General features: G+C 64.3%; 47 protein-coding genes and 1 tRNA gene (2 of these 48 running past the window's edge). 27 read left to right on the plus strand and 21 right to left on the minus strand.

All coding sequences use genetic code 11. From position 1 onward, the window contains the following. The 3 genes from JQ627_RS25200 to JQ627_RS25210 all read right to left on the minus strand — a co-directional run. Positions 1 to 716, minus strand: partial view of a type I secretion system permease/ATPase gene (locus tag JQ627_RS25200; protein WP_212486789.1) — the start only. It extends 1,021 nt beyond the left edge of the window; 716 of the gene's 1,737 nt are visible here — the first part of the coding sequence; its start codon is at positions 714 to 716; its stop codon lies off the left edge, out of view. A gap of 141 nt (positions 717 to 857) precedes the next feature. Further along, positions 858 to 1,316 (minus strand): hypothetical protein, encoded by a 459-nt coding sequence (locus JQ627_RS25205; protein ID WP_212486790.1) that lies wholly within the window; start codon positions 1,314 to 1,316, stop codon positions 858 to 860. Positions 1,317 to 1,575: 259 nt separating this feature from the next. Further along, on the minus strand, positions 1,576 to 3,006 hold the full coding sequence (locus tag JQ627_RS25210; protein WP_249143348.1) for a hypothetical protein: 1,431 nt from the start codon (positions 3,004 to 3,006) through the stop codon (positions 1,576 to 1,578). Between the two features lie 306 nt (positions 3,007 to 3,312). On the opposite strand from JQ627_RS25210, the gene JQ627_RS25215 reads away from it, so the two are divergent. After that, the gene (locus JQ627_RS25215; protein ID WP_212486792.1) at positions 3,313 to 4,125 is read left to right on the plus strand and encodes a hypothetical protein; all 813 of its coding nucleotides are present in this window, start codon (positions 3,313 to 3,315) and stop codon (positions 4,123 to 4,125) included. 1,166 nt (positions 4,126 to 5,291) lie between these two features. Beyond that, positions 5,292 to 6,407, plus strand: coding sequence for a DUF2336 domain-containing protein (locus JQ627_RS25220; RefSeq protein WP_212486841.1), 1,116 nt, complete (start codon positions 5,292 to 5,294; stop codon positions 6,405 to 6,407). A gap of 1,589 nt (positions 6,408 to 7,996) precedes the next feature. On the opposite strand, the gene JQ627_RS25225 is transcribed toward JQ627_RS25220, so the two are convergent. Both JQ627_RS25225 and JQ627_RS25230 read right to left on the minus strand, forming a co-directional pair. Then, a tRNA-Ile gene (locus JQ627_RS25225) sits at positions 7,997 to 8,072 on the minus strand. 347 nt (positions 8,073 to 8,419) lie between these two features. Next, entirely contained in the window at positions 8,420 to 9,397 is a 978-nt protein-coding gene (locus JQ627_RS25230; protein ID WP_041955060.1) for a tripartite tricarboxylate transporter substrate binding protein, read from the minus strand. A gap of 107 nt (positions 9,398 to 9,504) precedes the next feature. Between JQ627_RS25230 and JQ627_RS25235 the strand changes: the two genes are divergently transcribed. Then, entirely contained in the window at positions 9,505 to 10,482 is a 978-nt protein-coding gene (locus JQ627_RS25235) for a TAXI family TRAP transporter solute-binding subunit (RefSeq protein ID WP_212486793.1), read from the plus strand. A 193-nt stretch (positions 10,483 to 10,675) separates the two neighbouring features. Here JQ627_RS25235 and JQ627_RS25240 read toward each other — a convergent pair whose 3' ends face one another. Then, entirely contained in the window at positions 10,676 to 11,905 is a 1,230-nt protein-coding gene (locus tag JQ627_RS25240; RefSeq protein WP_212486794.1) for an ABC transporter substrate-binding protein, read from the minus strand. A gap of 103 nt (positions 11,906 to 12,008) precedes the next feature. After that, the gene (locus JQ627_RS25245) at positions 12,009 to 12,902 is read right to left on the minus strand and encodes a helix-turn-helix transcriptional regulator (protein ID WP_212486795.1); all 894 of its coding nucleotides are present in this window, start codon (positions 12,900 to 12,902) and stop codon (positions 12,009 to 12,011) included. Positions 12,903 to 13,228: 326 nt separating this feature from the next. Here JQ627_RS25245 and JQ627_RS25250 point away from each other — a divergent pair, with 326 nt between their 5' ends. The 4 genes from JQ627_RS25250 to JQ627_RS25265 are packed head-to-tail and all read left to right on the plus strand — an operon-like array spanning position 13,229 to position 18,361. Next, positions 13,229 to 14,062: a substrate-binding domain-containing protein gene (locus tag JQ627_RS25250; RefSeq protein WP_212486796.1), complete on the plus strand. Its 834-nt coding sequence runs from the start codon at positions 13,229 to 13,231 to the stop codon at positions 14,060 to 14,062. 54 nt (positions 14,063 to 14,116) lie between these two features. Further along, on the plus strand, positions 14,117 to 15,223 hold the full coding sequence (locus tag JQ627_RS25255) for a molybdopterin-binding protein (RefSeq protein ID WP_212486797.1): 1,107 nt from the start codon (positions 14,117 to 14,119) through the stop codon (positions 15,221 to 15,223). Positions 15,224 to 15,235: 12 nt separating this feature from the next. Next, the gene (locus JQ627_RS25260) at positions 15,236 to 17,185 is read left to right on the plus strand and encodes a molybdopterin biosynthesis protein (RefSeq protein WP_212486798.1); all 1,950 of its coding nucleotides are present in this window, start codon (positions 15,236 to 15,238) and stop codon (positions 17,183 to 17,185) included. Positions 17,186 to 17,230: 45 nt separating this feature from the next. Beyond that, complete coding sequence (locus tag JQ627_RS25265) at positions 17,231 to 18,361, plus strand: FAD-dependent monooxygenase (protein ID WP_212486799.1); 1,131 nt, start codon at positions 17,231 to 17,233, stop codon at positions 18,359 to 18,361. Between the two features lie 6 nt (positions 18,362 to 18,367). Here JQ627_RS25265 and mobA read toward each other — a convergent pair whose 3' ends face one another. After that, the gene (gene mobA / locus JQ627_RS25270) at positions 18,368 to 19,045 is read right to left on the minus strand and encodes a molybdenum cofactor guanylyltransferase MobA (RefSeq protein ID WP_249143350.1); all 678 of its coding nucleotides are present in this window, start codon (positions 19,043 to 19,045) and stop codon (positions 18,368 to 18,370) included. Further along, positions 18,990 to 19,880, minus strand: a complete 891-nt coding sequence (gene fdhD / locus JQ627_RS25275; RefSeq protein ID WP_212486801.1) for a formate dehydrogenase accessory sulfurtransferase FdhD — start codon at positions 19,878 to 19,880, stop codon at positions 18,990 to 18,992. Before fdhD ends, mobA begins: the two co-directional genes overlap by 56 nt. Before the next feature lie 209 nt (positions 19,881 to 20,089). Between fdhD and mobB the strand changes: the two genes are divergently transcribed. From mobB to ybaK, 8 genes are all read left to right on the plus strand, one after another. Then, the gene (gene mobB, locus JQ627_RS25280) at positions 20,090 to 20,617 is read left to right on the plus strand and encodes a molybdopterin-guanine dinucleotide biosynthesis protein B (RefSeq protein WP_212486802.1); all 528 of its coding nucleotides are present in this window, start codon (positions 20,090 to 20,092) and stop codon (positions 20,615 to 20,617) included. Positions 20,618 to 20,626: 9 nt separating this feature from the next. Next, the gene (gene glp, locus JQ627_RS25285; protein WP_212486803.1) at positions 20,627 to 21,883 is read left to right on the plus strand and encodes a gephyrin-like molybdotransferase Glp; all 1,257 of its coding nucleotides are present in this window, start codon (positions 20,627 to 20,629) and stop codon (positions 21,881 to 21,883) included. A 44-nt stretch (positions 21,884 to 21,927) separates the two neighbouring features. Continuing rightward, positions 21,928 to 22,191, plus strand: coding sequence for a sulfurtransferase TusA family protein (locus tag JQ627_RS25290; protein WP_212486804.1), 264 nt, complete (start codon positions 21,928 to 21,930; stop codon positions 22,189 to 22,191). A 322-nt stretch (positions 22,192 to 22,513) separates the two neighbouring features. Beyond that, on the plus strand, positions 22,514 to 24,169 hold the full coding sequence (locus JQ627_RS25295) for an OFA family MFS transporter (RefSeq protein ID WP_212486805.1): 1,656 nt from the start codon (positions 22,514 to 22,516) through the stop codon (positions 24,167 to 24,169). Between the two features lie 94 nt (positions 24,170 to 24,263). After that, positions 24,264 to 24,545, plus strand: coding sequence for a hypothetical protein (locus JQ627_RS25300; protein WP_212486806.1), 282 nt, complete (start codon positions 24,264 to 24,266; stop codon positions 24,543 to 24,545). A 154-nt stretch (positions 24,546 to 24,699) separates the two neighbouring features. After that, a complete protein-coding gene (locus JQ627_RS25305) occupies positions 24,700 to 26,403 on the plus strand; it encodes an NADH-ubiquinone oxidoreductase-F iron-sulfur binding region domain-containing protein (protein WP_212486807.1) in 1,704 nt (567 codons plus the stop codon). Then, positions 26,400 to 29,168 carry a formate dehydrogenase subunit alpha gene (gene fdhF / locus JQ627_RS25310; RefSeq protein WP_212486808.1) on the plus strand — a complete coding sequence of 923 codons (2,769 nt, stop codon included), beginning with the start codon at positions 26,400 to 26,402 and terminating at the stop codon, positions 29,166 to 29,168. Before JQ627_RS25305 ends, fdhF begins: the two co-directional genes overlap by 4 nt. Before the next feature lie 145 nt (positions 29,169 to 29,313). After that, positions 29,314 to 29,787: a Cys-tRNA(Pro) deacylase gene (gene ybaK, locus JQ627_RS25315; RefSeq protein WP_212486809.1), complete on the plus strand. Its 474-nt coding sequence runs from the start codon at positions 29,314 to 29,316 to the stop codon at positions 29,785 to 29,787. 16 nt (positions 29,788 to 29,803) lie between these two features. Here ybaK and JQ627_RS25320 read toward each other — a convergent pair whose 3' ends face one another. Next, entirely contained in the window at positions 29,804 to 30,487 is a 684-nt protein-coding gene (locus JQ627_RS25320) for a GntR family transcriptional regulator (protein WP_212486810.1), read from the minus strand. A 149-nt stretch (positions 30,488 to 30,636) separates the two neighbouring features. On the opposite strand from JQ627_RS25320, the gene tcuA reads away from it, so the two are divergent. The 4 genes from tcuA (at position 30,637) to JQ627_RS25340 (ending at position 33,930) form a co-directional block, all read left to right on the plus strand. Next, on the plus strand, positions 30,637 to 32,028 hold the full coding sequence (gene tcuA / locus JQ627_RS25325; protein ID WP_212486811.1) for an FAD-dependent tricarballylate dehydrogenase TcuA: 1,392 nt from the start codon (positions 30,637 to 30,639) through the stop codon (positions 32,026 to 32,028). After that, complete coding sequence (gene tcuB, locus JQ627_RS25330) at positions 32,015 to 33,121, plus strand: tricarballylate utilization 4Fe-4S protein TcuB (RefSeq protein WP_212486812.1); 1,107 nt, start codon at positions 32,015 to 32,017, stop codon at positions 33,119 to 33,121. Before tcuA ends, tcuB begins: the two co-directional genes overlap by 14 nt. A 73-nt stretch (positions 33,122 to 33,194) precedes the next feature. Further along, complete coding sequence (locus tag JQ627_RS25335) at positions 33,195 to 33,353, plus strand: DUF5993 family protein (protein WP_212486813.1); 159 nt, start codon at positions 33,195 to 33,197, stop codon at positions 33,351 to 33,353. A gap of 10 nt (positions 33,354 to 33,363) precedes the next feature. Then, a complete protein-coding gene (locus tag JQ627_RS25340) occupies positions 33,364 to 33,930 on the plus strand; it encodes a disulfide bond formation protein B (protein WP_212486814.1) in 567 nt (188 codons plus the stop codon). Here the strand turns inward: JQ627_RS25340 and JQ627_RS25345 are convergent. Further along, complete coding sequence (locus JQ627_RS25345) at positions 33,923 to 34,597, minus strand: alpha/beta fold hydrolase (protein ID WP_212486815.1); 675 nt, start codon at positions 34,595 to 34,597, stop codon at positions 33,923 to 33,925. The two genes, JQ627_RS25340 and JQ627_RS25345, sit on opposite strands and share 8 nt — an antisense overlap. A gap of 10 nt (positions 34,598 to 34,607) precedes the next feature. Next, a complete protein-coding gene (locus JQ627_RS25350; protein WP_212486816.1) occupies positions 34,608 to 38,012 on the minus strand; it encodes an acyl-[ACP]--phospholipid O-acyltransferase in 3,405 nt (1,134 codons plus the stop codon). Positions 38,013 to 38,682: 670 nt separating this feature from the next. Between JQ627_RS25350 and JQ627_RS25355 the strand changes: the two genes are divergently transcribed. After that, complete coding sequence (locus tag JQ627_RS25355) at positions 38,683 to 39,315, plus strand: TetR/AcrR family transcriptional regulator (RefSeq protein WP_212486842.1); 633 nt, start codon at positions 38,683 to 38,685, stop codon at positions 39,313 to 39,315. A gap of 13 nt (positions 39,316 to 39,328) precedes the next feature. Here the strand turns inward: JQ627_RS25355 and JQ627_RS25360 are convergent, their stop codons facing one another. The 4 genes from JQ627_RS25360 to JQ627_RS25375 form a co-directional block, all read right to left on the minus strand. Then, the gene (locus JQ627_RS25360) at positions 39,329 to 41,965 is read right to left on the minus strand and encodes an autotransporter domain-containing protein (protein WP_249143352.1); all 2,637 of its coding nucleotides are present in this window, start codon (positions 41,963 to 41,965) and stop codon (positions 39,329 to 39,331) included. A 315-nt stretch (positions 41,966 to 42,280) separates the two neighbouring features. Next, the gene (locus JQ627_RS25365; protein WP_212486817.1) at positions 42,281 to 43,594 is read right to left on the minus strand and encodes a GGDEF domain-containing protein; all 1,314 of its coding nucleotides are present in this window, start codon (positions 43,592 to 43,594) and stop codon (positions 42,281 to 42,283) included. Positions 43,595 to 43,837: 243 nt separating this feature from the next. Next, positions 43,838 to 45,142, minus strand: coding sequence for a nicotinate phosphoribosyltransferase (pncB, locus tag JQ627_RS25370; protein WP_212486818.1), 1,305 nt, complete (start codon positions 45,140 to 45,142; stop codon positions 43,838 to 43,840). A gap of 80 nt (positions 45,143 to 45,222) precedes the next feature. Beyond that, positions 45,223 to 46,143 carry a LysR family transcriptional regulator gene (locus tag JQ627_RS25375; RefSeq protein WP_212486819.1) on the minus strand — a complete coding sequence of 307 codons (921 nt, stop codon included), beginning with the start codon at positions 46,141 to 46,143 and terminating at the stop codon, positions 45,223 to 45,225. A 104-nt stretch (positions 46,144 to 46,247) separates the two neighbouring features. Here JQ627_RS25375 and pcaH point away from each other — a divergent pair, with 104 nt between their 5' ends. Then, on the plus strand, positions 46,248 to 47,036 hold the full coding sequence (gene pcaH, locus JQ627_RS25380; protein WP_212486820.1) for a protocatechuate 3,4-dioxygenase subunit beta: 789 nt from the start codon (positions 46,248 to 46,250) through the stop codon (positions 47,034 to 47,036). A 3-nt stretch (positions 47,037 to 47,039) separates the two neighbouring features. Beyond that, positions 47,040 to 47,666 (plus strand): protocatechuate 3,4-dioxygenase subunit alpha, encoded by a 627-nt coding sequence (gene pcaG, locus JQ627_RS25385; RefSeq protein ID WP_212486821.1) that lies wholly within the window; start codon positions 47,040 to 47,042, stop codon positions 47,664 to 47,666. A 24-nt stretch (positions 47,667 to 47,690) separates the two neighbouring features. Here pcaG and JQ627_RS25390 read toward each other — a convergent pair whose 3' ends face one another. Together JQ627_RS25390 and JQ627_RS25395 are read right to left on the minus strand one after the other, a co-directional pair. Beyond that, positions 47,691 to 48,305 carry an NYN domain-containing protein gene (locus tag JQ627_RS25390; RefSeq protein WP_212486822.1) on the minus strand — a complete coding sequence of 205 codons (615 nt, stop codon included), beginning with the start codon at positions 48,303 to 48,305 and terminating at the stop codon, positions 47,691 to 47,693. Positions 48,306 to 48,652: 347 nt separating this feature from the next. Next, the gene (locus tag JQ627_RS25395) at positions 48,653 to 49,558 is read right to left on the minus strand and encodes a helix-turn-helix domain-containing protein (protein ID WP_212486823.1); all 906 of its coding nucleotides are present in this window, start codon (positions 49,556 to 49,558) and stop codon (positions 48,653 to 48,655) included. Between the two features lie 51 nt (positions 49,559 to 49,609). Between JQ627_RS25395 and pobA the strand changes: the two genes are divergently transcribed. Together pobA and JQ627_RS25405 are read left to right on the plus strand one after the other, a co-directional pair. Continuing rightward, positions 49,610 to 50,782, plus strand: a complete 1,173-nt coding sequence (pobA, locus tag JQ627_RS25400; RefSeq protein ID WP_212486824.1) for a 4-hydroxybenzoate 3-monooxygenase — start codon at positions 49,610 to 49,612, stop codon at positions 50,780 to 50,782. A 177-nt stretch (positions 50,783 to 50,959) separates the two neighbouring features. After that, positions 50,960 to 52,024: an SDR family oxidoreductase gene (locus JQ627_RS25405; protein ID WP_212486825.1), complete on the plus strand. Its 1,065-nt coding sequence runs from the start codon at positions 50,960 to 50,962 to the stop codon at positions 52,022 to 52,024. Positions 52,025 to 52,050: 26 nt separating this feature from the next. Here JQ627_RS25405 and JQ627_RS25410 read toward each other — a convergent pair whose 3' ends face one another. From JQ627_RS25410 to JQ627_RS25420, 3 genes are all read right to left on the minus strand, one after another. Next, positions 52,051 to 54,201 carry an adenylate/guanylate cyclase domain-containing protein gene (locus tag JQ627_RS25410; RefSeq protein WP_212486826.1) on the minus strand — a complete coding sequence of 717 codons (2,151 nt, stop codon included), beginning with the start codon at positions 54,199 to 54,201 and terminating at the stop codon, positions 52,051 to 52,053. A gap of 18 nt (positions 54,202 to 54,219) precedes the next feature. Beyond that, on the minus strand, positions 54,220 to 54,888 hold the full coding sequence (locus tag JQ627_RS25415; RefSeq protein WP_212486827.1) for a hypothetical protein: 669 nt from the start codon (positions 54,886 to 54,888) through the stop codon (positions 54,220 to 54,222). 186 nt (positions 54,889 to 55,074) lie between these two features. Then, positions 55,075 to 56,214: an HD domain-containing phosphohydrolase gene (locus JQ627_RS25420; RefSeq protein WP_212486828.1), complete on the minus strand. Its 1,140-nt coding sequence runs from the start codon at positions 56,212 to 56,214 to the stop codon at positions 55,075 to 55,077. Positions 56,215 to 56,501: 287 nt separating this feature from the next. On the opposite strand from JQ627_RS25420, the gene JQ627_RS25425 reads away from it, so the two are divergent. The 3 genes in view from JQ627_RS25425 to JQ627_RS25435 are tightly spaced (each overlapping or abutting the next) and all read left to right on the plus strand, a layout consistent with a single transcriptional unit that may run on beyond the window. Further along, a complete protein-coding gene (locus JQ627_RS25425) occupies positions 56,502 to 56,825 on the plus strand; it encodes a lipid asymmetry maintenance protein MlaB (RefSeq protein ID WP_212486829.1) in 324 nt (107 codons plus the stop codon). Beyond that, positions 56,825 to 57,190 carry a response regulator gene (locus JQ627_RS25430; RefSeq protein WP_018317043.1) on the plus strand — a complete coding sequence of 122 codons (366 nt, stop codon included), beginning with the start codon at positions 56,825 to 56,827 and terminating at the stop codon, positions 57,188 to 57,190. Before JQ627_RS25425 ends, JQ627_RS25430 begins: the two co-directional genes overlap by 1 nt. Beyond that, positions 57,187 to 57,671 carry the 5' end (the start) of a chemotaxis protein CheA gene (locus JQ627_RS25435; RefSeq protein WP_212486830.1) on the plus strand. The gene runs 1,603 nt beyond the window's last position, so the window shows 485 of its 2,088 coding nt (coding positions 1-485); the start codon lies at positions 57,187 to 57,189; its stop codon lies beyond the right edge, outside the window. Before JQ627_RS25430 ends, JQ627_RS25435 begins: the two co-directional genes overlap by 4 nt.

Genomic DNA, 57,671 nt, shown 5'->3' on the forward strand with positions numbered 1-57,671 from the left:
TCGTGCTCTCTGCGGGCGTGCTGCGCGTCACGGTGGATCATGCGCGCAGCGCTATCGAACATTCCCATGGCGCGGATCATGTGGATGTTGCTCGCTGCGGTCTGGAGGCGGCCGCAGCTCCTGGACAGTGCGGCGCCGGATCTGAGCAGAACGTCTTCCGTGACCAGCTCTCCGGCAACCGTGAGCGCGAACAGGAAGCCGATGCAGCAGGCGCCCACCACGCCAAGCAGGGGATGGATCAGAAACAGGACAAGGAGGAACAAGGGCGCCCAGAGCGCGTCGAACAGCATCGGACATGCGCCGGACTCGACGAACTGGCGCAGCACGGTGAGATCCCGATATGCGCCCGACGCTTGCGTCCAATCGCTGCGAAGCGCCGATTCGAGGCCGGCCGAAAGCACGCAAGGACGAAGGCGGTCGTCGAGCCAGGCGCCAAGGCGTCCCAGGACGGCGCGCCGCAATGCATCGAACACCCCGCCGACGACCACCGTGATCGCGACAATCAGCGTGAGCAGGAGCAAGGTGTCGCCGCTCCGGCTCGACAACACCCGGTCGTAGATCTGAAGAAGATAGATCGAGGGCGCAAACAGGAGCAGGTTGTAGCTGCAGCTATACGCGAATACGAGACCGAGCGGTCCCGCGCAGGACCGGAGGGCCGCGTGAAGTGGCGTCCCGATCTGCGGCAGGATAGGGAACCGAATGGGCGGCATCAGCATGATCGTCACCGCCTGAAATCGAGGTCCGGCGCACTTGACCGAAGGCCGACGCAATTCGGCAACGGCATCGGTAGATCATTGGCGTGAAATCCAGGACCGGCGGTCGCGGCCGCCGGTCCTGCCAGTCGGACGAGCGGCTGCTCAGAGCGTATCGAGATGGAAGGTCACTCCGCCACCCCATGCGAAGTTGCCGTCTCCGCCATCGCCGCCGATGCCGGCCACAACTTCCTGGTGCTGGTCCACCATGACCTTGTTGATCTGGGTGGCATCCGTATTGGCGTAGACCTTGGAGGTATCGTAGCCACTGTAGGACTTCTGGCTTCCGTTCGACTCGGCGTCTCCGCCATGGGCCTTCGAAAAATACGAGGCCTTCGCGTTGGCGCCGCCGGCATCCCAATCCGCCGTCTGTTTAACGTGATCGCCGGTGCTCACGTGCACGTCGGAACCGACCGCCTTGTTGGTCGGATCGAAGTTGACAGTCGGCTTGCTGATGATGGCTCCCTTGAAGGTACCGTCGCCGCCATTTCCGGCACTTTGGCCACCGGTGTCGATCGATTTGACTTTGATCGTATCCGAGATGTTGATTGCCTTTGGCATCATTTGAGGCCTCCCTCATTCTGTTGGCTTTCGTGCATCATCCATCCCAATCAGGCGGACGCGCGCGGCAAGTCTGGTCCGCCCACGCGCGATGGCGATAGATGTCAAATCGGACACCATCCGGTAGGTCGGCCTACGTACGAAAGGATGACATTCATCGCGCAGCGCCCGGGCTCGCAGCATCCGGGAGGGCGCACAGCGCGAGCTTGCGTCGTGTCGACGCAGCTCGCGATCGGGCTTGTGCGAGCGGCGCGATGTCTCGCTATGCCACCAGGTGAAGGTCCGACAGAAGATGGGCGGAAAGATCGCCACCCAGTGCGAGATTGCCGTGGCCGCCGTCCCCGCCAACACCGGCGATCTGGACCGCACTCTGGTCGATGTGCACGTTGTTGACCTGATCGGCCACGGCCGTCGAATGAGGCCCCGCGATTGCGATATTGATGGGTGCATAGATTGCGACGCTGACATCGATCAGGCTGCCGGAAAAATATCCGTTGCCGCCATTGCCTGCGCCGTTCGAACCGGTCGCGATCGAGTCGGAGCAGCCATGGGAAAGAAGGCTTGCATAGCCGCCCGCCGCGGCGTTGCCGTTGCCGCCGTGCCCGCCAATGCCGGCGATCTGAAGAACGGATTGATCGACGTAGGCGTCATTTGTCTGGACCGAATGAACGTTGGAACCATAGCCCGCGACTGCGATGTTGATCGGGTCGTAAAGGACGAAGGACGTATGGACTAGCTCGCCGTAGAACGCGCCGTCGCCGCCATTGCCGGCCTGGCTTCCGCCCGTTTGAACGTCCGGGACGCCCGCTCCGTTGCTTGATCCCCAGCTTGGGTCGAGCGTCATGACGCTGCCGCCGGCGGCCACGTTGCCATGTCCGCCACTTCCGCCGACGCCCGCGATCTGAGTGGCCGACTGATCGATGTCCACCGTGTTCGATTGACTTGCATGCGCAGTGCCGCCCGCGGCCGCCACCGCAATATTGATCGGATGATAGATCACCACGGGAGCGTCCACGATCGCACCCGAGAAATAGCCACTGCCGCCGTTTCCGGCGCCGTTGTCGCCGCTCGCGATGGCGCCGGCGCCCAAGGACGTACTGACGCTGCCTCCCGATGCAATGTTGTCATTGCCGCCATGGCCGCCGACGCCGGCCATCTGAAAGGCGGACTGATCGACATTCAGATTGTTGGACTGGTTGGCCAGGGCGACCGAGCCGTACCCCAAGCTCACCGAGATGTTGATCGGTTGATAGATCAACAGGGACGCGTGAATCATACTTCCGTAAAAGAAGCCATCTCCGCCGTCCCCGGCCGTGTTCGCTCCGCTCTCGACCGTCGCAATGCCCATCCCGGGATGTGATGCGCCGGAAGTGGGCGTGGTGGACGAAACATCCGAACCCGCCGCGGCGTGGTTGCCGGCGTGGCCGCCCGCGTCGACCCCCGATGTGGGATGTTTGGATTGAACCGGATCGGAGTCACGATGCTGGGTATTCGCGCTCGCGGGGTGCGCTCCAGAATCTGAAAATTGACCTGCAGGCGGGCCGGGACGATGGACCAGGGCACCACCGCCGACCGCGTCAGTCAGGAAGGGTGCGCTCGGTGCCGGACCCGCTTCGTCGTCACCATCGTACCCATCGTGGCGATGGGAGGCGTGATGCAGCCGGATTGCATCCGACATCCGCGAAAAATCCATCGTAGCCTCCCTCATCGCAATCGCTCCGCGCGATCGGACGGGTTCTGCACTCCGGACAGAATGTCATCCCGGGAAGGTCGAAAGCCCAGTCGTCAGTTCGGATGTAGCGCTTCGTCTGGCAGCCGTAACATCGGCTACATCCGTTCGGGTGCGGTTACAGCCTTTGCGTCAGTCGCCCTTCTGCTGCGCACGCATCTCTCCGGCGGTCAGAATGAATCCACCGCGTTGCCCGATTTAAGTCGCATTGCGACCTAGGTCAGAGCCAAAGCTCGTGCCCGGCCAGGGGGCGCAACACCGGGGGTTTTCATGTCCGGTAATTTGCGATTTTGTTTCGCCGCTTTTGTACTTCTTGCAAGTCTGCCGACGTCGTCAGCGTCTTCGAATCCATTATCCGCATTCTTCAATTCCGATCCCGCGCCAGCCGCCGTGCCCGCTCCAGCGGAAGTGGAGTGCTTGTCGCGGCCCGGCAGGTCGACCGCCGACGATCGGCGCTGGGTCTATCGCGTGGAGGGCCGGCGCAGATGCTGGTTCCAGGCCGCCGAAGGGGCAGAGGCGGTGAAGAAGCCGCTTCGGCAACGCGCCGCCAGACATCGTGTCGCCGCGGCCGAAGAGAACCAGACCGCTCCGCGCAAGCGAAAGGCGGTGGTGGATGCGCGCGCGGAGCTGCCGCGCTCCGCACCTCAGGATATTTCTCGGCCGGGCCCGTCCGCGCCCGTGCAGGTGGTCGATGCCAGTCCCGTTCTTGCGACCGGGATCGCGACCCGCGTGTCGCCGGCCTCCCTTTCCAAGCGCGCGAACGACCGGCTCGCGGCTGACGAGATCACGCCGCGCCAGGTCGACGTGGAGGCACTCCTGGCGGCGATGCCGGCCGCCAGTGACGTGGTTGCCGCCTCGGCGGCGCCGCTCGCCCTTTCCGCCGCAGAGGCGGGCGATGACGGGTGGGGCTGGACCTGGCTTGGCATGCTGCTGATGGGTTTGGGGCTTCTCTCCGTCCTGAGCGCGAATCGAAGCATTCGGTGGGATGTGCTGCTGCACCAGCTATCATTTGCTTGCCAGCGGCTGCTGCTGGTCATGACGCGACTACGCGGGGAGGCGAGGCAAAGCGGCCATTCGGCCTGAACCGCACGTCTCGGATCGGCTCCGGCGGCGACCTGAACAGCTGAGACGGTCTTTGGTTCAGGTCGGACTTTCCGAACAGGCGTCGGGGCCCGATCTTGCGCAGGGCAATGTCATGCTCGACGCCTTTTCGCGCGACGTGCGGTCCATCCGTGCTCAAGAGAATGTTGGCATACATTCGGTGGCTCCCTTGCTCGTCGAACAAAGTGATGCCTGGGGAGTAAGGGCTGATACGGGCTGTGGGTCCACGCGCGTTGTCGGCTATGGTCTCGCTGTCACAGCCTCGGAAGGCTCGCCTGGCACGAGGTGAACACGTCTGGTTCTCGGCCAACTAAACTTTTATTCACGATCGATGCAGCCAACCGAATCCGGTGCCCGTCTCTGTCGCGCGTTCGCGAAGATTGCAGGCGCCTCGGGCAAATCGAAAACTACTTTGTGAATTGGGAATACGAGCGCGACAACGCACGTCTAAGGGTCGTGGATCGGATCTCTTGCCTCGCGGGGGATCAACCAATCGAAAGGAACCACCACGATGACATCATTCAAAAACTCTATCGGATCAGTCCTGTCCAGGGCCTTGTTGACCGGACTGGTCGTCACCGCAATCTCTGGCGCGCCGCTCCAGGCGCGTGAGCACCGCACCAGCGATCGACACGCCGAACAGAGCCGGTCGATCGCCGCGCCGGCCCTCCACGCATTTGCGCCAATGCCCTCGCAGCAACCGGATGGCGTTTGCGACCACGGCGATGACCCGATGATATGCTGAAGGACCTCGCCGACGTTACGGTGGCAGTGCACCTGATTGATGACCCTTCGAGCCCGCGAAAGCGGCCGTGGTTATTGAATGCACTGTCACCGTAATCCCTTAAGCGTGGGCCGAACCATTCGGTGGGCCGTGCCCCAGCCGAGGTCATCTTTCGCTTGCCGGAGGCTTCTGCTGGTCAGAACGCGCGACCTCGCGGGTGCAGCTACGTTCGGCGTCGACAGCGTCCGCCTCCTCCAGGCCAGGCAATACCTAAAATTCGATCGATCTGATTAGGCGGACCTTATGCCTGATCCAGGGCGGCGGGAATGATTTTACCGCGTGTTCAGGTCTGGGGTGGTGTCATCGCCCATTCCTTTGAAATCCGCTTTTGTCGTTCGATTATTTTCAAACTGCGAGCGCATCAATGGCTGCTATCACGTCATTCTTGGCCGAGTTGGACGAAGCAGTTGCGAGAGGAAATCCCGAGAGTTGTCTGCGGGCGCTCTGGCATGCGGCAGACATCCTGATCGCCGGCACTTATTCCGAGGAGCAGATCTGGACGTTCGGTGAGGTCATCGGTCGTCTCGCGCAGGAGATTGAAGCGAGCGCGCGGGCGAAGCTCGCGGGAAAGCTCGCATGCAGTTCGAACGCGCCCTATGCGTTGACCCGGCAGATGGCAAGCGACGACTGCATCGATGTCGCATGGCCGGTTCTCAGTCAGTCGGAGCGCCTCGACACCGAGACATTGATTGCGTGTGCCAGGAACAAGAGCCAGCAACATCTGCTTGCAATCTCCAAGCGACAAACGGTCCCGGAAGCGGTCACCGATGTCCTGGTGGTGCGGGGATCTCCCGAGGTCGCAACCTCGGTCGCATCAAATGCCGGGGCTAGTCTCTCCAAGTCCGGATTCCTGCACCTGGTGCGGCGGTCGGAAGGGGATTCGATCCTCGCTGAATCGGTGGGACTTCGAAAGGATATCCCTCGGCATCTCTTCCACCAGTTGATCGCCAAGGCCTCCGAAGAGGTGCGGCAAAAGCTGAAGAGGGAGCGTCCGGATATCGAAAGTCAGGTCCATCGCGTCGTCGTCGATGTCACCGGGGCCATTCACGCCAGGTTTGGCCCGGCGTCGAAGGATTACTTCACGGCGAAGCGCACGGTGGCAAAACTGCACGAGAGAGGCGAATTGACCGAAGACAAGGTCTTCGAGCTTGCGCACTCTCTCAAGTTCAACGAGACCACCGTCGCCCTGTCGTTGCTCTGTCAACTTCCAATCGATGTCGCGGAACGGGCATTGATCGAGAAGGATCGCGAGCCGGTGTTGATCCTGGCCAAGTCTCTCGATTGCTCATGGCCCACCACGATGGCGCTGCTGTTCCTGGGCGCGCCCAACTACCGGATCACCGCCGGCGAGCTGGATCAATTGAAGACCGATTTCCACCGGTTGAATGTCAAAGCGTGCCGGGAGGTCGTCACCATCTACCGAACGCGAAAGGAAGAGGTTTTCGGCGGCTCGTTTCAACAGCCTCGGCGCATGATCTAGGATCGCAATTGCGGTGACAGTGCGCTTAATTCAAGAGCCTTCGAATCCGCGAAACGGCCAGTGTCACTGAGTGCACTGTCACCGTAATCCCGACTTCAAACATGCATGGATGTGGGTGTCACGCAACGGTGAGCGTCGTTCGCGCAGCCGTGATTTTCTACGGCGTGTCTTTTCTCAAGCGCATACCTACGTAATCCCTGTCAAAAAAGTTCTAAGGAAACGCTTTCAACAGAGCAGCCGATTCTAGCCAGCGAACGCTCCGCACGAAAACAACAACCGTTCGGAGTACCACTATGACTGGATTCAGGACTTCCATAATTGCAGCGATGATATCGATTGGCGCGATAAGCTCTGCAAATGCCCAGTGCCCGACATGGGCGAATTCAAATCCAGCTTCGTTTCAGGCGCAGTATCCCAACAGGGATATATTGAACGACTGCGAGTTGACGCCAGCAGGCAGAATGGGCCTCGAGCTCCCCGGCGGCGCGGCTCCCTGGTTGGGGCCCAACAGGGCTTATGGCGCAATGCCTGGCGTTGCTCAACACCACAGCTTTCAGCACCGATCGCGGTGAGGAGCTTAAGATATGCCCGGATGGTCGGATTGCGGTCCGTCGATCGCGACATCGCGATGTTCGCGGCTCCCGGAGCTCTGCAGGCGTGCCGATCTGCTCCGACATGGAGCGCGCTTCATCGAGCACCTTAGTAGCTTCAGCATCGAGCGCGCGCTTTTTTAGAGACGATTGAGACCGGTCTCTCTTGGTGTTGTCTTCCATCATTCCTCTCTAAAACAGAACCGATAACCCTCGTTCTCTGCGCCAAGTGGGGTGCCGCAGTAAGGGCGGTGGTCATGCTCCTGGAACGGACAGGCGAGGCCGGGCAGGGGCGTGGCTCCCTGCCGGTGTTCGGTCAATGCCGCTGCCGAATAATTGCACTAGGCGGCCCGCCTACCGTTTGTATCGGTTCACCGGCCGCACGGTCTAGCGGCGGGTGTGGACGGGCTAGTCCTACTGTGCCGGGAGCTGCGTCGTTGCTGGCCGTACGAGTGTCGACGCGATCCGACATAACTGCCGATCCAATGGCGACGGCCATGGCGATAGCAGATAGGACAAGGGCTGTCCGGTTCTGGTTGTCCATTGCTAGACCTCCGCGAAACGGCTCAATAGCGCGGGGTTAACGCCCAACAGACGACTTGGTTCTTATGGGGCTGGCGATGGGTAGAACCCACGAATCCTTTGGCGTGCTGGCGAGGCCGTGCAGCGGTTTGGGATGTCGGCCGGTGTTCGGTAAAGTGGCCACCAAACGATGCGCCACGAGTGGCGGCAACGGCAAATTTTAGCGGTTTGCATAGGGGCTTGGGACCTTCCGGACGATCTTTCTTTTCGGGCTTGGTTGCTTTGGGGCTCTGTTCTCGGCCAAGCAATACGAAAGAGTTTAAGGGAGACGTGCGGCCATCACCGTCCCGACCACTTGCACGGGGCTGCGAACGCCATTGGTACGCACTCGGCACCGAGCAAGAACGTAGGATTGGTTGTTTCGTTGGTTGATGAGAAAGCGAAGCGTTCCGTCCGACCGCAACACCCTGAAAACGCTGGTGGGCCCGGCAGGACTCGAACCTGCAACCAGACCGTTATGAGCGGCCGGCTCTAACCATTGAGCTACAGGCCCCGCCGCGAGACGGACGCGGGACGACGCGGCCGGCAACGGTGCGCGGTTCGTTTACAGGGATGGAGGCGGGGGTGCAATGCTGGCACCAGTGGATGGAAACCCCCGACGCAGCATTGCCGATGACTTTCGAATAACCGAAACTGGCGATGATGCCCTTATGCTCCTGTTTTGCCCGACGAGTCAAATCGGCTCACGAAGGCCCGTTTTTCCGTTTCGGTAACCCACTGTTATCACACGTCTTTTCTACGGTGCATGGGGTTGTTTTCGCACATTTTGATTCCGGAGGGGCCTGCAGGTCCCTCCGAACGCCTTGCCGGCGTGCTACTGCACACCGCGAAGGGCCGCCCCTAGTCCACCGAAACCCCGGCGAACTCCACCACCTTCTTCCATTTCTCGGTCTCGTCGGCGACCAGCTTGCCGAACTCGGCTGATGTCATCGGCTTGGGGATGCCGCCGTTCTCGGTGAGTCGCGCGATGACCTTCGGGTCCTTCAGGGCTTCGCCGACGGCCTTGTTGAGGATCTCGATCACCTCGGGCGGCGTGCCCTTTGGCGCGGAGATGCCGTAGAAGCCGACCGATTCGAAGCCCGGCACGGTCTCGGCGATCGCCGGCACGTCGGGCACGCTCGGCCAGCGCTGCGGCGAGGTCACGCCAAGTGCGCGGACATTGCCGCCGCGCGACTGCTCGAGCGCGGAGGGGAGGTTGTCGAAGATCAGTTGCACCTTGTTGGAGATGATGTCGGGGAAGGCGATGGCCGAGCCGCGATAGGGCACGTGCACCATGTCGCACTTGGTCATCACCTTGAACAGCTCCGCCGACATGTGCACCGAGGTGCCGTTGCCGGACGAGGCAAACGAGATCTTGCCGGGATTGGCCTTGCAGTAGTCGATGAACTCCTGGACCGTCTTCGCGGGAAACGCGTTGGAGACGACCAGCATGTTGGTGAGCTGCATGATGCTGGCGACCGGCACGGTGTCGCGCAAGAAGTCGAACGGCAGCTTCTTGTAGAGCGAGGTCGAGATCGCGTTGTTGGGCGCGACGAACAGCAGGGTGTAGCCGTCCGCCGGCGAATTGATCGCGGCGCCGGCCGCGATGTTGCCGCCGGAGCCGGCGCGGTTCTCGACGATGAATTGCTGGCCGAGGCGATCCGACAGCGCTTGCGCCATGATCCGCGCCACGATGTCGACCGGGCCGCCGGCGGCGAAGCCGATCATCCAGTGCACGGGGCGGTCGGGGTAGCCGGCGGCGGAGGCGGGAGGGGAGGCGTTGAGGAGAGTTGAAAGAAAAAGCAGCCCAAAAACAGTGTTACGCAAAATTCGCAACATGACGTCTCCCATTGTTCTATTGTCGTTGGGCGGCATGCTTTCACAAAAACCGCCCGCTGCCTACGTCGCCGCAAGTCGATGTTGACGCGGGGCGGCCGGGACTCATCATGAGATTCGCAATCGCAATTCTTCTCGGCGCGGCGCTGCTCGCAAATCCACTCGCAAGCCCCGCCGCTGCTCAAACCGGAGGCGACGCCATTCCGACCACGACACTCAGCCTGGGCACAGCGACGCCCGGCGGCGGCTTTCCGCTCTATGGCAACGCCTTTGCGGAAGCGATGAACGCGGCCGATCCGCAAATCACCATCGCCCCCCGCAACACCAAGGGCAGCAACGAGAACATTCCGCTCTTGGAGAAGGGCGAGATCGATCTCGCGCTGGTCGCGGGCGAGCCGGCCTACGAGGCCTTTGCCGGCATCGGCCGCGCGCCTGTGCGGTTGAAGATCCTCACCGCGATCTATTCCAACCCCGGCATGTTCGTGGTGCGGGCGGACAGTCCGTACAGGACCATCCGCGATCTGGTCGGCCAGCCCGTCGCCTTCGGCGCCAAGGGCTCGGGCCTGCCGATCCTGGCGCGCTACGTGCTCGATGGTCTCGGCCTCAAGCAGGACGAGGATTTCAAGGCGATCTATCTTGACCGCGCCGGCGATGGTCCGGCGATGGTCGAGGACGGCCGCGTCGCCGCGCTGTGGGGCGCCGGCATCGGCTGGCCCGGCTTTGCCGCGGTGGCATCGGGTGCGTCAGGCGCGCGCTTCATTGCGCCCAGCACTGAAGAGATCACGCGCATTCGCGCCAAGCATGCGTTCCTGAAGCCGCTCACCGTGCCGGCCGGCTCCTATCCGAAGCAGGCCGAGTCGATCGCCTCGCTCGGCTCGTGGAGTTTCGTCCTCACGCGCGAGGACCTGCCCGATGACGTCGCCTATCGCCTCGCGAAGACGCTGCACGGCGTCGAGGCGACCTTCTGCAAGCAGCTCGCGCAGGCCTGCGAGACCACGGCGTCGAACACGGTCGCGGCCGCGCCGAAGCTGGAGCTGATCCATCCGGGGGTGATGAAGTATTTTCGCGAGATCGGGGTCGTGAAGTAGGGCGCGAGGCACGCGCTTCCTTCCTTCTCCCCTTGTGGGAGAAGGTGGCGCGAAGCGCCGGATGAGGGGTTCTCCCCGCGAACTCAGTGCGAGCTGTATTCGCGGAGACAACCCCTCACCCGGCTTCGCTTTGCGAATCCACCCTCTCCCGCAAGGGGAGAGGGTGCACCGTCACTGCGGCTCGGCTACGTCGTCACTTCTTCACCAGCGGACACGCCGGGTCCGGGGGCCCGAACGCCTTCTCGCCCGAGATCGTCGTGAGGATCTTGTAATAGTCCCACGGATATTTGCTCTCCTCCGGCGTCTTCACTTGCACCAGCCAGAGGTCGTGCACCATCAGATTGTCCTCGCGGAGTTTGCCGTTGCGGGCGAAAAAATCCTCGATCGGCTTTTCCCGCATCTTCGCCGCGACCTTGAGCGGATCGTCGGTGCCGGTCTCCTTGATGGCGTTGAGATAGTGCATCACGCTCGAATAGACGCCGGCCTGCCACATCGACGGCATCTTGTTCATCTTGGCGAAATAGCGCTTCGACCATTCACGGGTCTTGTCGTCCATGTCCCAATAGAACGACGTCGTCAGCAACAGCCCCTGGGCGGCCTGCAGGCCGAGGCCATGGATGTCGGTGATCAGCGCCAGCAGCGCCGCCATCTGCTGGCCGCCCTTGAACACGCCGAACTCCGAGCCCGTCTTGATCTCGTTCATGTTGTTGGGGGGACCTGCGGCAATGCCGATGATCTTGGCCTTGGAGGCCTGCGCCTGCAGCACGAAGGAGGAGAGGTCGGGGGTTGCTAGCGGCGGCCGCACCGAGCCCAGCACCTTGCCGCCATTGGCGGTGACGACGCTGGAGGCGTCGCGCTCCAGCGAATGGCCGAAGGCGTAGTCGTCGGTGATGAAGAACCAGCTGTCGCCGCCGCGCTTGACCACTGCATCCGCGGTGCCGACCGCGAGCGCACGGGTGTCGAACACCCACTGGATCGCGTAGGGCGAGCAGAACTTGCCGTGGAAATCCGCCGTGCCGGTGGAGTGGGTGATGAACAGCCGCTTCTTCTCGTTGGCGACGTTCTGCACCGCGAGCCCGACCGCGGAGACCGGCACGTCGACGATCAGATCGACCTGGTCGACGTCAAACCAGCGCCGCGCGATCGCGCCGCCGATATCGGCCTTGAGCTGGTGGTCGCCGATCACGATGCTGATCGGCTTGCCGAGCACGGTGCCGCCGAAATCGTCGATCGCCATCTGCGCCGCCGTCACCGAGCCCTGGCCGGTCGGCGCGGAGGCGGGGCCGTTCATGTCGGTGAGCACGCCGATCTTGACGATGTTGTCGGAAACCTGCGCCGACGCCGCCCCCGGCAGCAGCGCCGCCGCCAAGCAAGTGGCTACAAAGCCGGCCGCGACCGGCAGTCCAGATCTCGTTGGATTCACGCTTGTCCTCCCCTGATCCGGCTCGTTGGCCGGTGTTGCTTTTTCCGGGTACGGCCCGGCTGAATTGGTTTCTTTTGCAACTATTAGGGGGCGGGCGTCAATGTCAGGCCGCGAAGCGGATCTGCCCGGCGGGCGAGGGATCGTAGCCGGTCAGCTCCTCGGCGCGCTGTCGCAGCCGTCTTTCGCTGAGGAACCGGATCAGGGCCTGCATTGGCGGGCGAAAATAGCTGCGCTGCCGCATTGCGAGATCAAAATTCTCCCAGACCAGCGGCACGTAATCGAGCCCGGCCGAGCGCGCCGCCGCACGCGTCGCGATCCCGCAATCGGCTTGTCCCGCGCGGACGATCTCGGCGAGATCCGGCCCGGTGAGGGCCGGCGTCTCGATCCGGCGCAGATCGCGCGTCGAGGCGCCGGCGCCCTTCAACAGCACGTCGAGCAGCATCTGCGCGCCCGTGCCTTGTTGTCGCATCGCCATCCTGACACCGAGCGCAAGCACGTCGGAAAGGCCGCGCAGCCGTTTCGGATTGCCCGGCGGCAGCACGAGACCCTGCTCGCGGCGCACGAACGCGACCAGCACCGCATCATGCAGGTCCGGAGCGTCACGCAGCGCCGTCGCACTGGCGTCGGAGGCAAGATTGCCGTCGGCCTCCAGGCTGTGGAAGTGCACCGCCGCCGCCATCACCTCGTCGCGTTGCAGGCGCTCGAGCCCGCGCGCGCTGCCCTCGCTCATCGATCCCAGGCCCGAGCCGGATTCACGCAGGCTCCAGTCCAGAAGCTCGTCCTGGCTGCCACCCACGACCGGCGGCGGCTCCGCAGTCAGCATGCCGGCCGGACGCGCCAGTCCCGACAGGACCCAGAGGTCGAGCTCGTGCCGCGGGAAGAGCCACTTCCCGGTCACCTTGGTGCAGGGAATCGCACCGGTGGTGACGAGTTCGTAGAGCTTGCGTTCGCCGAGCCGAAGGTAGTCGGCGGCTTCGCTGGTCGTCAGGAATTCCATCCTGCATTCCTATGCAAATTCTTGCTTCTTTTTGGCGTTCGACGCAGGTGGAATTCTGCATTTCAATTTACGTCCGCCGGGACCATGCCCGATCATCTCGCTGCTTTGCAACACATCCTCACGCGCGATTTCTGCTTTGGTGAACGATCCTGAAGCGCCCGCGTGGCGCGGGCCTTGCGGCCGTCGCGCTCGCAATTGCAATCGGCGCACCGCGCGGGCCGCATTGCCGAAATGTCCCGAGTTGGGAGCGCAACGAGCAGACGCGTCACGAGTGTGGCGCAATCGATCATCATCATGATCGCGTCATAGCCAATGGGAACCCGATCATGGTCGTCCGCCGCCTGTCCGTTGCACTCGCGCTTCTCTGCGGCCTCGCCGCGGGCGTGGCGGCGTCATTTGCGGAGGACCGCGCGATCGTGCTGGCCTCGACCACGGCGACACAGGAGTCCGGCCTGCTCGATCATCTGCTGCCGATCTTCCGCGAGAAGACCGGCATCGAGGTGACGGTGATCGCGCGGCGTGCCGATGAAGTGCTCGACGGGGCGCGAAGGGGCGAAGTCGACGTCGTGCTGATGCACGCACGGCCGCAGGAGGAGAAGTTCGTCGCCGACGGTTTTGGCGTGAAGCGTTTTGACGTGATGTACAACGACTATGTGCTGATCGGACCGAAGAGCGATCCCGCCGCCGTGAAGGGCAAGGACATCGCCACCGCGCTGAAGGCGATCGAGGCCAAGGGCGCGCCGTTCGTGACACGCGGCGACCGCTCGGGCACCCATGCCGCGGAGCTCGCGCTCTGGATCGTCGCCGGTATCGATATCGCCGCTGCCAAGGGCGCATGGTATCGCGAAGTCAAGCAAGGCATGGACGCAGCCCTCGACACTGCGCGCACGGCGAACGCCTATGTGCTGTCCGACCGCGGCAGCTGGATCGCCTTCAAGAATCGCGGCGATCTCGGCATCGTCGTCGAAGGCGACAAGCGGCTGCTCAATCAGTACGGCGCGATGCTGGTGAACCCGGAAAAATTTCCGAACGTGAAAAAGGAGCTGGGGCAGACCTTCATCGACTGGCTGATCTCGCCGGAGGGGCAGGGGGCGATCGCCGACTACAAGGTCGACGGACAGCAGCTGTTTTTCCCCAATGCGGGCAAGTCCGGCGGCTGATCTTCGCATCGCCGGCGGTTGCCAAACCGGGCGATGCATGGTCCATCATGGCGCATGACCCAGCGCCTGCCGCCATCACTGACGCCGCTCGACACCGCGCTCGCTGCGTTGCTGCGAGGCGTTGATCCGGTCGCGCCGGTGGAGTTGCGGCTGGCCGAGGCTGTCGGCTGCATCGCGGCAGGGATGCCGCTGCTTGCGGCCTGTCCGCCGCGCGACATCGCCGCTGCGGATGGCTGGGCGCTCTGCGCCAGGGATATTGTCGGCGCGTCCGCCTATTCGCCGCTGCCTCTGACAACGGCACCCGTTTGGGTCGATGCCGGCGACGCGATGCCGCCGGGATGTGATTGTGTGCTCGATGCCGACGCAGTCGAGGTGTCGGGTCCACTCGCCCAGGCGCTGGCAGAGGGCGTGCCCGGACAGGGCGTCAGGCGCGCCGGAAGCGACAGCTCCGGGCGCGCGCCTGCCGTGGCAGAAGGGCATTTGATCAATCCCGCCACTCTGCTGCTCGCGCGCGTCGCCGGTGTTGAAACGCTGGGCGTACGGCAGCCGCGGCTGTGCATCGTCAACGTGCCGGGTGCAGCCGTGACGACGCACATGATTGCGGAGATCGCGCGCGCGGCAGGGCTGCACGTGCAAACGCGTGAAGCTGCCGCGCAAGATGCGGCATCGATCGCGGGAGCGCTCGGCGATCTCAATTGCGATCTCGTCGTGACGGTCGGCGGCAGCGGCGTCGGTCGTCGGGATGCCGCCGTCAGCGCGCTGGCCAAGCATGGTGACGTGCTCGCCCATGGCCTCGCGCTCCAGCCCGGACGCACCGCTGCGGTCGGGCGGCTCGGGAAAGTTCCAGCCGTCGCCTTGCCAGGTTCGCCGGATCATGCGCTCGCGGGCTGGTTCGCGCTCGTGCGTCCGCTCGTTGATCGCCTGTCCGCCCGGCAGCCGCGTCGGCCGGTGACCTTGCCGCTCGCGCGAAAAATCGCGTCCAGTGTCGGCATCGCCGAGATCGCGCTGCTGGCCGAGGAACATCATGCGTGGCTCCCGCTTGCGGTGGGGGAATGGCCGCTTCAGGCCATTGCCGGTGCCGATGCATGGCTGCTCGTTCCCGCCGGCAGCGAGGGATTTGCGGCAGGGACGCCGGTCGATGCCTATCTGATGCGGGAATGATAAGGTTTTGGCATGACGATGATCCCGCAATCGCAAGACCGCAGCGCGCTCGAACAGGAGCAGTTCCTCAAGATCCTCTCGCGCGAGGACGCGCTGGCGCGCTTTGAAGCTGCGTTGTTCCCGCGCGCGGTCCCGAGCGAGGTGCGCAAGCTTGCCGATGCGCTCGGCACGGCGCTGGCGGAAGACATCACCGCACCGATCGACGTTCCGCCTTTCGACCGTTCCAATGTTGACGGCTTTGCCGTGCGCTCGGCCGATCTCGCTACGGCCGGCGAAGGCGCGCCCGTTCGCCTTGCGCTGAACGGCGAGACCGTTCACTGCGGCACCGCGCCGAAGCTGCAAGTGACGACAGGAACCGCAACGCCGATCGCAACCGGCGGGCCGCTCCCGCGCGGCGCCGACGCCGTCGTCATGGTCGAGCATACCCAGCCTGCCGGATCCGACGCGATCGACGTCCGGCGGGCCGTCTCGCCGGGACAGTTCGTGTCCTATGCAGGCTCCGACATCGCGCGCGGCGAGGCGCTGCTACGCGCCGGCACGATCATCGGCTCGCGCGAGATCGGCATGCTGGCGGCCTGCGGCATCGCCGAGGTGACTGTCGCGCGCAAGCCGCGCGTTGCCGTAATTTCTACCGGTGACGAATTGGTTCAGCCCGGCGAGGCGCTCGCGCCGGCTGCGATCTACGACACCAACGGCGCGATCGTCGCCGCCGCGATCGACGAGAACGGCGGCGAGGCGGTTTTCCTCGGCGCCATTCCCGACGATGAGGCCAAGCTCGAAGCTGCCATGCGCAGTGTGCTGGCGGACGCCGACATGCTGGTGCTCTCCGGCGGCACGTCGAAGGGCGCGGGCGACCTGTCCCATCGCATCATCGGCCGGCTCGGCCAGCCCGGCATCATCGCGCATGGCGTTGCGCTCAAGCCCGGCAAGCCGCTGTGCCTTGCGGTATGCGACGGCAAGCCGGTGGTCATCCTGCCGGGCTTTCCGACTTCGGCGATGTTCACCTTCCACGACATGATCGTGCCGGTGCTGCGCAGGATGGCCGGGCTGCCGCCGCGCTCGGATGCCAAGGTGAGTGCGACCGTGCCGGTGCGCATCGCCTCCGAGCTCGGCCGCACCGAGTTCGTCATGGTCTCGCTGGTCGGCGGCAAGGAAGGCCTGATCGCCTATCCCTCCGGCAAGGGGTCCGGTGCGATCACGTCGTTCGCGCAGGCCGACGGCTTTCTGCGCATCGACGCGCTCGCCGACCAGATGCCGGCAGGGACGGACGCCGAGGTGACGCTGTTCACGCCGCATGTGCGGGTGCCCGATCTCGTCATCGTCGGCAGCCATTGCACCGGCCTCGATCTCGTCACGGCGCAGCTCGCGCATGCTGGCCTCACCGTGCGCTCGATCGCCGTCGGCAGCCTCGGTGGGCTTGCGGCGGCGAAACGCGGCGAATGCGATCTCGCGCCGATCCATCTGTTCGACGACAAGAGCGAGACCTACAACACGCCATATCTCGTCGACGGTCTCGAACTCGTGCCCGGCTGGCGGCGGATGCAAGGCATTGTCTTCCGCAAGGGTGACAAGCGTTTTGAAGGTCTCGGCGCGAAGCAAGCGGCTGCCGCTGCGCTGGCCGATCCCACTTGCATCATGGTCAATCGCAACCAGGGTGCCGGCACGCGCATCCTGATCGACCGGCTGCTCGGCGGCGCGCGCCCGGAAGGTTACTGGAATCAGCCGCGCTCGCACAACGCGGTTGCTGCGGCCGTCGCGCAGCGCCGCGCCGATTGGGGCATGACGATTGCGCCGGTCGCCCATGCGGTCGGCCTCGGTTTCATTCCGCTCGCGGAAGAGCATTATGATTTCGCGCTGGTGACAGCGCGCAAGCAGCGTCCGGCGGTGCAGGCCTTTCTCGACGCGCTGAGTTCGGACGAGGCGCGTACGGCGCTGGAGCGAGCGGGATTCCGTCCCGCTTAGATCGACGACGCGGCGTTCAAGCCGCGCGACAGGGTGGGGGACGCGATGGCCAGTCCGCTTTCGGTTGCGATCGTTGGTGCCGGCATGGGCGGGCTTGCGACTGCCGCGGCGCTCCGGCGCGTCGGTATCGATGTGATGGTCTACGAACAGGCCTCCCAGTTCGCCCGCATCGGCGCCGGCATCCAGATCGGCTGCAACGCGATGAAGGTGTTGCGCGCGCTGGGGCTGGAGGCGCGGATGCGCGAGCATTCGTTCTATCCACGCTCCTGGAACAACCGCGACTGGAAGAGCGGCGACATCAAGTTCGACATGATCTTTGGCGAAAGCGCGGAAGCGAAGTTCGGCGCGCCCTACCTGCTTGCCCATCGCGGCGATCTGCATGCGGCGCTGGCAAGCGCGGTACCGCCTGAGTTCGTGAGGCTCAGCCACAAGCTCGTCGGCCTCGACGAGACCGGCGAGGGTGTCCGGCTGAGCTTTGCCGATGGCACAAGCGCCGTCGCCGATGCCGTGGTCGGCGCGGACGGCGTCCATTCGACGGTCCGCGACATCCTGTTCGACACCGCGCCGGCCAAATTCACCGGTCGCATCGCCTATCGCACCACCTATCCCGCCGCGCTGCTCGGCGGTGAGAAGATCGACGACTGCACCAAATGGTGGGGTGAGGACCGCCACATCGTAATCTATTACGTCAAGCCTGATCGCAGCGAGGTCTATCTCGTCACCAGCCAACCCGAGCCGGACTTTCGCATCGAGTCCTGGTCGGCGAAGGGCGACGTGCGCGATCTGCGCGCATCATTCGAAGGCTTTCATCCGCAGGTCACTCAGGTGCTCGCTGCGTGTCCCGACGTGCACAAATGGGCGATCATGGACCGCGACGCGCTGGAGCGCTGGGCCGACGGCAAGGTGACGCTGCTCGGCGATGCCTGCCATCCCATGACGCCCTACATGGCACAGGGGGCGGCCATGGCAATCGAGGACGCCGCGGTGCTGTCGCGCTGTCTCGGTGGTGTCGACCGCGACGGCGTCGCGGACGCATTCCGCCGCTTCGAGGCGACGCGCAAGGTGCGTACCACGCGGGTACAGGAGACCTCGCGCGCCAACGTCTGGCTGAAGGAGCGGACCGATACGAGCTGGGTCTACGGTTACGATGCCTGGACGGTGCCGCTGGTGGCCTGAGCTTGATTAAGACGCTTGATCCAGCGCCGCCAGCCGCTCGGCTTCGGCGATATCCTCGATCGTGTTGGCATTGAAGAACGGATCGAGCGGCTCGTCCGGCCATGTCACCGTTGCGAGGGGATAACGCGCGGTCCAGCGGTCGATCTTGCGGAGGTCCTCAACGACCAGGGCGTGACGCAGCTCGTCGCGCAAGGTGACGCGCCACAAGCCGATCACCGGATGTGTTTGATCGCCCGATGCGGCGACCGCGAGCTGTGCGTTCTCGCGCTCCCGCGCCTCATGCAACTGCGCCACGAGATCGCGTGGCAGGAACGGGCAGTCGCCCGCGGCGCTCAGCACCCATTTGATGTCGGGCCGGTTTGCCGCTGTCCAGTCGAGTGCGGCGAGAATGCCGGCGAGCGGGCCGGGAAAGCCGGGTACGTCATCGGCGACGACGGTCAGGCCGAATGCTGCGAAACGTGCGGGATCGCCATTCGCATTGAGGATCAATCCGCTGCATTGCGGGGTCAATCGCGCGATCACGCGCTCGAGGATGGTGCGGCCGCCGATGGTCCGCATCGGCTTGTCGCCGCCGCCCATCCGTCGTGCCAGGCCGCCGGCGAGCAGCACGCATTGCGTCAGCGGAATTTCAGTCGTCACCACCTTCACCCTTGCGCTTGTGCTTCGCCGATTCCTCCTCGACATAAGCGAGGTCCTGATCGTAGACGATGCGTTCTTCGCCCGCGAGCGCGATGAAGCGCTTTCCGCGCGTGCGGCCGACCAGCGTCAGTCCGACCTGGCGAGCGAGATCGACGCCCCAGGCGGTGAAGCCGGAGCGCGACACCAGGATCGGAATGCCCATGCGCACGGTCTTGATCACCATTTCCGAGGTCAGCCGCCCCGTGGTGTAGAGGATCTTGTCGGAGGCATCGACGCCGTGGCGGTACATCCAGCCCGCGATCTTGTCGACCGCGTTGTGACGGCCGACGTCCTCGGTATAGCAGAGCGGCTCGCCCTCCTTGCACAGCACGCAGCCGTGGATCGCGCCAGCCTCCAGATAGAGCGAGGGCATGGTGTTGATGGTCTGCGTCATCTGGTAGAGCCAGGAGGTGCGCAGCTCGGCCTTCGGCAGCGCGACGCTCTCGACCGCCTCCAACAGGTCGCCGAAGGCGGTGCCCTGCGCGCAGCCCGAGGTCTGGGTGCGCTTCTTCAGCTTGGCTTCGAAATTGGTGTGATGTGAGGTGCGCACCACCACCACCTGGAGGTCGTCGTCGTATTCGACCTCGGTGACCTCGTCATTATATTTCAGCATGTTCTGGTTGAGCAAATAGCCCAGCGCCAGATATTCCGGGTAGTCGCCGATCGTCATCATGGTGACGATCTCCTGCGAATTCAGGTAGAGCGTCAGCGGGCGCTCCATCGGCACTTTGATCGCGACCTTGGCGCCGGTCTGGTCGGTCCCGGTCACGCTCTGGGTCAGGCGCGGGTCGTCCGTGTCAGGGAGAATCAGGGGCACCGGGGTTTTGTCGATCTTCATCATGGTCGCGACGTTAGCATGACATTCGGGTCAAGCCGATATAAGCATGCCGTGGAGACAACGAAATGCCTCCGTTCGTCATTGCGAGCGAAGCGAAGCAATCCAGAACTAAATCCACGGTGGCAGTCTGGATTGCTTCGCTGCACTCGCAATGACGGGGAGAGGCCAGGGGTTCCATCGGCTGACGAGCCGTTGGCGGAGATCGAACGGTTATGAAAGTCATCGGCCTTGCGGGCTGGAGCGGTGCGGGCAAGACCACGCTGTTGACGCGGCTGATCCCGCATTTCAACGCGCAAGGCTTGCGCGTCTCCGTCATCAAGCATGCGCATCACCAGTTCGACGTCGATGTGCCCGGCAAGGATTCCTGGCGCCACCGCGAGGCCGGCGCGACCGAGGTGCTGGTTGCTTCGTCGAACCGCTGGGCCCTGATGCATGAGTTGCGCGGCGCCGCCGAGCCTCGGCTGCCGGAGCTCTTGAGCAAGCTGTCGGCCGTCGATCTCGTCGTGGTCGAAGGCTTCAAGCGCGAGCCGCACCGCAAGATCGAGGTGCATCGCGCCGCCAACGGCAAGCCATTGCTGTTTCCCGATGATCCCGGAATTGTCGGGATTGCGGCCGACATCGCCATTGAAACCTGCCTGCCGACCGTCCATCTCGATGATATCGAGGCTGCCGCGGCATTGCTGCTGCGTGCGGCGATGCCGGTCGAGGAAGCGGTGGCAAAAAGCGCCGCGATGCGCTGACGAGGCACCATGGCGCAACTGTCGGATGATTGCTTTGCCTTCGGCGGACCGATGATGTCGGTCGACGAGGCCGTTGGTCTGATCACCACGCGCGTCAATGCGATCGCCGATATCGAGACCGTGGCACTCATTGATGCGGACGGGCGCGTGCTCGCGCGCGATATCGCGGCGCCCCTGCCGCTGCCGCCCTTCACCAACTCCGCCGTCGACGGTTACGCCGTGCGCAACGCCGACCTTCCGGACAGTGCGGAACGGGCATTCCCGCTCGACGGCCGCATCCAGGCCGGCGGCCTTGCGCAGGCGCCGATCAAGGCCGGCCACACTGCGCGCATCTTCACGGGCGCGCCGATGCCACCTGACGCCGAGACCGTCTTCATGCAGGAAGACGTCCGCCTCGATGAGGCCGGCAGAATTGTGCTGCCGCCGGGGCTGAAGCCCGGCGCGAATGTCCGGCCCGCAGGCGAGGACATTCCGCAAGGGCACGTCGCGCTGCGGGCCGGCCAGCGCCTGCTACCGCAGCATGTCGCGCTTGCTGCAGCATTCGGCCTGACCCGGCTCGACGTCGTCAGGCGCATCCGCGTCGCGGTGTTCTCGACCGGTGACGAACTGGCGTCGCCCGGCGAGCCGCGCGCGGCGTCACAGCTGTTCGATTCCAACCGCTTCATGCTGATGGCGATGCTGCGCCGGCTCGGCTGCGAGGTCTCCGACCTCGGCATCTTGCGCGACGAGCGCAATTCGCTCGCGAATGGATTGAAGCAGGTTGCAGGCAGCCACGATCTGATCCTCACCACCGGCGGCGTCTCGACCGGCGAGGAGGACCACGTCAAGGCGGCGGTCGAGAGCATCGGCTCGCTGGTGCTGTGGCGGATGGCGATCAAGCCCGGCCGTCCCGTGGCGATGGGCATCATCGGCGGCACGCCGCTGATCGGCTTGCCCGGCAATCCCGTTGCCAGTTTTGTGACCTTCGTCCATGTGGTGCGGCCGACGGTGCTGGCGCTTGCGGGTGGTCTGCCGGAGCCGCTGTTGCCGATCCCGGTGCGTGCTGCGTTCACCTACAAGAAGAAGATCGGCCGGCGCGAATATGTTCGCACCTCGTTGCGGCGCCGAGAGGACGGCTCCTTGGAAGCGCTCAAGTTCCCGCGCGAAGGGGCAGGCCTGTTGTCGTCGCTGGTCGAGACCGATGGCCTGATCGAACTCGGCGAGGACATCACGCGTGTCGAGCCGGGGCAGAGTGTAGGTTTTCTGTCCTATGCTGATCTGCTCTGAGTCCTCGCGTTGACGGCATCGACCCAGCCCGCCATGTTGCGCCCATGACCAGAACGACACTCGATCTCACGGGGTTGAAATGCCCACTGCCGGCGTTGAAAACGCGCAAGGCGCTGAAACCATTGCAGCCGGGTGATCAGCTCGAAGTGCACTGCACGGATCCCTTGTCGGTGATTGACATTCCGAATCTGATCCGCGAGACGGGCGACACGGTGGAGATCACCGAGCGCAACGACGCGCGCATCGTGTTCTTGATAGAGAAGAGCGATGGATCGATAGGGAAAGCCAATGGTGCGCTGCGCTCGTAGTGCACGGTCACTCTGCTGATACCTACCTTTTGTCTATCGACATCAATCATGGCTTCTGCCCCAATTGGCAATCTCCGTGCAGGCGCGGAGGTTGAGTCTTGTCTGCGATACGCGGATCAACGAGCCACACTTGCGAAGCCTGCACGGTGTATCGGCATAGAGCCCCACTCAAGGGGTTTACGACTCGGGTGCGCGTGAGGATCCTGGCGCGCGTCGAATGATTGTGCGGAGCAGCGGGGACCGTTGGCTGCGCTGCAACGGGCTGAGGAAACAGGATCGCAGCGGCAGGGTGCTCAGAAGGGCAACTGCAGGGGAGGACTACATGACAACAATCGAGAGCGCCGGCACAATATCGGGCGCCGGCGGGGGGCTTCTTGATCGCGAGCGGACCATCGCGACCGCCGGCTTCAATCGCTGGCTGGTGCCGCCGGCTGCGCTGTGCATCCATCTCTGCATCGGCATGGCCTATGGCTTCTCGGTGTTCTGGCTGCCGCTGTCGCGCGCGATCGGAGTGACCGCGCCGAAGGCATGCGCAGACATGTCGCTATTTCAGGAGCTGTTTACGACCAGCTGCGACTGGAAGGTCGCCAGCATGGGGTGGATGTACACGCTCTTCTTTGTGCTGCTCGGTATCGCCGCTGCGGTCTGGGGCGGCTGGCTGGAGCGGGTCGGCCCGCGCAAGGCTGGCTTCGTCTCGGCGCTCTGCTGGTGCGGCGGCCTCTTCCTCGGTGCGATCGGGGTCTACACCCATCAGCTCTGGCTGTTGTGGCTGGGTTCAGGCGTGATCGGCGGCATCGGTCTCGGCCTTGGCTATATTTCGCCGGTGTCGACGCTGGTGAAGTGGTTTCCGGACCGCCGCGGCATGGCGACCGGCATGGCCATCATGGGCTTCGGCGGCGGCGCCATGATCGGCGCGCCGCTGGCGAACCTCCTGATGAACTACTTCAAGACCCCGACCTCGGTCGGCGTCTGGGAGACCTTCGTCGCGATGGGCGTCATCTACTTCGTGTTCATGATGATCGGCGCGTTCCGCTATCGCTTGCCGCCGCCCGGCTGGCAGCCCGAGGGCTGGACCCCGCCGGTCAAGGCCAATGCGATGATCTCGAAGAACAACGTCCATCTCAACGACGCGCACAAGACGCCGCAGTTCTGGCTGATCTGGTGGGTGCTCTGCCTGAACGTGTCGGCGGGTATCGGTGTGATCGGCATGGCCTCGCCGATGCTCCAGGAGATTTTCGGCGGCAAGCTGATCGGCCTGCCTGACGTCGGCTTCAACGCGCTCGATGCCGGGCAGAAGGCGCAGATCGCCGCGATCGCCGCGGGCTTTGCCGGATTGCTGTCGCTGTTCAACATCGGCGGCCGCTTCTTCTGGGCATCGCTGTCGGACAAGATCGGACGCAAGAACACGTACTACACGTTCTTCATCCTCGGCATCGTGCTCTACGCGCTGGCGCCGACCTTTGCGGCGATGGGCTCGAAGCTGCTGTTCGTGCTCGGCTTCGGCATCATCCTGTCGATGTATGGTGGCGGCTTCGCCACCGTGCCGGCCTATCTTGCCGACATGTTCGGAACGCAGTTCGTCGGCGCCATCCACGGCCGGCTGCTGACGGCGTGGTCGACGGCCGGCATCATCGGCCCGGTCGTGGTCAACTACATCCGCGAGTTCCAGCTCGCGGCCGGCGTTCCGCGTGACCAGCTCTACAACACGACGATGTATATCCTGTGCGCGATGCTGATCGCGGGCCTGATCTGCAACTACCTGGTCAAGCCGGTTGATGCGAAGTGGCACATGAAGGAAGCCGACGTCGCCAAGTTGCAAGCGGCGAGCGCCAGCGCCGCTGCCGCGGGGCCGCACGGCTCCTACGGCATCGGATTTGGCGGGCTCGATGCCAAGGCGGCGCTGTTCTGGGCCTTCGTCGGCGTTCCCCTGCTCTGGGGTGTCTGGAAGACGCTGGAGAGTGCGGTCAAGATCTTCTGATCGCCATCAAGACAGGGTCGCGGGATGCTCATCATCGGCATCCCGCGACGTTCGCCTTTTAGACATCATCAAGAATGGGACTTGGGGGATTTAAATGTTTCGCACCCGAATTTGCCTTGCGGCAGTGTTGCTCGTTGCCGGCCTTCATGCCGCGTCCGCGCAGACGGCGACGACTCCCGCCACCACCGCACCGGCCGCGACGACCGAAGCCAAGCCTGGCAAGATCAAGCTCACCATGCAGAAGCTGAAGGACATGAAGGCCAAGTGGGCGGCCAACAAGCCGAAGCTCAAGGCCTGCCGCGCCGACGTGAAGTCCAAGGGCCTCACTGGCGACGATCGCTGGTTCTACATCGAAGAGTGCATGAGCAAGACCTGAGGCCGGGTTCCAAGAGTAGTTCGAGGCAAGGGGCGTGGGGGTTGTTGGCCCCATGCCCCTTAAATGCTTATCGGAATAGATGAATTCTCTTGGCATCTGGTATGCCAACAGCTAGACTTGGACATGTTCTAAAGAAGGTTTACGAGACTCATCGATGAGCCATGACGTGCACGAGGTCCGCTCGTTCGAACATCCGGGCGAGGGACGCAAGCGAGCCAAGGCCACCCCCAAGGGGCGGCAGGTCGATCCTACCGCCGCGCATGAGATCGAGCAGTTGCTCGGCGACAAGCCGCGGCGGCGCGATCTGCTGATCGAATATCTGCACCTGATCCAGGACAAATATCACCAGATCTCGGCCGCGCATCTCGCGGCGCTTGCCGACGAGATGAAGCTCGCCTTCGCCGAGGTGTTCGAGACCGCGACCTTCTACGCGCATTTCGACGTGGTGAAGGAAGGCGAGCCCGATATCGCGCCGCTGACGATCCGCGTCTGCGATTCACTGACCTGCGCGATGCTCGGCGGCGAGAAGCTGCTCGAGGATCTACAGAGCACATCGGGTCCCGGCATCCGAGTCGTCCGCGCGCCCTGCGTCGGCCGCTGCGATACCGCGCCGGCGGCTGAGGTCGGTCACAACTTCGTCGATCACGCGACCGTGGCCAATGTGATGGCGGCCGCGAAGGCCGGTGATTCTCACGCGCATCTGCCGAAATATATCGACTACGATTCGTACGTGGCTGGCGGCGGCTACAAGCTGCTCAATCGCGTGCGCTCGGCTGAGTTGCCGAAGGATGATCTGCTGAAGGCGCTCGACGACGCCTCGCTGCGCGGTCTCGGCGGCGCCGGCTTCCCGACGGGGCGCAAATGGCGCGCGGTGCTGGGCGAGCCCGGTCCGCGGCTGATGGCGATCAACGGCGACGAGGGCGAGCCCGGCACATTCAAGGACCGCGTCTATCTCGAAAGCGATCCGCACCGCTTCATCGAAGGCATGCTGATCGGCGCGCATGTGGTGCAGGCCTCCGACGTCTACATCTATCTGCGTGACGAATATCCGGCCTCGCGCGAGATCCTGGAACGCGAGATCGCAAAGCTCCCGCCAGGCGGTCCGACGCTGCACATGCGCCGCGGCGCCGGCGCCTATATCTGCGGTGAGGAATCCTCGCTGCTCGAAAGCATCGAGGGCAAGCGCGGCCTGCCTCGGCACAAGCCGCCTTATCCGTTCCAGGTCGGCCTGTTCGGCCTGCCGACGCTGATCAACAACATCGAGACGCTGTGGTGGGTGCGCGACATCGTCGAGAAGGGCGCCGACTGGTGGAAGGGCAATGGCCGCCATGAGCGTCACGGCCTGCGCAGCTTCTCGGTTTCGGGCCGCGTCAAGAATCCCGGCATGAAGCTGGCACCCGCCGGCATCACCGTGCGCGAATTGATTGACGAATATTGCGGCGGCATGGCCGACGGCCATCAGTTCTACGCCTACCTGCCGGGCGGCGCGTCGGGCGGCATCCTGCCGGCGTCGATGGACGACATCCCGCTCGATTTCGGCACGCTGGAGAAATACGGCTGCTTCATCGGCTCGGCCGCGATCGTGATCCTGTCGCAAAAGGACAGTGTGCGCGCGGCCGCGTTGAACCTGATGAAATTCTTCGAGGACGAGAGCTGCGGCCAGTGCACGCCGTGCCGTGTCGGAACCCAGAAGGCGGCGCTGCTGATGCAGAAGCCGGTCTGGAACCGTGCCTTGCTGGAAGAATTGAGCCAGGCGATGCGGGATGCCTCGATCTGCGGGCTCGGACAGGCGGCATCGAATCCGTTGTCAACCGTGATCAAATATTTCCCTGACGAGTTCAAGGAAGCGGCCGAATGACCAAAATTACGTTCGAGCTCGACGGCAAGCAGGTCGAAGCCAAGCCCGGCGAGACGATCTGGCAAGTCGCAAAACGCCAGGGCCGCGAGATTCCGCATCTGTGCTATTCGCCGGCGCCCGACTACCGCCCCGACGGCAATTGTCGCGCCTGCATGGTCGAGATCGAGGGCGAGCGCGTCCTGGCTGCGTCCTGCAAGCGCACGCCGTCGGTCGGGATGAAGGTGAAGACCGAGAGCGCGCGTGCCGTCTCCGCGCAGAAGATGGTGATGGAGCTCCTCGTCGCCGACCAGCCGGCGCGCGAGACCTCGCACGATCCGGATTCGAAGTTCTGGCACTGGGCCGAGACCACAGGCGTCACCGAAAGCCGCTTCCCCGCCGCCGAGCGCTGGGCGACCGACGCCAGCCATCCGGCGATGCGCGTCAATCTCGATGCCTGCATCCAGTGCGGTCTGTGCGTGCGTGCCTGCCGCGAGGTCCAGGTCAACGACGTCATCGGCATGGCTTATCGCAGCCATGGCTCGAAGATCGTCTTCGACTTCGACGATCCCATGGGCGAGTCCACCTGCGTCGCCTGCGGCGAGTGCGTGCAGGCCTGTCCGACCGGCGCGCTGATGCCGGCCGTCATGCTCGACGAGAAGCAGACCCGTGTCACCTATGCCGACAAGAAGGTGGATTCGCTCTGCCCGTTCTGCGGTGTCGGCTGCCAGGTGACCTACGAGGTCAAGGACGAGAAGGTGATCTATGCCGAAGGCCGTGACGGCCCGGCCAATCACAATCGTCTCTGCGTCAAGGGCCGCTTCGGCTTTGACTACATCCACCATCCGCATCGTCTGACCAAGCCGCTGGTGCGGCTGCCGAATGCGAAGAAGGATTCCAACGACCAGGTCGACCCGGCCAATCCCTTCACGCATTTCCGCGAAGCGAGCTGGGAAGAAGCGCTCGACATCGCGGCCAAGGGTCTCGTCAAGATCCGCGACGAGAAGGGCGTGAAAGCGCTGGCCGGCTTTGGCTCGGCCAAGGGCTCGAACGAAGAGGCCTATCTATTCCAGAAGCTGGTGCGCACCGGTTTCGGCTCCAACAATGTCGACCACTGCACGCGGCTGTGCCACGCCTCGTCGGTGGCGGCGCTGTTCGAAGGCCTGAGCTCGGGCGCGGTGTCGGCGCCGTTCTCGGCTGCGATGGATGCCGAAGTCATCATCGTGATCGGCGCCAATCCGACCGTAAACCATCCGGTCGCCGCGACCTTCATCAAGAACGCGGTCAAGCAGAATGGCGCCAAGCTGTTCGTGATGGATCCGCGCCGGCAGTCGCTGTCGCGCCACGCGACCAAGCATCTGCAATTCAAGCCGGGCTCCGACGTCGCCATGCTGAACGCGATGATCAACACGATCATCACCGAAGGCTTGACCGACGACCAGTATATCGCCGGCTACACCGAAGGGTTCGAGGACCTCAAGGAGAAGATCAAGGAGTTCACGCCTGAGAAGATGGAGCCGATCTGCGGCATCCCGGCGCAAACCCTGCGCGAGGTTGCCCGGACATATGCGCGGGCGAAATCGTCGATCATCTTCTGGGGCATGGGCATCAGCCAGCACGTCCACGGCACCGACAATGCGCGCTGCCTGATCGCGCTCGCGCTGATCACCGGCCAGGTCGGCCGTCCCGGCACGGGCCTGCATCCGCTGCGCGGCCAGAACAACGTGCAGGGCGCCTCCGACGCCGGCCTGATCCCGATGTTCCTGCCGGATTATCAGCCGGTCAGCCGCGACGATCTGCGCGGCAATTTCGAGAAATTGTGGCAGCAGGATCTCGATCCCGTCCGCGGCTTGACCGTGGTCGAGATCATGAACGCGATCCATGCCGGCGAGATCACGGGCATGTATATCGAGGGCGAGAATCCCGCGATGTCCGATCCCGATCTCCAGCATGCGCGCCAGGCGCTGGCCATGCTCGATCATCTCGTCGTGCAGGACCTCTTCGTCACCGAGACCGCGTTCCACGCCGACGTCATCCTGCCGGCCTCGGCCTTTGCGGAAAAGGACGGCTCCTTCACCAACACCGATCGCCGCGTGCAGCTTGCGCGCCAGGTGATCAAGCCGCCGGGCGATGCGCGGCAGGACCTCTGGATCATCCAGGAGATCGGCAAGCGCATGGGCCTGCCCTGGAATTATTCCGGGCCCGGCGACGTCTACACCGAGATGGCGGAGTTGATGCCCTCGCTCAAGAACATCAGCTGGGAGCGGCTGGTGCGCGAAGGTGCCGTGACCTATCCGGCCGACGATCCGAACAAACCCGGCAACGAGATCATCTTCACCACGGGCTTCCCGACTGCGAGCGGCCGGGGCAAGATCGTGCCGGCGAAGGTCATCCCGCCGGACGAGTTGCCTGATGCCGAGTATCCGATGGTGCTGTCGACCGGCCGTGTGTTGGAGCACTGGCACACCGGCTCGATGACGCGCCGTGCCCAGGTGCTCGACCAGATCGAGCCGGAGGCGGTCGCGTTCATGTCGCCGAAGGACATGCGCAAGAAGAAGCTCGCGCCCGGCGATTTCATCCGGCTGGAGACCCGCCGCGGTGCGGTCGAGGTCAAGGTCCGCTCCGATCGCGACGTGCCGGAGAACATGGTCTTCATGCCGTTCTGCTACGCGGAAGCGGCGGCGAACCTGTTGACCAACCCGGCGCTCGATCCCTTCGGCAAGATCCCGGAGTTCAAGTTCTGCGCGGCCAGGGCCGAGCGCGCCGAGATGCGGGACGCGGCGGAGTAGGACTCCGCCGGGGTTGGGTGGCACGGCGCCGCCAACCCACCGCTGTCGTCCCCGCGTTCGCGGGGACGACACCGAGGGTGTGGCGGGCACATGGCCTCTCTCGTCGTCGCTTCGCTCCTCGCAACGACGGTGGTAGACATGACCCATGTCCAAAGCCACCCCTGCCACGCGCGCGCTTGCAGCTGCCGGCGTTGCCTTCACCGTTCACACCTACGACTATGATCCCGACGCCGAGAGCATCGGGCTTCAGGCGGCTGCCGCCCTCGGTGAAGATCCGGCGCGCGTGTTGAAGACGCTGATGGCGCTGGTCGACGGCAAGCCGGTCTGCGTCATCGTGCCGTCCGACCAGGAAGTCTCGATGAAGAAGCTCGCCGCAGCCGTAAGCGGGAAGTCGGCGCAGATGATGAAGCCGCCTGAGGCCGAACGCGTCACCGGCTATAAGGTCGGCGGCATCAGCCCGTTCGGACAGCGGAAACCGGTACGCACCGTGATCGAGCAGAGCGCGCTCGCGCATGACCATGTCTACGTCAATGGCGGCCAGCGCGGATTACAGGTGCGGCTCAGCCCACGCGATGTGCGGGACGTGTTGAAGGCGATTGCCGCAGAATTGGTCGCATGAGCGGCGCGCTGAAGAGCTACTGCTTCTGCAACAGCTTGAGCCGGCAGCGCAGTGCCTCACGGATGTGCGCCCTCGCAAGCTGCTCCGATTTGTCGCCGTCGCGCGCGGCGATCGCCTCGATGAGGGCCTGATGCTCGCCGTGGCTGGTCGAGGGACGCCCTGTCACCGTGAAGGTGGTCGGACCCAGCAGCGCGATCCAGTCCTGCAATTCGCGCGAGGCGTTGTCGAGATAGCGGTTGCGCGCGGCGCGGCAGATGGCTTCGTGGAAGGCGCGGTTGAGCCGCGCCATCTCTCCAGCGTCCGACGCGGACGCCTCGACAAAGGCCTGCTCGATATCTCTGAGTGCGTCGACCTCGGGCGCCGAAGCGTGCTCGGCGGCCAGGCGCGCTGCGGCGCCTTCCATGATCTCGCGCATGGCGTAGAGCTCGAGCACCTCGGAAATGTCGAGGTCGCGCACGATCATCCCGCGGCCGCCGGCGGGCTCGACGAAGCCGCGGGCCGCGAGCCGGCCAAGCGCCTCACGGACCGGCGTGCGGCTGACCTTCAGCCGCTGCGCGACTTCTTCCTCGCGCAGCCGGTCGCCGGCGCGGTAACTGCCGGCCTGAAGCGCCTCGCACAGCGAGCGGAACACGGCTTCGCCCAGCGCCACGCCGCCGCCGCGCGCGATCGATCCGCCTGTCTTTGCCGGGCGCTTGGCCATGTTCCCTCAGACGCATCCTGCCCATGCAGAGATGCTGCTTGCACCGCTGATGTATATCTTTGTATACAAAAGTACGCAATGGTTCCCTGGGTTGATCGGGACCATCGGCGGGCAGAAGGTCTCTAACTTCGTCGCATCGGGCAGACGGCATGAGCAGCAAATACGACGTGCTGGTGATCGGCGGCGGCAACGCGGCGCTATGCGCCGCGATCTCGGCGCGCCGCGGCGGTGCCTCGGTGCTTGTGCTGGAGGGGGCGCCAAAATTCTATCGCGGTGGCAATACCCGCCACACCCGCAACATGCGCTGCGCCCATGACGCGGCGACGGACATCCTGACCGGTCCCTACACCGAGGATGAGTTCTGGGAGGATCTGCTGCGTGTCACGGGCGGGCAGACCGACGAGGTGCTCGCGCGCCACATGATCCGGGAGTCCAAGGATATCCTGAACTGGATCGTGGAGCAGGGCGTGCGCTGGCAGCCCTCGCTCGGCGGCACACTGAGCCTTGGCCGCACCAACTCCTTCTTTCTCGGCGGTGGCCGCGCGATGCTGAACGCGCTCTATCTCACCGCCGAGCGGCTCGGTGTCGACGTCGAATACGATGCCGAGGTCACTGATCTCGTGATCGAGGACGGTATGTTCCTCGCCGCTCGCCTCAAGCGGCCGATCAGGGGCGAGACCGAGATCCGCGCGACGTCGCTGGTCGCCGCAGCCGGCGGGTTCGAGGCCAACATCGAATGGCTGAAGCAATATTGGGGCGAGGCCGCCGACAACTTCCTGATCCGCGGCACGCCCTATAACCGCGGCTCGATCCTGAAGATGCTGCTGGACAAGGGCGTGCAGGAGGTCGGCGATCCCACGCAATGCCATGCGGTCGCAATCGACGCTCGCGCGCCGAAATTCGACGGCGGCATCATCACGCGCCACGACTCCGTCGTGTTCGGCATTGTCGTCAACAAGCACGCCCAGCGATTCTACGACGAGGGCGAGGACATCTGGCCGAAGCGTTACGCGATCTGGGGCCGGCTGGTTGCGGCGCAGCCTGACCAGATCGCCTACATCATCTTCGACTCGACCGTCGTTACGAGCTTTATGCCGACGTTGTTCCCGCCGATCGCGGGGCAGACGATCGCCGAGCTTGCCGGCAAGCTCGAGCTCGGTCCGGCCGCGCTGGAGAAGACGATCACCGAGTTCAACGCGGCCGTGCGGCCCGGCACCTTCGACCATACCATCCTGGACGATTGTGTGACCGAAGGCATCACGCCGGCCAAGACGCACTGGGCAAGGCGGATCGAGACGCCGCCCTATCTCGCCTACCCGGTGCGGCCCGGGATCACCTTCACCTATCTCGGCACGCGCGTAACCAAGGAGGCGCGGATGCTGATGGCCGATGGCAAGCCGTCGGCCAACATGTTCGCGGCGGGCGAGATCATGGCCGGCAACGTGCTCGGCAAGGGCTATGCGGCCGGCATGGGCATGACCATCGGCAGCGTGTTCGGGCGGATCGCAGGACGGGAAGCGGCGAAACATGCACGGAACTAGAATTCTGGACGAAGCCGACCGTCTGATGACGGTCTGCAATTCCTGCCGCTACTGCGAGGGTCTTTGCGCGGTGTTTCCGGCCATGGAAATGCGCCGGGCCTTCTCCGACGGCGACCTCAACTATCTCGCCAATCTCTGCCACTCCTGCGGCGCCTGCTACGTCGATTGCCAGTTCTCGCCGCCGCACGAGTTCAATGTCAATGTTCCCAAGACGCTTGCTGTTGCGCGCGCCGAGTCCTACGCGGCCTATGCCTGGCCGGGGGCGCTGTCCGGTGCCTTCGCCCGCAACGGGCTCGTCATCAGCGTCATCGCCGCGCTCAGCATGGCTGCCTTTATCCTCGGCTTTGCCGCCCTCAACGACCACAGCGTGTTGTTCGGTGTGCACACCGGCCCTGGTGCCTTCTACAAGCTCATGCCGCACAACGCGATGGCCGCGTTGTTCAGCGCCGCCTTCCTCTACGCGATCCTCGCGCTGGCCATGAGCGTGCGTGCCTTCTGGCGCGATATCGGTACACCGATCGGCGGCCGCGCCGACGGCGGCTCGATCTTCCAGGCGATCCGCGATGCCGGCGAGCTGCGCTATCTCCACGGCGGCGGCGTCGGCTGCTACAACGAAGACGACAAGCCGACCGACCGGCGCAAGCTTTTCCATCACCTGACGTTCTACGGCTTCCTGCTGTGCTTTGCCGCGACCTCAGTGGCCACGCTGTATCACTATCTCTGGGGACGCGAGGCGCCGTATCCGTGGTGGGACCTGCCTGTCGTGCTCGGCTCGCTCGGCGGCATCGGCCTCATCGTCGGTCCAATCGGGCTGTTCGTCGCGAAGACGGGCCGTGATCCGGCGCTGCTCGACGAGAACCGTTATGGCATGGACGTCGGCTTCATCGCCATGCTGTTTCTGACCGGCTTCACCGGCATGGCGCTGCTTGTCCTGCGCGAGTCCGCGGCCATGGGGCCGCTGCTGGCTCTCCATCTCGGCGCGGTGTTCGCGCTGTTCATCACCATGCCCTACGGCAAGTTCGTGCACGGCATCTATCGCTTCGCGGCGCTGGTGCGCTATGCGCAGGAGCGCCGCAGCGAAGCCGGCTCTTGAGAGGCACGCGGGGCTGACGTATCTCTTGGGCCCGCATCGCGCGATGCGCGAATCGCCTTGGGAGCCCGCGCTCATGTACATGTTTCTGCCCTTCCTGCTGGCGCTCGCAGGCTGCGCCTGCACCTGGCGTTCGCGCGCGGGACTGAGCTATGCGCTCTGGAGCGCGACGATCGTCGTCACTGTCGCATGGTTCTTCCACCACGCGACCGATCCGCTGAAATTCTCCTTCTGACGGTGTCGAGATGAGCACTTCAGCTCTGAACGAGCAACAACCCGTCGGCGCGATCCTGAATATGCTTGGGCTGCTCGGGATCTCGTCGATCCTGATGGTCGCATTCTTCTATCAGCTTGCGCTCGGCGAGCTCCCTTGCCCGTTGTGCCTGCTTCAGCGGGCCGGCTTCATCGCGATCGGCATGGGGTTCGTGTTCAACATGCGCCTCGGCGAGCGGCCATCACACTATGCGATGATTCTCATGGCGAGCCTTGTCACCGGCTTCATCTCGATGCGGCAGGTGTCGCTGCATCTGGCGCCTGGCGATCCCGGATACGGCTCGGCGCTGTTTGGACTGCATTTCTATACCTGGGCGCTGATCGCGGCGATCGGGGTCGTGTGTTATGTCGCGCTCGTCTTCGTTCTGAAGGATGCGACCGGCAAGCGAGATGGGGACGCGGCTTTGAACGGTGCGGCATCGAACACGGTCTTCGCGATCTTCACGTTGCTGGTTGCCGCCAATCTGCTGTCCACCGTGCTGGAGTGTGGTGCGGGCCAGTGCGGCGACAACCCGGTTCGCTATCTCCTGCTCATGTGACCGGATTGAAGTGGCCGTCGTGCAGGAAGGCGATCGTCTGCTCGATCGCGACGGTGTTTCGTGGCAGTCCGGTATGCGATGCCTTGACGATGATGTGGTCGGCCATGTCGGCCAGTTTTGCGCTTTCGACTGAAACCCGTCCGTCATTGGGCCGTGGCAGGACAAAGGTCGATGCGATCGGCGCGATGGTGCGGCATCCCGCGATGACCCCGACGGCATAATCGGGCGGCGGCAGGGCGGCGAGCACCGGGTCTTGGGTCGTCGTGAGCTGCGAGCCGGCCGGGCCGAAAACGGTGCGGTAAATCGAAAGGTCCTTCAGGAGGTCAGCGACCTCGCTGCCGCCGTTGGGCGTGCCCAGCATCACGACGCGGCCGAGCCGCGCCGGACGGTATCGCGCGATATAAACCCGCGTGAGCAGCCCGCCCATGGAATGGGCGACGAAGTGGATCGCGCCGTCGCATTGCTCCGCAAATGCGGCGATCGACGGGTGAAGCTCCTCCGCAAGCTCTTCGAGTGGCTTCTTGCGGCTGGCATAGTCGAGGTTGAGCGTCGCGAAACCGCGACGCTGCAGCGCTCGATCCAGTTTCTTCAGCGTCCAGGAACCGACGCCGATGCCGTGGAGCAGCACCACACCTTCGCACCGCGTATCGGCGGGTGCGAAGGCCATGGGTTGAGCCTCACGCAACCTCGCGCTCCGGCGAGGACGCCTGTTCGCGGGCCATCGTCGTTGCCGTGACATAGTCGGTCTTGCCGGTGCCGAGCAGCGGCACCTTGTCGACCACCATGATCGCCGCGGGCACAGTCAACTCGGACGCGCCGATCGCCTTGGCCTGGCCCTGCATCGCGCTACGTTCGGCGGTCTTCTCCGTCGTCAGCAGCACGATGCGCTCGCCCTTGCGCTGGTCCGGGATCGACACGGCGACCGATGCGGCCTGCGGCCACAGCGTCGTTGCGATGCTCTCGACCGCCGACAGCGAGACCATTTCGCCCGCGATCTTGGCGAAGCGCTTGGCGCGGCCCTTGATGGTGATGAAGCCAGCCGGGTCGATCGCGACGATGTCGCCCGTGTCGTGCCAGCCCTCGGCGAGCGGCTCGAGCACGCCGGGATTTTCGGCCCTGAGGTAACCGAGCATGACGTTCGGTCCGCGCACCGAGAGGCGTCCACCTTCCTCGATGCCGGGAACCGGATCGAGGCGGCTTTCCATCAGCGGCGAGAGGCGGCCGACGGTGCCGGGACGGTTGGCCATCGGCGTGTTCATCGCCAGCACCGGCGCGGTCTCGGTGACGCCGTAGCCTTCCAGGATGCGGATGCCGTAGCGCTCCATGAACACCTGCCGCGTGCGGTCCTTGACCGCCTCGGCGCCGGCGATCACGAGGCGCAGGGTGCGGAAGTCGTAGGCGTGCGCCGAGCGGGCATAGCCGGTGAGGAAGGTGTCGGTGCCGAACAGGATCGTGGCGCCGGTCTGGTAGATCAGCTCGGGCACGATCCGGTAGTGCAGCGGCGAGGGATACATGTAGATCGGAATGCCCGCGAGCAGCGGCATCATCATTCCACCGGTCAAGCCGAAGGAGTGGAACACCGGCAGCACGTTGAACACCTTGTCATTGGCATTAGCATCGACCCGCGCCAGTGCCTGCGCCGCATTCGCGAGGATGTTGTGGTGGGACAGCACCACGCCCTTGGGCGTGCCTTCCGAACCCGACGTGAACAGCACGACGGCGGGATCGTTGGCCTGGCGGGCGACGCGCGGTGCGGTGCCTGCGAGCAGCCCCTTGATCTTGTCGGCGGTTCCGATCGTGGCGCGGACATCCTCGAGATAGACGACGCGGGCCTCCGCGGAGATCGCGGCCATCAGCTTGTCGAGCTTGCCCTTCTCGATGAAGGCCTTCGACGTCAGCACGGTCTTGACCTGCGCGGCCTTCATGGCGGCGAGGACGTTGACCGGGCCGGCCGAGAAATTGAGCATGGCCGGCACCCGGCCGATGCTTTGCAGTGCCATGAAGACGACGGCGACGCCCGCGGAATTCGGCAACAGCACGCCGACGTTTTCGCCGGCCACCGTGCCGGCTTCAAGCTTGCGGCTCAAGACCTGCGCACCGAGGATCAGCTTGCGATAGGTCAGCTTGGTGCCGAGCGCGTCCTCGATGATGACCTTGCCGGTATCGCGGTCGCGATAGGCATGTCCGAGCGCTTCGAACAGCGTGTGGTCAAGCATGGCGTTCTTGACCATGGCGTCGATCATCACGTCCTGGAGCGCGGCGCCCGCGGCGTTGCGCCGTGCCTTGCCCTTGAGCGCTCGATCGACCGGAAGCTTGACCGGCGGCAGGATCGTGACCGTCACCCGCGGAAACCACGAGCGCTTGATCTGGCTGCCGTTGAGGTAGCTGAGATGCGAGCGCTGCGCGCCCTCGATGCGAACCGGCACGACCACTGCGTCGGCCTTGTCCGCGATCATCGCGGTACCGTCATAGACCTTCATCAGCGAGCCGGAGACGGTGATGCGTCCTTCCGGGAAGATGACCACCGGTTCGCCGGCGGCGACGAGCTTGATCAGGTCGCGCGCGGCCAGCGGCTTGGTCGGATCCATGGTGTAGTGCTTGACCACGCGCAGGAACGGCTTGGCCCACCAGGCCTTGGAGATGCCGGTATCGACCGCGAAGCTCGCATCGATCGGCAGCACGGCGTGCAGCAGCGGGCCGTCGATCAGGCTGACATGGTTGGGCGCGATCAGCATGCGCGTGCCCGGAGGCGGCAGGTTCTCGAGCCCGCGAACCTCGGTGCGGAACAGTGCGCGGAACAGCAGTCCGCCGAAGTCGCGCACGCCCTCCTTGCCCCATTTCGTCAGCACGAACCAGACCGCGCCGAAGCTGGCGACGCCGAGGCCGAAGAAGATCCAGCCGACGTGCAATCCGCCCGCCTGCAACAGCGCGACGAACAGTGAGCCGACCACCATGAAGGCGGCTTGCAGCACGTTGCCGGCAGCGATGATGCGGGCACGCTCGGACGGCGCCGACCAGGCCTGGACGGCGGCGAAGGATGGAACGACGAACAAGCCGCCGCCGAATGCGAAGGCGACGAAGTCGATCAGCATGCGCAGACCCGCGAATGAGGTTGCGAAGTCGACCGCGGCAATGTCCTGACCTTTGGTGGTCACGCCGATGGCCCAGGCGAGATCGAGGCCGGCAAAGCCCATGATGATGGCGCCGATCGGCACCAGTGCGAGGTTCGGCCGAACGTGGCTCAGGCTGGCGGCGAACAGCGAGCCGATGGCAATGCCGATTGCGAAGATCGCGAGGCACAGCGTCACCACGCCTTCAGTACCACCGACGACATCCTTGACCAGCGCCGGCAGCAGCGACAGCACGATCGCGCCGACCAGCCAGAACCAGGAGACGATCACGGTGCCGTCCCACAGCCGCTTGTCCGCGTAGAGCGTCTTCAACAGGCTGAGCGTCGAGGTCCAGGGATTGGCGTTGACAGGCAGATCGGGGGCGGATGGCGTTGTCTGCGGAATGCGGGAGGCGAAGGCCCAGGACAGCAGAGCCAGCACGACCACGGCCGATGCGACCCAGCCCATATGCGCGGAGCCGGCCACGAACTGGCCGCCGGCGACAGTGCCGAGCAGGATCGCCATGAAGGTCGCGCCTTCGACCAGCGCGTTGCCGGTCGCGAGCTCTCCGAGCTCGAGCTGATCCGGCAGCATCGAGTATTTCACCGGGCCGAACAGGGCGGCGATGATGCCGAACAGTGCGAGCGCTGCGAACAGCAGCGGCACCGAATGCAGGAAGAAGCCGGCGGCAGCAAAGGCCGCGGCGAAGATCTCGGCGAATTTGAGCCGCCTTGCGACGACGGATTTGACATATTTGTCGGCGAGCTGGCCGCCGAGCCCGGACAGGATGAAATAGGGGAAGATGAAGACGGCGCCTGCCACCGTCACCAGGGCATCACTGTGGCCGGTCGCGGCACTGTAAAGCAGGATGATGACGAGTGCGTTCTTGAGCACGTTGTCATTGAGCGCCGAAAAGAATTGCGCCCAGAACAGCGGCGCAAAGCGGCGTGACGACATCAAATCCCTGATCATGACCAGTCCTGTTTTGAAAGGCAGCCTGAGGTTGTTACGTTGTCTGTGAAACGTCACGACCGGAAGAGAACGATTGCCGGGTGACGACGCTCACCGGCCTGCACTGTCCCCTCGATCCTTCCGATCCTGTTGGTCTCCAAGTGGTCTCGTTAGGTTCGCAAATATCTGATCGCGGCCGCAGTTCGGGCGGAAGGGCCGCACCTACCGGGATATCGCGCCGGGCGGTGAGGAAAAGCTGAACCGCATCGCCGAGGGGCCGCGAAATCGGCTGCGAATGTCGGGACATGGTAAGTCCTTCCTTGCAACCGGATATTGCATTCGAGCCGACCGCAACGTGCCTGCTGCGCCCGCCTCAGGTGAGGTGGACAAGGTGGCGAAACGGCGAGAGGCGACCGAGCAGACTGAACCGGCGACCCTCGCGACGCGTGCGGGAACGGTTGGCCCGCCACATCCGAAAGGTCGCGCGGCGCTCAGCCAGCACACCGGCAGTGTCGCAGGCATTGGCGATGCGGTCGATCGGCGCCATCACGAACTTGAGGACGGCCCGGGCAAGGCCGGTCACGAGAGCCGCGGCGTCGTCGATGAAGGTGGACGCGATATCTACAGCGAGGGTTTGCATTTTGCAGGTCTCCGGGTTAATTTGAACAATGTTCACATGAGTAGCTTGAAAATGAACAATGTTCAAGAAGAATCGCTGCGGGATCAAAAAAAGTTTCGGAGGCGGCTGCAGATCCTGGAGATCGCCCGTAGCATCATTGCGACTAAAGGCTTGAGATCGTTGAAGGTTCGGGACATCGCGGAGGCCGCCGGCTGCTCGGTCGGCAGCGTCTACAACGAGTTCGGCGACTTCGACGGGGTGATCCTGACCGTCAATCGGGAGACCGTGCAAGCCCTGACGGTGCGGCTCGGCGGGGTTCCGGCGGACGATCCGGTCCGCCAGCTCTACGGGCTTGCCGAGACCTATCTCGAATTCTTCGCCGAGCACGCCAACCTGCTGCGCTCGCTGTTCGAGCATCGGATGGAGGACGACCGTCCTTATCCCGACGACATCCTTCAAATGGTGATGGACGCTTTCGCGTTGATGCATCCACCCCTGGTGCGGCTGCTACCGGACGCGGACGACGTGAGGATCGCGCTGCTGTCGCGCACGCTGTTTTCCGCCGTGCATGGAATCATCTCGCTCGGCCTCGAGGAGCGCATGGTGGCGGTGCCGCCCCAGATGCTGCGCCAGCAGGTCGAGCAATTCCTCGATGCGCATCTCGCCGGCCTCGGGATCGTGCCGGCCGGCGCACCGTCATCTTGAGGAGGCCAGGCGGCTACCACACGTATCGCAGGCTCGCGGTGCCGGTATAGGTGGTGCTGCGCGCCGCGAACTCGCCGTCAAACTTGGCCGACAGGGCAACGCCGTTCGAAAACTTCAGCTCGGCACCGGCCGATGTGAGCGCGGCGCCCTTTGCCGGCGTCGCGCCATTGACGATGAAGCCCGCGACGGGCAGTGCCTGGAATGCGGCGACGAGCGTCGGATCGCTCACCCAATCATGAGCCCAGGCCGCGCGGCCGCGCAACGTGAGGATCGCATTCGGCGTGACCAGCGTCGCGCGGTCGAAGCGCCCGCCGAGCTCGCTCCGTGTGTCGGAGGCCGTGCGTCCCTGGTAGGTCAGGCCAAAGCCGCTGCCGGCGAGATCGGCCTCGGTATAAGTCGGTGTGCGAAAAGCCTGCGCCTGCGCCGCCACGTATGGCGTGAAGCCGCCAATCGGCGTGGGGAAGCGATAGCCACCCTCGATGCGGCCTCCGACGGTTTGAGCGTCGAATTTCGCGGTGAGCTGGTTGCCGAACGGTGCGAGCCGGTCTGTCGACATCCAATGATTGGCCACTGCGAGAGAGGCGGCGAAATAGGCCGGGCCTGTACGCACCACGGTGTAGACGCCGGCCTGGATTGCATCGCTCTTGCCGCCGCCGATCGCCTGCGCGAGGTCCCACTTGGTGCCGCCGCCCGACAGCGCAAAGCCGACCAGCGCATCACGGCCGAAATGATAATCGGCGCCGGCCGCGACGCCGCTCACGCGCGTGCTCAGGTCGTGACTGCCGACCACGGCGGGGTCGCCGCTGGTGCGGTTGGTGCCGCCGAACGCCGTGCCCCAAACCGCCCAACGCTCCGCGAAGGCCGGCGCTTTCGTCGCCGGCGTCCCCAGAACCTTGTTGTAGGCGAGGGCAATATCGTCCGGCAGCGCGGCGCGCTCGGGGCTGAAGCCGAGCGCCCTGTCGCCCGTGCTCACGCCGCCGCGTCCGCTCACGAATGGATCGAGCATCAGGCCAAGGAACTGGCTCGTGAACTGGAACGCGCCCTGCTGCGCGCCGGTCGCGGCTTCGCCCGAAAGCTGATCGAGATTGTAGCGAAGCTGGGCGTCGCTCTGGCCTGCGAAGGAGGACAGGAAGGGTAGATTAGGCCCGAATGCACTCAAGGCGCCGGCCACCGCCTTCTGGTTCTGCGTCTGGGCGACGGAGAAGAATGCGGCGTTGTTGTAGTTGAGCGTCAGGAAGACGTTGAACCCGTCATAGCTGAGGGAGGACGCGAACAGCTGCGGATTGTATCCGCTGACAGTCACGCCCGCGAAGCTGCCGGTGAGGCCAGCCGTCGTGCTGAGGATGGTGTATTGCGTCGACGCGTTGTAGGCGCCTGCAAGCGTGGTGACGGCGACGGTGCCGCCGGTCAGCGTCGCGCTCATGGCGGCAATCTTGTCGGATTGTCCGGCCGCGTTGACCGAAATCGCGTAGGTCGACCCCGACTGGAACGCCGCATTGCTATTGACGACGAGCTGACCGAGATTGCCGGGCTCAACCCTACCGCCCGACAGCACGGTGAGCGTTCCGATCATGCCGTTGCCACTGAGCGTGCCGCCGCTGACGATCGTCGCGATGTTGGGCATCGAGCCGTTCACCTCGAGGGTGCCGGCCAGGACATTTACGGCCGCGATTTCAGTCGTCGAGCCGTTCAGCGTCCAGGTGGAGCTGCCGGTCTTTTCCAGCAGCTCAAATTCCCGGAACTGATTGGACGCACCGAATGTGCCGAGGTCGAAGCCAGCGTTGACGGTCCCGCCCAGGCGCAGCGTGTCCGCGCCGTTGCCGCCCACGACCCATCCGGTGATGTTCGATCCGGCACGCAGCTCGAAGACGTCGCTGCCGTCCTTGAGGTCGACAGCAATGCTGACGCCGTTGCTGCTGATCGCGCCTGAGTTGATAATGGTGTCCTGATTGTTCGAGCCGAATATTGCACTGCCCGAGGCATTCGATATCGTGCCGGCGTTGTTGATGGTGTTGCCGCCCGCCGCGCTGTTGAGATCGATGGCGGCGGGTCCGTTGCCCTGGACAAAGCCGCCCGACAGGATGTTCACCTGATTACCTGCCGAACCGCCGAAGATGCCGATGCCGGCGGTTCCGGCAGCGCCGCTTCCAACCGTACCCCCGATCACGATGATGTTGTTGTTCGAACCGGCGAGGCCAAGCCCCGCCGTGCCGACGGTCGGCGATCCGACTACAGCACCTGCATCCACCGTGATTGTATTGTTGCCGCCGCCTGACACGTCGATGCCGTCGCTGTTGGCAGGAGTGACCGACGCATTGCCGAGAACCTTGATCGCGCTATTCGATGTCGTGTCGAAGACAATGCCGGCAAAGACGGGGTCGTTCAGGGACGTCGGGCTGCCGTCGCCGACGTTGACGGTGACGCCGCTGACCCCTGACGCTGTTCTGACCAGGGTATTGCTCATCCCGGTGCAGGTAATTGAATCACCGGACTGGAGTGCTACCTGCGAGCCGGCCCCGGTAATCACACATGCCGCTTCTGCCGGCATGATGAACCACGGCAGCGAGCTACCGAGGGCACCGATCGCGGTGCTCAAGAGAACCGCACGCCGCCGGGACGTCGTCGCGCGAACGATATTGCGCGGGGTCATCAAATGATTCCAAGGCACTTCCAAACTCCTCTCGCGGCGCGGTCCGGGCGGATTCGCGCCCGCAGCATCGGGCGGTGCTATGGCTTAGCGAATGAGGTCCCGGCCATCGTGGACCGGCGCGCAATGTGATGTGTCCGAATGCGAAGAGCGCCGTTTTTTCAGAGCCATGTGGCCGCCACGTCACAACTGCGCCGTGTCACTGTATTGGCTGGTGCGCCGGGGTGGACCGGGGCGCCATCGGGTGGGCCTGAGGCGAACTCAACCTGATTGCGATGGTGCCCGGACCATCGAGATGAAATTGCGAGTCGACGGCTGTCAGCCTCGCGCTGCGACGGCCTCGCGCGGACGGGCTGCAACGACGACGACGTCCGGCCGGCCGTTGTCGACCTGTACCCGGTTGCGCCCCTTTTCCTTGGCGCGGTAACAGGCGGCATCCGCGCGCCGCATCGCGTCCTCGAGCGTGGTGTTGCCGTCCGCGATGCAGGCGACGCCGATGCTGGCGGTCACCGCAAAGCAACGATCGTCCCAGGCAAAGGTGAACAGCTCGAGCGATCTGCGCAGGCGCTCGGCGATATCGACGGTCGTCGAGGGTGAGCATTGCGGCAGGATCAGGCCGAATTCGTCGCCGCCAAGCCGGGCCACCAGATCATACGGCTCCCGGTCCTGTTGCAGCAGGCGCGAGACCTGGCAGAGCAGGCGGTCGCCGGCGAGGTGGCCGCAGGTGTCGTTGACGCTCTTGAACTGGTCGAGGTCGAGCAGGATCAGGCCCAGCGAACCCGCCGCGGTCCTGTCCAACTCGCTTTGCAGGCGCGCCTCGAAGGCGCGGCGGTTGGACAGGCCGGTCAACCAGTCGTGCGACGCCTGCCAGGCCAGGCGCTCCTTCTCGGCATGCAACGCGTCCTCGAACGCCTGTCGTTGGAGCATCAAGCGCCGCGTGTGCCAGATCAGGAGCAGGATCAGCGTCGCGGCCGCCACGATGTTGATGCACGTCAGCGTTACCTTGATGGCGCGGGAGCCTTCGCCGAGGACAGCAGAGAACCGCTCTGCATGCACCGTGAACTGCGCGTTGAGCTCCGAGAGCCGCGACGACAGCAGCCGCAAGCGGTCGCGGTCCTGAACGGGGCCGTTCGCCAACTCGGACCGGATGACCTCGCCGAAGACGCTGAGCTCCAGCAGCATGGGATCGGTGGCCGCCCATTCGTGGATCGCTTCCTGGAGGAAGCTGACGCGGTTGAAATAGCGGAACAGCCAGATCAATCCCGGAACGTCATCGGGATGGTTGCCGCCTTGCAGAAAGCCGATGCGGGCGGCCTCGACGTCGACCGGGTCGCGCTCGAGTGCCCACCGCGCGAACTCATCGCCGATCGGAACGGCGAGGGACGTCTGGTATTGGGCGAACTGGCTCGCCTCGCCTGAATGCAGATAGAGATTGAGGAAATAGACGGCGTTCTTCTGTGACCGCGACCACATCGCTTCGCCCGCGACATAGGCGCGGACCGACGACATCACTTCGAGACTGAATCCCGCGATCGCCGCCTGGAGCACGACGACCATCACGAATGGCGAGACGAGCTTGATGACGTGAAGGAAGCTGCGTTCCTTCGTCGACGTCGCTGTTCTGCGAAACACCCTGCGTTCCCCAAATCGATCAACAACCCCAGCGGAGCGTTGCGCCTGCAACGACAAGTAGAGGGGAAAGTTGCCTAACTCGACCTCAAGACGCAGGTGACTGCACCGCAGGGTGAAAGCGTTGTGAAGCCGATGCCGACAGTTCGCTTCAAATGCCGGCAAACCGGAACCAGCGCGGCGTCGGCGCGCCAGTGCCTCGCATTTGTCCAGCGGGGTTTACGTGACCGAGATATCGGTTCGGCGCTAGACCAGCACCGGCTGGCGGACGCGGCCGGCGTCGCCGAACACGCGCAGATAGCGCTCGATCTCCGAGGGCAGGCCGGTCGCCTTCTCCGGATTGTCGGAGAGCTTGACGGCCGGATGTCCGTCCACCGACGACACCTTGCAGACCAGCGAGATCGGATCGAGATTGAACGAGCCGTCCGGTGCGCAGCCGACGAAATCATTGGTGAGGTTGGTGCCCCAACCGAAGGAGAGCCGCACGCGGCCGGAGAAGTGGTGATAGGTCTCCTCGATCGAGCCGACATCCATCGCATCGGAAAAGACCAGCAGCTTGTCCTTGGGATTGCGACCCTTCTTCTGCCACCACGCGACGATCTCCTCGCCGGCCTGGACCGGCGGCGCGCTGTCGGGACGGAAGCCGGTCCAGTCGGCGACCCATTCCGGTGCATCGCGCAGGAAGGCCTTGGTGCCGAAGGCGTCGGGCAGCGCGATCAGGAGGTTGCCGCCATAGGTCTGGCGCCATTGGTCGAGAATGCGATAGGGCGCCCAGCGCAATTCCTCGTCATCCTTGGCGAGCGCAGCCGCCACCATCGGCAGCTCATGCGCATTGGTGCCGATGGCTTCGAGATCATTGTCCATCGCCAGCAGTACGTTGGAGGTGCCGATGAAGGACGGGCCCAGGCCTTCCTTCACCGCCTCGACGCACCAGCGCTGCCACAGAAAGCCGTGGCGGCGGCGGGTGCCGAAGTCGGACAGACGCAGATTCTCGAGCTGGCGCAGCCGTTCGACCTTGGTCCACAGCTTGGCCTTGGCGCGGGCATAAAGCACGTCGAGCTCGAAGCGGCCGCGGCCCTTCATCGCCGCGCGCGAGCGCAACTCGTTGAGGATGGCGAGCGCCGGAATTTCCCACATGGTGGTGTGGGTCCAGGGACCGTGGAAATGTAGTTCGTACTGGCCCTCGACCTTGCGCAGCTCGTATTCGGGCAGCCGGAATTCGGCCAGCCAGCGGATGAAGTCCGCCGAGAACATGTGGGTCTTGCCGTAGAAGGTGTTACCGGCAAGCCAGATCAGCTCCTTTTTGGTGAAGCGGATGGTGCGGGCGTGGTCGAGCTGGGCGCGCAGCTCGCCCTCGTCGATGGTCTCGGCGAGCCGTACGTGGCGCGAGCGGTTGATGACCGAGAAGGTCACCTGCTGACTCGGGTATGTTTCCCGAATCATCTGCAACATCAATAGTTTGTAGAAGTCGGTATCCAGCAGGCTGCGGATAATGGGGTCCAGCCGCCAGCTATGATTGTAGGTCCGGCTCGCAATATCGGTCACTGTCATGGCCGAATTCTAGCGTGGCGGCCCTCGCGCAACCAGTGGGTTTGGCGAAAGGCAGACTTCCTTGAAACCGTGACCGAGGCTCAGTCTCCGGCCGCCGTTGCCGCCACGGTTTCGAGCTGGCCGCGGATCCAGCGATGGGCCGGGTCTTTCTGATAGCGCTGATGCCAGACCATGAACATCGGCAGCTCGGCCAGCGTGCGCGTGCGCGACGCCAATGGAATCCGCGTTTGCGCGAAACCGCGCATCACGCCGGAGGCGAGCAGGCTCGGCATGCTCGCCAGCATCTGCGAGCCGCGCAGGAAGGGCGGCACGCCGGAAAAGCTCGGTACGGAGATGGCGATGTCGCGAAGGAAGCCGTTCGCCGCCAGCCGGCGGTCGAAGTCGAGCCGCTCGTTGTCGGTATAGACCACCGTGATGTGGCGTGCCGCGAGATAGGCGCTGCGGCCGGCCGGAGCGGTGCGCGCCCTGGGATCGAAATAGCAGACGTAATGATCGCTGAGCAGCCGCTTCTGCACGATGTCCACGCCGGATGGCGGCAGCGGCGTGACCAGGAGATCGCAGCGGTTTTCGCGCAGCATCGCGGGCGAGGGCGACTGCGAGGGGATCACGCGCAGATTCAGGCTCTTTACCTGTCCCGCGACATGGTCGAAGAACCGCGGCAACAGCAAATCGCGCTGCAAATCATTGGCGGCGATCGTCAGCGCAAGCTGCGCGCGCACCGGCTCGAAGGTGACGCCCCCGGCAAAGCTGCGCATCTCGTCGATCAGCGCCCGCGCCTTCGCGGCCAATGCCTGGGCATGCGCGGTGGCGACGATGCCGCGACCGGATTTGGCAAACAGCGGATCGCCCGCGATCCGCCGCAGCTTGTTCAGCCCGTGACTGACCGCCGATTGCGTCAGGCCGAGCCGCGTGGCTGCCGCCGTGACCGAGCCCTCCTCCAGCACGGCGAGAAACAGTTCGAGCGCGTGACCGTCGAGGGCCAAATGATCGATTTCTTTCATGCAATATATTATAATCGATCTATTTATCTGTGGAATAGGCCGGCCCATGATCTCCCGATAAGCCGCGCGTCCGTCCCGGGCGCTCTCAGGGAGAGACAACGCCGATGAATGCCCAGGCGCCAGCCTTGCGTGATCCCCGCCTCAACCGCCCTGAGCCTTTCACGCCGCCGCTCGGCGACGGCGGCTTCTTCCAGCGCGACCGCTCGATCCATCCGCCGGCGCACGCGCCCGGCTACAAATCCTCGGTGCTGCGCTCGCCGCGCCAGGCGCTGTTGTCGCTGGAGAACTCGATCTCGGAGATCACCGGGCCGGTGTTCGGCCACAACGATCTCGGCCCGCTCGACAATGATCTGATCCGCAACTACGCCAAGGACGGCGATCCCGTCGGCGAGCGCATCATCGTCCATGGCCGCGTGCTGGACGAGACCGGCCGCGGCGTGCCGAACACGTTGGTCGAGTTCTGGCAGGCCAATGCCGGCGGCCGCTACCGGCACAGGAAGGATACGTATCTGGCGCCGGTCGATCCAAATTTCGGCGGCTGCGGCCGTGCGCTGACCGACGACACCGGCTACTATTATTTCCGCACCGTGAAGCCGGGCCCCTATCCCTGGCGCAACTACGTCAACAGCTGGCGTCCCGCCCACATCCACTTCTCGGTGTTCGGCTCGGGCTTTGCGCAGCGGCTGATCACCCAGATGTATTTCGAGGGCGATCCCCTGATCCCGGTCTGTCCGATCCTGACGACGATCCCGGACAAGGACGCGCTCGACCGCCTCGTGGCGCCGCTCGACCTCAACGCCTCGACGCCGTTCGATTCGCTTGCCTACCGCTTCGACATCGTGCTGCGCGGCCAGCGCTCCACCTATTTTGAAAATCGCACCGCGGGGAACTGAGCAATGCCGCAGCCGCTCAACTATCTCAAGGAAACCGCCTCGCAGACCGCAGGGCCCTACGTCCATATCGGCCTGATCCCGGCGATGGCCGGCTTCGACATCTTCGAGAAGAATTTTTCCAACGTGCTGGTGACGCCAAGCACGCAAGGCGAGCGTATCACGCTGGAGGGCCGGGTCCTCGACGGCACGGGCACGCCGCTGCGCGATGTGCTCCTGGAGATCTGGCAGGCCAATGCGTCGGGCCGCTACAACCATCCGGCCGATCGTTCTGCCGGCGCGCCGGACGATGAGTTTCGCGGCTGGGGCCGCGCCGGTTCGGATTTCGACAGCGGCCTCATCACTTTCGAGACCATCAAGCCGGGAGCGATCACGGACAAGGCGGGCCGCAAATGCGCACCCCACGTCAATATCTGGATCGTCGCACGCGGCATCAACATCGGTCTCAATACGCGACTCTATTTCTCCGACGAAGAAGCCGCGAATGCCGCCGACCCCGTGCTCAACCTGGTCGAGCCGCCGGTTCGGCGCGCGACACTGATCGCCACGCGCGGTGAGCGCGCCGGCAAAGTCGTGTACTCCTTCACGATCAATTTGCAGGGGGCGGAGGAGACGGTGTTCTTCGACGTCTGACAATCCGGCGGTCGTCCCGCAAGATCATTCCACCTGGTCGCCTCGATTGATCGTTCTACGCGTGGTGGTTTGCGGTGATTGCTGACGCATCTCGCGCGACCCCGGTCGCTCGGCCGGATCGCGCCCCAGTCTTGGCTTCAGCTCTGTCAAATCAATGAACACGTCTGCCTGCCGGCGCAGTTCGTCGGCAACTATAGGAGGCTGGCTCGCCAGCGTGGAGACGACTGTCACGCGGACGCCGCGGCGTTGCACGGCTTCCACCAGCGAACGAAAATCCCCATCGCCCGAGAACAACACGATCTGATTGACGTGCTCGGCGAGTTCCATGGCATTCACGGCGAGTTCCACATCCATGCTGCCCCTCACCTTGCGGCGGCCGGTCGTGGCGTCAACGAACTCCTTGGCGAGCTTGGTGACGACGGTGTACCCGTTATAGTCGAGCCAATCGATCAACGGGCGGATCGATGAATATTCCTGATCCTCGCTCACGGTCGTGTAGTAGAAGGCTCGCAGCAGCGTACCTCGGCCGTGAAATTCGCTGAGCAGGCGCCTGTAGTCGACATCGAACCCGAGCGCCTTCGTGGCGGCATAGAGATTGGGACCGTCGATGAAGACCGCAATCTTCTCAAACGAAGACATTATGCACAAATCCCCAGTTCCGCATGGAAGCCGCCAGGTTCAGCCGTCAGGACTGTGTGCCGGCCGGAAAGCACCGAAGTCGCCGATGGCGCGCGGAAAAATGCGGCGCAGACGGCCGGAGGGGGGGCCATCATGCGCCAGTTAAGGGAGGTTTGATGCAACCAGCGCCAGGATTCCGAATGCAGTCATGTTAAGGCGTGCGCGTACCACGCTCAATTGTACGGAGGTAAACGGCTCCTATCCAAAGGGTTGGATACTCTATACGAAGGTAAGTGGACGCGCCGGCTCGGATCGCTGTCTGGATCGTTGTGCGCGCCCGAGGGCCAGTTCTTCGATGTGGGATGGCCTCAAGCCTCGCCGCCATGGAGCCGGGCGCGAAAGGCGCGCGGCGACAGGCCCGTGGCTGCGGCATAGACCCGGCTGAAATAGGCGGGATCCTCGAAGCCGAGCGCATAGGCGATCGTCGAGACCGGCAAATTGGTGTAGACGAGGTTGCGACGCGCCTCGCGGATCAGACGGTTGAGGATCAGGTGCGAGGCGGTATCGCCGGTCGCCGCCCGCGTCAGCCGGTTGAGATGGGTCGGCGTGATCGACAGCGCGCCTGCATAATCCGCAACGCTCCAGCGTTCCAGATGATGCTGTTCCAGCAGCGCTTCGAAGCGGCGGAATAGCCCGCTTTCCGCCGTACCGTTGCTGCCGCTCTCGCTGGTGAGCGCGCGAGCCACCAGCCCGATCATGGCCGCCGACAGTGCACGCAGCACATGCGCACGGCCGAAATCGCGCGCAGCGTGCTCGGCGAAGATCTGCTTCATGGTGATGCGGATCTGCGGCGTGCCGCGCACCACGGCCGATCGTGACAAGGCGCCGCGCAGTCCTTCCGAGGCAAGCAGTGCCTCGTCCAGAATTTCTGCGGCGATGGTCAGCACCCAGCCCTGGGTATCAGGCTCGAAGCGGAAGCCGTGGACATGGCCGACCGGCACGTTGACGATGTGCATCGGCCGGAGCGGGACCACACGCCCGTCGAGCGTCGCCTCGCCGCCGCCGCGCTCGATCAGCAGCACCTGGTGCAGCCGGGCATGGCGGTGCACGGCGAGCGTCCAGTCGTGCAACACCGAACGCGAAGCGATCGTCTCGCAATGCACGACGTCGGGCAGGTCGCCGGACTCGCCGAAGAGATTGTAGACCCGGATTGCCGGGGCAGAGGCTACGGTTCTCATGTTCGAATAGTACAAGACAAAGACGAAACCCTCCATCGGATTGCGGCGCCGTATCTGCAAAAAAGCGACCGGTGGGAGGACGTAAAAATGAAGGTTCAGGTCTGCATCATCGGCGGTGGGCCGTCCGGGCTGCTGTTGTCCCAGCTCCTGCACCTGAAGGGCATCGATACGGTCGTGCTGGAGAAATACAGCCGCGACCACGTGCTCGCCCGCATCCGAGCCGGCGTGCTCGAACACGGCTTCGCCAGGTTGATGCGCGAGGCGCAGTGCGGCGAGCGGATGGACCGCGAGGGCGAGATCCACAACGGTTTCGAGATCGCACATGACGGCGTGCTCTCCCATGTCGACCTGCACAAGCATTCCGGCGGCAACTCAGTGCTGGTCTACGGCCAGACCGAGCTGACGCGCGACCTCTACGAGGCGCGCGATCGCCTCGGCGGCAAGGTCGTGCACAACGCCGAGGACGTGACGCCACACGATCTGACATCGGACCGGCCCTACGTGACCTATCGATCGAACGACGAGATCGTCCGCATCGATTGCGATTACGTCGTCGGCGCCGACGGCTTTCACGGCGTCAGCCGCAAGTCGATCCCGAAGGACGTGCTGCGCGAATACGAGAAGGTCTATCCGTTCGGCTGGTTAGGGGTGCTGTCGCGCACGAAGCCGGTTTCGCCTGAGCTGATCTATGTGAAGCATGAACGCGGCTTTGCGCTCTGCTCGCTGCGCTCACAAGTGCTGAGCCGCTACTACATCCAGGTGCCGTTGACCGACAAGGTGGAGGACTGGAGCGACGATGCGTTCTGGACGGAGCTGAAGCGCCGCCTGCCGGACGATGTCGCCGGCCGCCTGATCACCGGGCCCTCGATCGAGAAGAGCATCGCGCCCCTGCGCAGCTTCGTCGCCGAGCCAATGAGCTACGGCCGCCTGTTCCTCGCCGGCGATGCCGCCCACATCGTGCCGCCGACCGGCGCACGCGGGCTGAACAGCGCCGCGTCCGACATCTATTATCTCTACCACGCCATGCTCGCGCATTATCAGGGCGGCGATGATTCCGGCCTCAAGGGCTATTCCGCCAAGGCGCTTGCGCGGATCTGGAAAGCGCAGCGCTTTTCGTGGTGGATGACGTTGCTGCTGCACCGTTTCCCCGACCGTCTCGACTATGAGGACCGGCTTCAGCAGACGGAGCTGGATTATCTGCTCACGTCCGAGACGGCGCAGCGGCTGCTCGCGGAGAATTATGTGGGGCTGCCGTTTTAGCGGCGGCTCGTGACTGGTTAGCGGACGCTGCCACTTGGAAGACGAGCTCCCCTCGTGGCGCGAGGTGAGTTCTCCCGTCAGGTCGGTTCCCTTTCAATTCATGGTGACGGGCGCCGAAATGCTCTGTTGCGTTGCGCGATAGCACCTATCTCCTCGACTGAACAGGAGGGCGCAGCGATGACGAACACAGCGCTTGTGGTCGGTGCCAGCGGTATCGTCGGCAGCAATCTCGCCCGCCATCTCAGCGATCGCGGCTGGCAGGTGCTTGGGCTCGCAAGGCGCCCACCAAGCGGCCTCAATGGTGTTCGTCCCATCGCGGCCGATCTGCAGGATCCGGCCTCGCTTCGTGACATCCTGGCGAACCTTCGTCCGACCCACGTGTTTCTCGCCACATGGCTGCGTCAGACGACCGAGGCAGAAAATATCCGCGTCAACGCTGCGATGGTGCGCAACCTGCTGCGGGCACTCTCCGGCGCAGGCACGATTTCTCATGTCGCGCTGGTCACCGGGCTAAAGCATTACCTCGGACCGTTCGAGTCCTACGGTAAAGGCAGGCTGCCCGCGACGCCATTCCGCGAGGAGCAGCCGCGGCTCGATGTCGAGAACTTCTACTACGCTCAGGAGGACGAACTATTCGATGCAGCCAGGCGCGATGGTTTCACCTGGAGCATTCACCGCCCGCACACGATCATCGGTTATGCGCTGGGCAACGCTATGAACATGGGGACGACGCTAGCCGTCTACGCGACGATTTGCCGAGAGACGGGGCGGCCGTTTCTTTTTCCGGGGTCGTCGACGCAATGGACGAGCCTGACAGATATGACCGATGCCAGATTGCTGGCGCGGCACCTGGAGTGGGCCGCGACGACGACAGCGGCACGAAACCAGGCATTCAACGTCGTGAATGGCGATGTCTTCCGATGGAGCTGGATGTGGGCGCGACTGGCCGGCTGGTTCGGGCTGCAGCCTGCCCCCTTTCCAGAGGAAATTTCGCCGCTTGAGCGTCAGCTTGCCGATTCAGGTCGTCTATGGGCTGATATCGCGCTCAAGTATGATCTCGCCGAAAGAGACCTCTCCGTCCTTTCGTCGGCATGGCATACCGATGCCGACTTGGGCCGACCTATCGAAGTCGTCACCGATATGAGCAAGAGTCGCAAGCTCGGTTTTCTCGATTATCAGGCGACGGACGACAGTTTTTTCGATCTCTTCAGCAGGTTGCGTGCAGCGAACGTCATTCCCTGAGCCTTCTGACGAAGGGTGACCGACCGCTACTTTCCTTCCAGCGCATTGACCGGCGTCCACTCTGGCGATGGTGGATTTGCGGCGAAGGCTTTTGCGCGCTTGGCGAACAGCGCCGACGCCGGGTCGATCTTCGCGACACCGTCGAACGCCTCGGCCGCCTTCGTAAATTCCCTTGCCCGCCAGCACGCCAGCCCCTCCGCATACGCTGCGGCGACCTTCGTCTGCCCGGTGCTCTCCGCGCCCTTCTCCGCCAGCGGCTCGAACACTTTGATCGCCTCGCCGCGGCCCATCACCCTGATCGCGTCGAGCTCGCGCCAGGCGAAGACGTCGCCGCTTTGCGCCATCGTCGTTTCCGAGGCCATGATCGCGGTGCCGTAATATTTGTTGGCGCCCTCGAGGCGCGAGGCGACGTTCACGGTGTCGCTCATCACGGTGTAGTTGAAGCGGCGGCGCGAGCCGATATTGCCGACGACGGCTTCGCCGCTGTTGAGCCCGATGCGGTGCGACAGGCCGTGGCCCGCGAAGGCGGGATTGCTTGCGTTCAGCTCCGCCAGCCTTTCGTGACACTTCAGCGCGGCGTGAACGGCGTTGCGCGCGTGCGCGGGGTCATCGGCCGGCGCGCCGAACATGGCGACGATGGAATCGCCGATATATTTGTCGACATAGCCGCCATGGCCCTCGATGATGTCGGTCATGGCGGAGAGATATTCGTTCATCAGCGTGACCAGCTCACCCGGCGTCATGGTTTCCGCGATCGAGGAGAAGCCGCTGAGGTCGGAGAAGAACATGGTGACGTTGCGCATCTCGCCGCCGAGCGCCGGCATCTTGCCGGAGGCGACCATGGTGTTGATCACTTCGGGTGCGAGATAGAAGGCAAAGCTCTTGCGCAGGAAACGCTCGTCGCGATCCGCCAGCACGAAGCGGTAGCCGATCATCATCGCGAGTGCGGCAAGGCTCGCGAGCGCGGGCTCGGCCATCGGCAGCGCCAAGGCGTGAACGAATGCACCGAGAGCCGCGGCGGCGTAAACGGCGGTGAGGCCGAACCAGGCAATCAGCGCGCCGCCCGGTGCAAATATGCAGGCCGCGCAGGCGATGATCGCTGCGAACGCGATCGTGAGAATGGTCCGCAGCGGAAAGCCGAGTTCGGTCACGGCGTCGCGCTCGATCAGGTTTCGGACCACGGTGGCGTGAACGAAGACACCGGCGACGTCGCTGCGGGCCTTCTGTGCGGTGCTTGCCGGGGCGGGCAGGGCGCATCGTGGCCCCGGTGCTCCGTCATACCCGCCGGACAGGCGCATCGAGGTGAGCTTGCGGTCCTCGAAATTCAGGGCGGTGCCAAGCAGCACGACCTTGCCGTCGAAGGCGCGGCGGAAGAAATCGCGGTCGCCTTTTTCGACGCAGGCCCGCAGATCGGCGAAGGAATAGGCCGGAACATCGCGGCCCAACCCGCGAAAATTGAGCGTCAGCGTGTTCGGCACCGCGCTCGGGATGGCATAGCCGGACAATTCGGCCGCACCGGACGGCGCAATCTCGACCTTCGCCCCGAGCGCGCGTGCGGCGAGCTCGACGGCCATGGCGGGCACCGGCCTGCCTTCGATGGAGAAGGTGAGCGGCATTCGCCGGATGACATCGTCCGCGTCGGTATGGACGTTGAGCGCGCGGACGTTGTTTCGCACCGCCAGTTGCTGCGCGCGATAGGGTGGTTCTGGATGGTCGTTGCTCAGGATCTCGCCAAGCACCAGCTTGCCGTTGTCGGAAATCTGCCGCAGGGCGATCAGATATTCCCGGTCAAATCCCCTCATGCGGGCGCCGAGCGGCGCGTCGCCAAAGGGAATCTCCGACTGCTCGATCGAGTTCTTGAAGATGACGTCGAAGCCGATCACCTTGGCGCCGCCTTCGGTGATGCTGCCGAGCACCCGGCCGATCTCGCGCGTCCAGGTCTGCGTCGGCGACCCCTTGAAGGGCGGAGTGTCGTAGGTTTCCCCGTCGATCGCCACCACGACGACCGGCGATGTCGCGGGATCGCGGCGGTTGCCGATGAGCTTCCAGCGCAGCGCCGTGAGGATGTCGAGCGAGAGACCTTGCAGCGTCTGAAGCGGCGGTGACGTGAAGACCGCGCCCGCAACGAGCGCAATCAGGATCGCCGCAACGATGTCCCGTCCCCCGATCCGCCGCATCGCCCTTTCGCAGACCGCCTATTCGAGCCGCAGGAGGCGGCCGACGATCGGCGTCGACGATGAGGTGGCGCTCGCATCGACCTGGAAGGCGTAGCGCTTGGCGCCGAGGATGGCGAGATAGCTGCCGCCAGGGGTCAGCGACTTCCCGGCCTTGGCAAAGTCATAAAACTTGCCGCCGACCATGATCTCGCTCTTGAGCGGCACGCTGATCGTGGGCTCCTTGCCGTCGGTGCGCTCGATCACCAGCGTGCTGCCGCTCTTGGCCTGTATCAGCGGGGCGACGCCGTAGAGCGTCGGCAGTTTGGCCGGCGCGCCCTTCGCGTCCGATCGCATGGTGCGGAAGGTCGTTGCGGCGCTCTGGTTCGCCTCGCGCTCCGACAGCTTTGCTGCATTGGTATCGCAGGGCACCTTCTCCCGCTTGACCTCGCCGAGCTGCACGGTGCTTTGCTCGGCGCCGACCAGGACGACGCCTTCGCTGATGGTCTCGCGCTGGCAGGATTTGAGGTAGCTGAGCGTGATGCTGGCCTTGGGTCCGAGCTTGATGATCTTGCCCGGCGCCACATAGTCCATGAACGCAATGCCGTCGACCTTGCCCTGGACGTCCTCGACGATCGCGGCCGGGGTCTCCGCCAACGCGGGCGCCGCAAGGCAGAACGCACCGACAAATGCGCCGATCAGGCTTCTCATGGGAATTCTCATCCAATTCGACCGATGTATGACCGGTCCCCGTCCTGGTGCGATGCTTAGCAGCACAGCACCCAGGCAGGTGTGACCGGAATCACTCTTTGTATTGGTGCACTCTATCAGGAACAGGTTCAAACCGGCGACCGGAGAAAATTGAGCCGCGGCAAGCTGTTGCCCGCAGGGATAATGTCAGGCGGCCGGGACGGCCTCGGGCAACCGGTCTTCGCCCGCACGGCTCTCAACCGCACACTCCATAGCAGGAGCGAGAGGGGCTTCGGTCTTTTGATACGGTGTGGCCTGCTGACCGGCGGCGATTTCCAAGACCTCGTCCCAGCGTGACAGGAAGGCCTCGACGCACGCCGGGTCGAACTGCCGGCCCTGGTTCTCGACCAGATAGTTGCGCGCCACGTCCAGCGGCATCGGCTCTTTATAAGGCCGGCGCGTCGTCAGGGCATCGAAGACGTCGGCGACCGCGACGACGCGTGCGGCGACCGGGATCTCGTCTGCCCGAAGGCCGTTCGGATAGCCCGCGCCATCCCAGCGCTCGTGATGCCCTGCGGCAATTTGCGCACCGAGCTGGATCAGCTCGCAGCTGGAGTCCGCCAGGATCTTTTCGCCGATCGTCGCATGGGTGCGGATCACCGCCATCTCGGCGTCGGTCAGCTTGCCGGGTTTGAGCAGGATATTGTCGGGGATGGCGACCTTGCCGACGTCGTGCAGGGGCGCGGCCAGATAGATGTCGCGGCAGAGGCGGGGCGGCAGGCCGAGCTGCTCGGCGATGATACGGCTGTAGCGGGCGACCCGCAGCGTGTGCTCGCCGGTGTCGTTGTCGCGGTATTCGACCGCGAGCGCGAGCCGCAGGATGATCTCCTCCTCGCGCTCGCCGAGCTTCTGCGTCGCGGCCGCGATCGCGCTCGCCAGATCGGCGGCGCGGTCGTTCTGCTTGCGCACGGCTGCACCAAGCCGCACCAAATTCCGCAGGCGCACCGTCATCTCGACGCTCTGTGGCTGTTTCGGTAAGAAATCGGTTGCACCGGCCTGCAGCGCTTCCATCTTCACGTCGTCGGTCTGCCGCGACGTGATCATTGCGATCGGGATGTCGGCGCAGCCGGGCAGGGTGCGGAAGGCGCGGATGAAGCTGATGCCGTCCATATGCGGCATCTCATAGTCGACCAGCACGAGGTCGAAGACGCGCTCGCGTGCGCAAGCCAGCGCCTCGACGGGATCGAGGAAAGTCGTGGCCTCGACCAGACCTTCGGCTTCGATATGACGTTTCAGGAAATTGAGGACAGAGCGGCTGTCATCAACCAGAAGCGCTTGGGTCAGCATCGGCGGCCGGTCTCGTTCGGATGGCGAGGCATGACCTCAACAAGTAGCCGTTGCGATTTAACGCGAAGCAAACGTTTCACCTGCGGTGAACTGACTCAAGACTGCGCACAACGCATGAGAATTGAGCGGGCTATGCAGGGATGCATGCAGACGCGAAGTTCTTCGATATGTGACCCGTAGTTGTACGGGGATATCCATTAGGGGTTTGAACACTCTCCGTCCCGAATAGTCGTCGCGCGGGATTCGCGCCATGCGTGCAGCGAATCCCGAGGAAATTTGGGGGGCGAATGTCGTCTGATGTGACTGAGCCGAAATGGTCCCTACGGCTGCCCGCGGACTGCAGCATCGCTGCGATCCGCAGCGTCTATGATCTGATCCGCGAAGCTTTCGGCCGGCAGGACCGGCTCGAGATCGATTGTTCGAGCGTCGACAAGGCCGACGTGACCTCGATCCAGCTTCTGCTGTCGACCGCCAGGACGGGCGAGGCCCAGGGCCGCCCGGTGGTGTTCACATCATTCTCCCAGTCTCTGCGCAACACCCTTCGCCGAGCCGGCTTCGCCAGCGATGCGATGATCGATCAGCATTTCCCGCAAAAGAAAGATGGCACCTGATGGCCACGATTCTCACGGTCGACGACTCCCCCAGCATCCGGCAGATGATCAAGGTCGTGCTCGAGCCGGCCGGTCACAGCGTGATCGAAGCCGGCGACGGCGCGCAAGGGCTCGCCAAGGCGCAGGCCGGCAAGCTCGACCTCGTCATCACCGACCTCAATATGCCCGTCATGAATGGGCTGGAACTGATCCGCGCGCTGCGCAAGCTGCCGAGCGCAGTCGGCATGCCCATCGTGTTCCTGACGACCGAATCCAACGACACGGTGAAGCAGGAAGCCAAGAGCGCCGGCGCGACCGGCTGGATCACAAAGCCCTTCAAGCCCGAGCAACTGCTCGCCGTCGTTGGCAAGCTGGTGCGCGCATGAGCGCGATGGACCCGACCGAGGTCTTTCGCCAGGAAGCCAGCGAGCTGTTCGAGGTCCTGGAAGGGGCCCTGCTCGATCTCGGCCAGCGTCCCGACGACCGCGAGCTGGTTGATTCCGCTTTCCGCGCCCTGCATACGATCAAGGGTTCGGGCGCGATGTTCGGCTTCGACAAGGTCGCCTCCTTTACCCACGAATTCGAGACCGCGTTCGACCGCGTCCGCAAAGGCGAGATCAAGCCGACGCAGGAGCTGATCTCGGTCGCGCTTGCGGCCAAGGACTATATCCGCGCGCTGATCGAGGATCCGCAGTCGACCGACGACATCATCGGCGAGGCCATCCTCGACGACCTCAAGCGCTTCGTGTTTCCCGACCAGCCTGCCGCTCCCGCCGCCGAAATCGCCGAAGCGCCGCCACTGGCCCCCAGTGAGAGCAAGCAGGCCGGCTGGCACCTCTATCTGGAATTCGAATCCCACATCCTGCG

The sequence above is a fragment of the Bradyrhizobium liaoningense genome (genome assembly GCF_018130785.1).
In the GTDB taxonomy this organism is placed as follows: Bacteria; Pseudomonadota; Alphaproteobacteria; order Rhizobiales; family Xanthobacteraceae; genus Bradyrhizobium; species Bradyrhizobium liaoningense_A.

Coding starts and splice junctions, on each gene's coding strand:
- JQ627_RS25205 (WP_212486790.1), bottom strand. CDS start 1,316: ATGATGCCAAAGGCAATCAACATCTCGGATACGATCAAAGTCAAATCG.
- JQ627_RS25210 (WP_249143348.1), bottom strand. CDS start 3,006: ATGGATTTTTCGCGGATGTCGGATGCAATCCGGCTGCATCACGCCTCC.
- JQ627_RS25215 (WP_212486792.1), top strand. CDS start 3,313: ATGTCCGGTAATTTGCGATTTTGTTTCGCCGCTTTTGTACTTCTTGCA.
- JQ627_RS25220 (WP_212486841.1), top strand. CDS start 5,292: ATGGCTGCTATCACGTCATTCTTGGCCGAGTTGGACGAAGCAGTTGCG.
- JQ627_RS25230 (WP_041955060.1), bottom strand. CDS start 9,397: ATGTTGCGAATTTTGCGTAACACTGTTTTTGGGCTGCTTTTTCTTTCA.
- JQ627_RS25235 (WP_212486793.1), top strand. CDS start 9,505: ATGAGATTCGCAATCGCAATTCTTCTCGGCGCGGCGCTGCTCGCAAAT.
- JQ627_RS25245 (WP_212486795.1), bottom strand. CDS start 12,902: ATGGAATTCCTGACGACCAGCGAAGCCGCCGACTACCTTCGGCTCGGC.
- JQ627_RS25250 (WP_212486796.1), top strand. CDS start 13,229: ATGGTCGTCCGCCGCCTGTCCGTTGCACTCGCGCTTCTCTGCGGCCTC.
- JQ627_RS25255 (WP_212486797.1), top strand. CDS start 14,117: ATGACCCAGCGCCTGCCGCCATCACTGACGCCGCTCGACACCGCGCTC.
- JQ627_RS25260 (WP_212486798.1), top strand. CDS start 15,236: ATGACGATGATCCCGCAATCGCAAGACCGCAGCGCGCTCGAACAGGAG.
- JQ627_RS25265 (WP_212486799.1), top strand. CDS start 17,231: ATGGCCAGTCCGCTTTCGGTTGCGATCGTTGGTGCCGGCATGGGCGGG.
- mobA (WP_249143350.1), bottom strand. CDS start 19,045: ATGTCGAGGAGGAATCGGCGAAGCACAAGCGCAAGGGTGAAGGTGGTG.
- fdhD (WP_212486801.1), bottom strand. CDS start 19,880: ATGATGAAGATCGACAAAACCCCGGTGCCCCTGATTCTCCCTGACACG.
- mobB (WP_212486802.1), top strand. CDS start 20,090: ATGAAAGTCATCGGCCTTGCGGGCTGGAGCGGTGCGGGCAAGACCACG.
- glp (WP_212486803.1), top strand. CDS start 20,627: ATGGCGCAACTGTCGGATGATTGCTTTGCCTTCGGCGGACCGATGATG.
- JQ627_RS25290 (WP_212486804.1), top strand. CDS start 21,928: ATGACCAGAACGACACTCGATCTCACGGGGTTGAAATGCCCACTGCCG.
- JQ627_RS25295 (WP_212486805.1), top strand. CDS start 22,514: ATGACAACAATCGAGAGCGCCGGCACAATATCGGGCGCCGGCGGGGGG.
- JQ627_RS25300 (WP_212486806.1), top strand. CDS start 24,264: ATGTTTCGCACCCGAATTTGCCTTGCGGCAGTGTTGCTCGTTGCCGGC.
- JQ627_RS25305 (WP_212486807.1), top strand. CDS start 24,700: ATGAGCCATGACGTGCACGAGGTCCGCTCGTTCGAACATCCGGGCGAG.
- fdhF (WP_212486808.1), top strand. CDS start 26,400: ATGACCAAAATTACGTTCGAGCTCGACGGCAAGCAGGTCGAAGCCAAG.
- ybaK (WP_212486809.1), top strand. CDS start 29,314: ATGTCCAAAGCCACCCCTGCCACGCGCGCGCTTGCAGCTGCCGGCGTT.
- JQ627_RS25320 (WP_212486810.1), bottom strand. CDS start 30,487: ATGGCCAAGCGCCCGGCAAAGACAGGCGGATCGATCGCGCGCGGCGGC.
- tcuA (WP_212486811.1), top strand. CDS start 30,637: ATGAGCAGCAAATACGACGTGCTGGTGATCGGCGGCGGCAACGCGGCG.
- tcuB (WP_212486812.1), top strand. CDS start 32,015: ATGCACGGAACTAGAATTCTGGACGAAGCCGACCGTCTGATGACGGTC.
- JQ627_RS25335 (WP_212486813.1), top strand. CDS start 33,195: ATGTACATGTTTCTGCCCTTCCTGCTGGCGCTCGCAGGCTGCGCCTGC.
- JQ627_RS25340 (WP_212486814.1), top strand. CDS start 33,364: ATGAGCACTTCAGCTCTGAACGAGCAACAACCCGTCGGCGCGATCCTG.
- JQ627_RS25345 (WP_212486815.1), bottom strand. CDS start 34,597: ATGGCCTTCGCACCCGCCGATACGCGGTGCGAAGGTGTGGTGCTGCTC.
- JQ627_RS25350 (WP_212486816.1), bottom strand. CDS start 38,012: ATGATCAGGGATTTGATGTCGTCACGCCGCTTTGCGCCGCTGTTCTGG.
- JQ627_RS25355 (WP_212486842.1), top strand. CDS start 38,683: ATGAACAATGTTCAAGAAGAATCGCTGCGGGATCAAAAAAAGTTTCGG.
- JQ627_RS25360 (WP_249143352.1), bottom strand. CDS start 41,965: ATGACCCCGCGCAATATCGTTCGCGCGACGACGTCCCGGCGGCGTGCG.
- pncB (WP_212486818.1), bottom strand. CDS start 45,142: ATGACAGTGACCGATATTGCGAGCCGGACCTACAATCATAGCTGGCGG.
- JQ627_RS25375 (WP_212486819.1), bottom strand. CDS start 46,143: ATGAAAGAAATCGATCATTTGGCCCTCGACGGTCACGCGCTCGAACTG.
- pcaH (WP_212486820.1), top strand. CDS start 46,248: ATGAATGCCCAGGCGCCAGCCTTGCGTGATCCCCGCCTCAACCGCCCT.
- pcaG (WP_212486821.1), top strand. CDS start 47,040: ATGCCGCAGCCGCTCAACTATCTCAAGGAAACCGCCTCGCAGACCGCA.
- JQ627_RS25390 (WP_212486822.1), bottom strand. CDS start 48,305: ATGTCTTCGTTTGAGAAGATTGCGGTCTTCATCGACGGTCCCAATCTC.
- JQ627_RS25395 (WP_212486823.1), bottom strand. CDS start 49,558: ATGGAGGGTTTCGTCTTTGTCTTGTACTATTCGAACATGAGAACCGTA.
- pobA (WP_212486824.1), top strand. CDS start 49,610: ATGAAGGTTCAGGTCTGCATCATCGGCGGTGGGCCGTCCGGGCTGCTG.
- JQ627_RS25405 (WP_212486825.1), top strand. CDS start 50,960: ATGACGAACACAGCGCTTGTGGTCGGTGCCAGCGGTATCGTCGGCAGC.
- JQ627_RS25410 (WP_212486826.1), bottom strand. CDS start 54,201: ATGCGGCGGATCGGGGGACGGGACATCGTTGCGGCGATCCTGATTGCG.
- JQ627_RS25415 (WP_212486827.1), bottom strand. CDS start 54,888: ATGAGAAGCCTGATCGGCGCATTTGTCGGTGCGTTCTGCCTTGCGGCG.
- JQ627_RS25420 (WP_212486828.1), bottom strand. CDS start 56,214: ATGCTGACCCAAGCGCTTCTGGTTGATGACAGCCGCTCTGTCCTCAAT.
- JQ627_RS25425 (WP_212486829.1), top strand. CDS start 56,502: ATGTCGTCTGATGTGACTGAGCCGAAATGGTCCCTACGGCTGCCCGCG.
- JQ627_RS25430 (WP_018317043.1), top strand. CDS start 56,825: ATGGCCACGATTCTCACGGTCGACGACTCCCCCAGCATCCGGCAGATG.